This is a genomic window from Rhizobium sp. WYCCWR 11152, assembly GCF_013087615.1.
GTDB classification, from domain to species: domain Bacteria; phylum Pseudomonadota; class Alphaproteobacteria; order Rhizobiales; family Rhizobiaceae; genus Rhizobium; species Rhizobium indicum.
In genome coordinates this window covers 1-45,763 of record NZ_JABFCP010000001.1, presented here as the reverse complement: position 1 = coordinate 45,763, position 45,763 = coordinate 1, and the positions used below count along the sequence as shown (strand labels likewise).

The following is a 45,763-nucleotide window of genomic DNA, read 5'->3' as shown; positions in this document are numbered from 1 at the left end:
TGGCGGAAGACTTCTGCCGGCGTTTTGTAGCCGAGGCATTTGCGTGGCGTTGCGTTCAGGCGGTTGCAGATCTCGGTGAGATCGCGGTCGCTGAGAGACAGTGGATCGACCTCTCTCGAAAGCCATTTCCTGGCCCGTCTATTGGTGTTCTCGACAGTGCCCTTCTGCCACGGGGATTGCGGATCGCAAAACCATGTCTGCGCTCCGATGCTGGCCTGCAGGTAAGGCCAGTCGGTGAACTCCGTGCCACGATCGAAGGTGATCGAGCGACGGGCGAGGTGGGGCAGGGATTGTAGCACCTGGATCAGGCCGTCCATCACCGGCCTCGATTGCCGGTCATTGTTGCGCAGCAAGACGGCAAATCGGCTGACCCGTTCGACCAGCGACGTCACGTTGGCCTTTCCGAACTTCTTGCGAAACTGGATGAGATCGCATTCCCAATGCCCGAACTGTTTTCGCTCGGCGACGGCGTCTGGCCGGTAGAGAATGTTGACATCCGGGGTGAACCGCTTGCCATGGCGGCGTCTGGCGTGCCGCGGCCGGCGTCTGGCACGATGCTCCGGCAGGTGTCGCCACAGTTTGATGGCGTGACCGTCCGAGGAATAGGCGAACTTATAGATCGTCTCATGGCTGACGGAGATCGGATGGCGCTCAAGCTGCAATCGGCCGGCGATCTGTTGCGGCGACCAGCCATGCATGATGCGCTCGATCACCGATTGGCGGAGCTGCGCGAACCGGGCAAGTTTGCGCAGCTTGGCACGCCGTTCTCGCGCCGTGTCATTGGCCATCACGCAGTAGTAACCGTTGAGGTCCGGCATCTCACGATCCTCGAACGTATTGCGGCGCAGCTCACGGAAAATGGTCGAGCGATGTCGGTGCAGCTTCTCGGCGATCACATCAACGCTGACCCAGCCGTGCGCCAGCGGGCAATCTTGCGGCGTTCATCGATATCGATCTGGGAGTAGGTGCGCTTCATGTCTCGTTCCTTGCAAGGATAAACCGTTGTTATCTATTGCAAGTCGCACTTCATCCTTGAACCCACCCCGGCTACAAGCATTGTGGCGGCAGGGTTGGAATGTCCGTTTGTGTGCAAAGTAGAAGTGTCATTTTGGGCGCGTCTTCAGCTATTTAGAAATGCGACACTCGGCATGTCCACTTGCGCTGAGGCAAGCCCCCGACCGGACCGGCTGGGCCGGGTTGCAAGGGAAGGGAGGGGGCGGATGAGACGCACCCATTGGCTTTAGCTTTGACAGTTGCAGCAGCCGGTCATTCCGCCGCATCGAGGTCAGAGAGCGCTTGGCGCCGTCGGGCAATGACGGCGGGATCGTTCATGAAATCCCTGTTCCGACCGGGCTTGCGGCTCCGCGGCGTATAGCCGTTCTTCTCGCTGTTGGTCTTCACCTTCGGCGTTGGTCGCTGATCCTGCCGCTCCTTGATATAGGCCAGCACATCGGAAAGCCGCTTGTTCTCCGTGATCGCCGCATGCGTCACCCGCTGGTCCTTGTCGAACACCCGATAGGACAGGGAATGGCCTTTCCAGCGCACGTCGAGCCGGCCATCGGCATAGGCATAGGTCTCGACATAGCGACCAACCAGGCCACGCGTCACATCACTCTCTTCCAGCATGATCCGCTGGCGCTCGAACGAAAACGTCAGCTGCGCCCCGACATAACGCTGCTCACGCTTGCACAGGATCTCCTGCAGCCGATCCGATGGCATGTTGATCGGCCGATGCAGATTGTCAGGACGGGTAGGGGCGATGGCAAACCGCTGGTTATACCGCGCCATGAACCGCGGCAGAAAAGCATTGCCATCGTCCATGCTGCCGATGCCCGCTAACCGCAGTTCCTTGATCAGCCGATCCTGCAATGTCCGGTTCATCCGTTCAACCCGGCCCTTCGCCTGGCTCGAATTTGCGCAAAGAATCTCGATGTTTAGTTCCGAGAGTGCACGCCCGAACTGGGTCATGCCCTGGCCACTCTTGGCCTCCTTCTTCGCCACCCGGAACACCGAATGCTTGTCGGAATAGAAGGCAACGGGAGCACCGTGATCCTTCAAATAAAGCTCCAGCGCCTCGAAGTAGCTGAACGCGCTTTCCGAGCGCACGAAGCGCAACTGCATCAGCTTGCCCGTCGCATCGTCGACGAACACCAGCAGCGAACACGAATCGCCGCGATCCTCGAACCAGCGATGTTCCGATCCGTCGATCTGCACCAGCTCGCCATAGGCCTCGCGCCGCAATCGTGGCTGATGAAACGTCCGCCGCTGCTTGCGCGACAGCCAGATGCCGGCGCCCGTCATCCATTGGCGCAGCGTCTCGCGCGACACCGTCAGCCCATCGAGCTCGGCAAGCTTCTCGGCTGCCAAGGTTGGACCGAAATCGGCATAGCGCTCTCGAATGAGAGCCAAAGCATAATCGCGCACGCCCGGGCTGATCCTGTTGTTCGACGGTCGGCCGATCGCCTTGTGCCGGATCGACGCCGCGCCGGTCGTCCTGATCCGCTCCAACAGCCGGCGCACCTGGCGCTCGCTCAAGCCCAGAACACGCGCCGCCGAGACCAGCGTCGCCCGGCCGTCAACGACCTTCGACAAAACCTCGATCCGCTGCAGATCACGCTCGCTCATCGCTATCAGTCCCATCGGCAATCTCCCCGGCGCCAATCAAACGCGGGGAGTGTGACATTCCAACTTTGCAGAAACAGGACACTTTAACTTTGCGGCTACAGACGGTCGTCGCATAATCTAGTTTATGGAACCTATGGTTGGCTTCAGGTGTGTTGCTTTTACTATCGGCGACTGCCACGTAGCGGAGATGACGGAGATCCATGTCTTGCCCCTGGGCACCCGGGTTTGGATGCCTTATCGTTTCGTATCGTGGTTACGCTGAGGCCAACCACGTGTGACTAGCATCGTCAGGCTCCAGTTGGATCCGGCTTGGTCAGGTGGCCGCCGTAAAACTCTTGCATGCGGCTGCGATCGCTTTGATGCCGATGGGCCGTAGTTTTGCAAGATTTCATTTGCTTTCTGGAATTTGGGTATCTGGTGGCACCGCGTCCCTCAATTGAATGATGCAAATAAGTTCTATTCATGGGTCGCGAGTGCACGCTTCACGCGAAGCACTGTGGCTGTCACAGTCACGAACACGAGCGGGAGCGACCCAAGCATCAGCAGCGGGCTTAATTCCCACCCGGCATGTTGACATGCCTCGAAAGCCGTTTTGATGAGACCGACGAGGTAGTAGCTGATGGCGATGATTGAGAACCCCTCGACCGCGCGCTGGATCTTCACCTGCGTCGCTGCCCGTTCAGCCACCGACCTGATCTGAATTGCATTGTGGAACTCGACCTCGACCTGGATGCGGGTTTGGAGCAGGTTCAGGAGATGCAAGGTGGCACCGGACAACTGCTCGAGCCTATGGGCTGCGGCCTCGCAGGTGCGAACCGCTGGCTTGAAACGCCTGGTGATGAACACACCAAAGCGCTGGAAGCCCGGCACATGTGTCTCGCGCAGCTCGCTGATGCGTTCCTCGACGATCTTAGCATAGGCCGCAGTCGCGCCGAAGCGGCTGCGAGTTTCCGCCGAAGCGGTGATGATGGCGGCTGAAAGCTCCGAGATCTCGTTGAGCAGGTTCTTGTGCTGATCTGCCGGCGTCGACTGATTGCGGTCTGCCAATTCTCCAAGCCGCGCATCGAACTCGGCAAGCCGCGGCGCGAGCCTTCGTGCGAGTGGCAACCCAAGCAGCGCCATCGAGCGGTAGGTCTCTACCTCGTAGATTCTACGGACCATTCGCCCAAGCCGATAGGCGTTCAAATCCTTGTTGAACAGCAGCGTATGGCTCCACCCGTTAGAACGAACCCGGAAGTCGGAGCAAACTTGGCCAGCCCCTCCTCCGATCATTGACGCGGCGCTGACATCAAACCCGAATTTCGGCAGGAAGTCGCCCAATTCATCCGGCGCAGGCCCCATTACCAGGATACTGACCTGACCGATAATCGATGCCGAAGGCAGACCGAGCATTGCGAGAATGTCGGACGTCACCAGCGTTGGCGCCGGCCATTGTTCCGGTTCGTGATCGAGCATTGTCACGCGTGTGACGGTTACGAACTCTGTGTGATACTCGACACGCGTCTTTATAAGGTCGGTGTCATGCTTGCCCAAAGATATGGAGCCGCCCGTTTGTCTAGCAGGCGACTGAGCCGGCATCAGAGCGAAATGCTCGACGAGTGCCGGCCCGGCGAAATATATGGACGGCCGCGCATGAAGTTCGGCCGTAAAGTCCGCTGCCGTCGGCTGATCCGTCTCTCCTGTTAGCATGCCGCGCCCCCGAACTAAATCCCGATTGCCTCATAGGTGTCGGCGACCTGCCGGATGGAAGCGACATAGGCTGCGGTCCGGTAATCGCCGAGTTCGGGCTGTGTCTCGAGAAGATCGCCGATGCGTGCCCAAGTGCTGCGCATGACGTCTTCGAGGCCGGAGCGGACAAGATCTATTTCGTCGCCGCGTTCGAGGAACTCGTCGCGGATGTCGGCGGGGAACTCCCTGCCGGTCATCCGCTCGAGCGCCGCCGCAATCGTCTGGTTGCGTCGCTCGCGCCGACGACGTTCCATCAGGCCGAAGGGGATATGCGTCAGGTTCTTGACCCACTCGAAGTAACTGACGACAACACCGCCGGCATTGACATAGAGATCGGGGAGAATGGTGACGCCGCGGGAGCGGAGGAGCTTGTCGGCCTCGAAGGTGACAGGACCATTGGCCGCTTCGACGACGAGGTGGGGCTTGATGCGTTCGACGTTCTCGGCGTGGATAGCATTTTCCGTCGCCGCCGGGATGAGAACGTCGCAGCGCTGTTCTATCTCAGTCATGTCGCCAGCAAAGGGCCTGGCGCCTTCAAAGCCGAGAATGTTGCCGGTGCCGATTTGGTGCTGCTTGAGCGCTTCGATGGAAAGGCCTTCGGGGTTGGCGACGTAGCCGTCGCGATCAGCAACAACGTTGACGCGTGCGCCGTCCTCTTCGGATAGGAACTTGGCGGCGTGATAGCCGACATTGCCGAAGCCTTGCACGATAACGGACGCGCCTTTGAGATGGCGCCGGCCATCAAGACCTTGCGTGCGAGTGTCGCGAAGATAGCTCTGGATGGCGAATTGCACGCCACGAGCAGTGGCCTCCGTTCGGCCGGCGATCCCGCCCTTCGACAGCGGCTTGCCGGTGACGCAAGCGCGAGCATTGACGACGTCGGTCGGATTGGCACGGCGGAATTCATCCATCATCTAAGCCATTTCCCGTTCGCCCGTGCCGCCAATATCGGGGGCTGGAACGTTGACACCGGGACCGATCAGGCAGCGTTTGTTCAGTTCCTGGGTAAAGCGGCGGGTGATGCGCTCAAGTTCCTGCGGCGACCACTCGCTCGGATCGATCTTCAGTGCGCCCTTGGAGCCACCGAATGGCACGTCGACGAGCGAGCACTTGAGCGTCACTAATGCGGCAAGAGCCTCGACCTCATCGGCGTCGGGCATTCGAGGCATAGCGGATGCCGCCTTTGACCGGTTCGCAGTGCTCACTGTGGACCGATCGCCAGCCGATGAAACTGTACATTTGACCACGAAGGCGCACGCCGAAGCGAACCGTGTAGGTCGAGTTGCATTGGATGATCCGTTCAGCCAGTCCCTCCCCCAGATTGAGGAATGACATGGCATGACGGAAGTTCTGGTCGACACTTTCAAGGAAACTGGCGGAATTCATCGGGCAATGCTCGTTGGGGCCTTCTGTTGTTGTAAACGACTGGCGGGTTGCCAACCCCACCCTGCGAGGGGTGAGCCGCAGCCCGCGTTCAGAGCGACACGCCCGACACCATCAACGCCAGGCGCCTGAAGTCATGACAAGGGACTAGACCGCCTTCTTCAGACGCATGGCCTCAGGATCGTAAACCTGGCCAAAGCGATTGTTCAGGAAATCTGCGAGCGCGACTTCCTCCTGCCGAACGAAGCCCTTCTGAGGCAGTTTTCCATCGGCGAGGAGGTCGAGAACCGTCGTGATGCCGGCGGCCGTCGTGATTTGGATCGCGCTCATCGTTTTGCCCGCGACGACACCCGAATAAACCTTGTTGGCGTAGGTTTCCTGCATGTAGCGGCCCTCTTTCCAGCCACACACGGTGACGAAGATCACGACCACGTCCTGCATCGTGGCCGGCAGAGCATTTTCGAACAGGTCCTTGAGCACGTCCCGGCGGTTCTTGAGATTGAAGTCGTTCAGCAGCGCCTTGATTATTGCCTGATGGCCTGGGTAGCGGATCGTGCGGTAGTTCATCGTCCGAACGCGGCCCTCCAGCGTCTTGGCCAGGGTGCCGAGACCACCAGATGTGTTAAATGCCTCGTAGGTAACACCATCCAGCGAGAATTCTTCGCGCTCTTCCATGGCCGGCACTGTAATGAACTTGCCCTCAACAATCGCCTCACATGGCTCGATGTATTCGTTGATCAGACCATCCGTGCTCCAGGTCAGATTGTAGTTCAGAGCGTTCGACGGATATTGCGGCAAGGCTCCAACGCGCATGCGCACGCTATCCAGCGTGTCAAAGCGCTTGGCAAGGTCGTTGGCAACAATCGAGATAAAGCCGGGCGCGAGGCCACACTGGGGAATGAAAGCAACATCTGCACCTTCGGAGAGCTCCTCGACCTTCTTGGTCGTTGCGACATCTTCCGTCAGGTCAAGGTAATGCACCGAGGCTTCCAGTGCAGCCTCGGCGACTTTGCCGGTCAGGTTGAAGGGCGCCGCGGACAGAACGGCGAACTTCCCGCGAAGCATCACTACGAGTGCCCCGATGTCGGTGATATCAACGACTTTTCCGGAAATCGCAGGATGCTTGTCGAGCTTGTTGATCTGCGCCTGATCACGATCGGTTACGACGACATTGTAATTGCCTGTTTCGGCCAGCATCAATGCGATGGCGCCACCGATCTTACCTGCGCCAATGACCATTATATCCTTCATTTCAGTCCCCTTCGCTTCAGGATTTGAATGTTGTCAGTTTGACTAGATCACACGCCATATCATAGGGTCACATTGCTATTTTTGTTGGCTTGTTTTAAGCACTTCGCCGTATTGGATAGTCTGAATGCAGAGGTTCTGATGAATGTAACGGAAAAAGACCGCGAACTGCTCGATTTGCTTGGCGAGGATGCGCGCGCGCCCGTGGCGAGCCTTGCCAAAAAGCTCGGTTTGTCGAGAACGACCGTTCAGTCCAGACTTGATCGCCTGGAGCGTGAAGGGGTCATTGCCGGATATAACGTGAGACTGTCCGATGAGTATCAATCAGGTCTTGCGAAAGCGCATGTCATGATCACGCTCGCGCCAAAAGTCTTATCACAGGTTTGCGTTTCGCTGCAGGCAATCCATGGTGTGAAATCACTGCATTCGGTGAGCGGCACATTCGATCTAATTGCGGTTCTCGAAGCTCCGTCGATTTCGGAACTTGATCAACTCGTCGACGGGATCGGAATGATCGATGGCGTTGAGCGAACGCTTTCCTCGATCATCATGTCCACCCGGCTAAGCCGCTAGAGCGTATCTGGATTTAGTTGAATCGGCAGGGATTCCGTTTTTGTGTGTTTTGTGATTCAAGATGCTGGCTGGAGTGGAGGCCAGCATCGAATGACGCGACCTCTTTCCAATGATCTTCGTGAGCGTGTTGTTGCTGCAATCGAAGCCGGTGAGAGCTGCCGGTCGGTTGCGGCGCGGTTCGGTATTGCCGTGTCTTCAGCGGTAAAGTGGTCGCAGCGTTATCGTTCGAGCGGATCTGTCGCGCCTGGGAAGATGGGCGGCCACCGCAAGCGGGTTCTGGAACCGCACCGGACGTTTATCGTGGAGCGGATCAACCAGACGCCGCATGTGTCACTGCACAGGTTGAAGGAAGAGCTGGCCGCGCGAGGGGTGAAGGTATCCCACGATACGGTATGGCAGTTCCTGCGGCGTGAGGGATTGCGGTTCAAAAAAACCACTGTTCGCCCTTGAGCAGGCGCGCGCTGACGTCGCGCGACGGCGACAGCGCTGGCGATCCTGGCAGGCTGGCCTCGATCCAAGACGGCTGGTCTTCATCGATAAAACCTGGATCAAGACCAACATGGCGCCGCTTCGAGGGTGGGGGCCGAAGGGCAAACGCCTGCGCAGCTTCGCCCCGCACGGACATTGGCGCACCCTGACTTTCCTCGGCGCGTTGCGCTGCGATCGGCTCACCGCACCCTGTGTCTTCGATGGACCGATCAACGGTGAGTGCTTTCGCGCCTATGTCGAGCAGCAACTCGTACTGGTGCTCAAACCCGGCGACATCGTCGTGATGGATAATCTCGGCTCCCACAAGTCGGTCGCCATCCGTCAGATGATCCGCAACGCTGGTGCTCGGCTCTGGTACTTGCCGCCGTACTCCCCCGACCTCAATCCAATCGAACGGGCTTTCGCCAAAATCAAGCACTGGATGCGCCTGGCTCAGAAGCGAACCATCGATGACACCTGGCGCCACATCGGACACCCCGTCAAAACCATCGAGCCCAGCGAATGCAGCAACTACTTCGCCAATGCCGGATACGCTTCCGTCAAAACCTGAAACGCTCTAAATACATCCAGCTAGATGCGCCTCGCCGCTGATTGCGACGCCAGTATCTATACTTTGAAATTGACAAGGCGTTCTATGACTTGAAGGGGATGCTCAAGACCAACAGCGTCAAGGGTCTTGACCTGCGACCGGCAGGAATATCCAGTGACCATGACAACGTCCCCTTTTTGTCGGCCTGCGATTGGAGACTTCCAACTCATTTCATAGAGCGCTTTCGATAATCTTCTGTTGCGCGTCTCGTGCCCAAACGTGCCCGCCATCCCGCAACACCCCGTCTCGGCAACTGCGAGTTCAATACCCAATTGCGCGAATACCGCCTTCCACTGCCCGATGGCGGCAGGCGCGTTGGTTCTTTCCGTGCAATGGGGCATGAGCGTGTAACGTATACCTTCGATGGATTTGGCTAGAGGTTGCTCTGCTAGAACATTTGCAAGCCACTCTTGCGGCAGGGCTACATCGGCCCCTAGGGGCTTGCCGGGCACCGCGCTATATTCGCTGCGGAAGGCAAGCGTCATTGAAGGATCAATGCCAACTAATGTTACGCCAAGGTCAGTAAGCCCTTTCAGGTAGACGGACGTTCCTCTTGCCGCCCTTTCAAAGCGGCCGAGATAGCCATGCACATGCAGCGCTTTCCCGTTGATGTGCGGGGCGGCAAGCAAAGGCTCATAGCCCAGCTTGCGGGCAAGGCTGATCGCCGCCAGTGCGACATCCGGATCGAAATAGGAGGTGAAGACATCCGGCACGAATACGACTGTCCGGGACAGTTTTGCATTGGAGAACCGTGTCAGGTCCTCGGCATGCGCAATGGCCACTCCCAGCCGCCTGGCTTCCTTGGGTAGCGATACTGCGGGCAAATGTGGAAGTGCCGTCAGCCCAGCCAGACGCGTCAGTGCCTTGCCAGGCACAGTGCCTGCGACGAGGTTATATAGCGGCCGCACACGCGCCATCATCGGCAGCATTGTTTCGATGGATGCAACGAGCGGGTCCTTGAGGGGCCGCAGATAGCGGCCATGGTAGATCTCCAAAAACTTGGCCCGGAAAGAGGGGACACTCACCTTAATAGGACATTGCCCGGCGCAGGCTTTGCAGGCGAGGCAACTGTCCATCGCCGCCTTGACCTCATGCGAGAAATCGCCCGCGTTTACCGGGGAAAATGAATTGACGATACGGCGTGGCAGTTGCCACAGCCTGCCGGCCTTGCGCAAACCCTCTGCTTCTCTCCGTGGATCAATATTTTTCTCGGCCAGCATTCGCAGCCATTCGCGCATGAGTGATGCTCGTCCTTTGGGCGATTGACGCCGATCCCGTGTCGCCTTGTAGGAAGGGCACATAGGACTGGTTTCATCAAAATCGAAACAGGCACCATTGCCATTGCAATAGGCGGCGTTGTCGAACGCGGCGCGGATTTCGTGCCCAATAATCCTGTCGAAACCGCCGCGGAGCGGCACCTCATCGATCTTCAGCAAAGGTCTTCCGTTGATGCTGGTGATCTTGCCTGGATTGAGCCGGTTTTGCGGATCGAAGCCGCGCTTGATGTCCTGCAGGCAAGGGTAAAGGTCTCCGAAGAATTCCGGCACATATTCCGAACGCACGCCCTTGCCATGCTCGCCCCATAACACGCCGCCATATTTGCGGGTGAGCGCCACCACCTCATCACTAATTTGGCGAACCAGGGCTGTGTGATCCGGTCGAACCAGATCAAGAGCCGGGCGGACATGCAGCACTCCAGCATCGACATGGCCGAACATGCCGTAGGACACGCCTGCCCTATCGAGAAGATCGCGAAACTCGCGGATATAGGCGGCCAAATGCTCAGGCGGCACGGCGGTGTCCTCGACGAACGGCACCGGCCGAATCGATCCTTCGACATTGCCGAGCAAGCCCACCGCGCGTTTGCGCATGGTCCAGATCGCCTCGGCATCGGCATGGCCGCGCGCCACCGTGAATCCCAACCGGTTTGCACCGGGCCGCGCCTCGAGCGTGGTAGCGACCTCCGCGATCTTTTGCTCAAGTTCGTCGGGGCCGCCAGCCAAGATTTCGACGATGTTGATGCCGTTTGCCGCCCGCTCCCCGTCGGAGGGAAAGAAACGGCCGATCGCGTTCCACACAATATCGCCCTTGGCAAGATCGAGAACTTTCTCGTCAACCGTTTCGATCGAGGCGACGCCGAGGGAAACCAGGTTGCGGGCATCTTCCAGCGCAGCATTGAAATCGCTATAACGGACGTTGATGAGGGCCACCTCGGCAGGAAGCGGCATGAGATTGAGTTCGGCCTCAGCAATCAGGGCGAGGGTTCCCTCCGACCCGCACAGCACGGCGTTGAGATCAAAAAACCCGTCCTGTCGTCGCACATGCGCCAGATCGTAGCCGGTCATGTACCGGTTGAGATTTGGGAAGACCTCGGCGACCCGCTCCTGCGTTTCCCACGTGATGCGCTCCACGATCCGATGCACTTCACCGATGCGGTCATCGCGCGCACATATCTCCGTAAGCTCCGCGTTTTCGAGCGGGCGTGACCAGAAATCCGAGCCGTCCGTCAGCACGACCCGCAGACCCAGAACATGGTTCGACGTCTTGCCATAGAGGCAGGAGCCCTGCCCGCAGGCATCGGTGGAAATCATACCGCCGATCGTCGCCCGGTTCGAGGTGGAAAGTTCCGGCGCGAAGAATAATCCATGCGGCTTCAGCTCCCTGTTGAGTTGGTCCTTGACGACGCCCGCCTCAACGCAAGCCGTACGTCGCATCGGGTCGATTTCGAGAATACGGTTCATGTGCCGTGAACAATCGACGACTACGCCATCGGTCAGAGCTTGGCCGTTGGTGCCTGTGCCACCACCACGCGGGGCGATGACGATGGTGAGGAAAGCTGGCTCCGAAAGGGTGCGGGCGATGATTTGCATGTCTTCCGCATCGCGGGGAAAGACAATCGCCTGCGGCTCCACCTGATAGATGGAGTTATCCGTAGCATAGACCGTGCGGGAGGCCGCCCGCGTTTCAATATCGCCGCGAAAGCCCGCCTCGATCAGACGCTCGGAGAAGCTGACAGGAGCGTCAGCGATGGAAGCTGGGCGATCGAGGCATGGAATCATGGCGGGAGAATTGATCCTTTCAGAGCCGCACAAGCCCGTTCGATGCGGTTCAGCGCTTCGACCAGTTCCTCCTCCGATGTCGCATAGGAAATGCGGAAGAAGGGGGAAAGACCGAAAGCAGAACCGGGCACCACAGCTACCTGTGCGTCTTCCAGGAGGTAATCAGTAAAGTCAGCATCAGTGGCGATGGTCTTTCCATTCGGGGTGACCTTGTTCAGTATACCGGCGCAGCTCGAAAAGGTATAGAATGCTCCCTCGGGTGTGCGGCATTCCAGACCCGGAATGGCATTGAGTCGACCGACCACCAGATCGCGACGTCGCTTGAAACTTGCCTGGCGGTCCTTCAGGAACTCTTGTGGACCGTTGAGCGCGGCAATAGCAGCTGCCTGACTGATCGAGCACGGGCAGGACGTCGCTTGGCTTTGGATGACCGCCATGGCCTTGATCAGCGCCTTAGGGCCACCGGCATAGCCGATACGCCAGCCGGTCATCGCGTAAGCTTTGGACACACCATTTACCGTGAGCGCTCGCTCTTTGAGCCGCGGTTCGAGTGCCACCGGTGTAACGAACTCAAATCCGTCATAGACGATATGCTCATACATATCGTCCACCATCAGCCAGATATGCGGATGACGTAGTAGTACATCGATCAGGGGCTGGTAATCCGCCGCACTGTAGGCCGCGCCGGACGGATTGGACGGCGAGTTCAACAGCACCCAGCGGGTCCTTGGCGTAATCGCGTTCTCAAGTTGTTCGGCCTGAAGACGAAACCCGGCCGCCGCATCGCACGGCACCAGAACAGATGTACCGCCGCAGACTTCCACAATGTCGGAATAGGAGGTCCAGCAGGGCGTGGGTATGATAACCTCGTCTCCCGGATCTATGGTCGCCATGAAGGCGTTGAATAGGATCTGCTTGGCGCCGGCGCCGGCGGTCACTTCGTCGATGGCGTAGTCGATGCCGTTTTCCCGCTTAAACTTCGCGCAGGCCGCCTGCTTGAGAGCCGGCGAACCATCAAGCGCGGTATATTTGGTCTCACCTGCGTCGATGGCCGCCTTCGCAGCCTGCTTGATATGGTCCGGTGTGTCGAAATTCGGCTCGCCCGCGCCGAGAATGATGACGGGGAAGCCCTCTCGCTTCATCGCTGCGGCTTTGGCGCCAATTTGCAGGATTTTCGAAACGCCGACAGAGGCGATCCGCGCGGCGGGTCGGAAGCCCGCCTCACCAATGTCTACTGAGATCATCATGGCGTAGAGCTCTATTCAATAATGAAGGAGACACCCTGCGCTAGCGGCAAGGCTTTCGAATAGTTGATCGTGTTGGTGGCGCGGCGCATATAGGCCTTCCACGCGTCGGAACCGGACTCACGGCCCCCGCCGGTTTCTTTTTCTCCGCCGAATGCCCCGCCAATTTCAGCGCCGGAGGTGCCGATATTCACATTTGCGATGCCGCAATCTGAACCATCCGCCGCCAGGAAACGCTCGGCTTCGCGCATGTCCAGCGTGAAGATCGACGAGGAGAGACCGGCACCTACTGCATTGTGGTCGGCCAGAACAGTATGGAAGTCGCTGTACTTTAGGACATAAAGAATTGGTGCAAAAGTCTCTTCCAGCACCGGACCTTCATGCGCGGGCATTTCCACCAGGGCCGGCTTCACATAATAGGCGTCCGCGCTACCGGCGTCGAACCGCTCGCCACCATGTACCGCACCACCATGGGTCTTGGCTTTGGCGATTGCTCTTTGCATCGCTTCAAAAGCCAGTTTGTCGATCAACGGACCGACCAAGGCGCTTCCGTCAAGCGGGTTGCCGACGGAAACGCTGGAATAGGCCGTCTTCAAGCGCGGTACGAGCTGGTCATAGACGCTTTCATGAACGAAGAGGCGGCGCAGCGTGGTGCAGCGCTGGCCGGCCGTGCCCATTGCGCCGAAGGCAATGGCACGCAGTGCCATGTCGAGATCCGCGGAGGGACAAACGATACCGCCATTGTTGCCGCCCAGTTCGAGAATGGCCCGGGCGAAACGCTTGGCAAGACGCGGACCGACCTCGCGGCCCATCCGGGTAGAACCAGTTGCCGAGACCAGCGGCACTTTCGGGTGATCGATCAAGACTTCGCCTGCGGTGCGATCGCCGATGAGCACTTGCGCAAGATTAGCTGGTGCATCACCGAAGCGCTTCAGGGCGCGCTCGAGGATGCCCTGCGCGGCAAGCGCGGTCAGGGGTGTTTTTTCGGAAGGTTTCCAGACGACGCTGTTGCCGCAAACCAGCGCCAGAGCCGCGTTCCAGGCCCAGACGGCAATTGGGAAGTTGAAGGCGGAGATGATCCCTATGACACCGAGCGGATGCCAGGTTTCCATCATCCGGTGACCGGGGCGCTCCGTGGCGATGGTCAGACCATACAACTGACGAGACAGGCCTACCGCGAAATCGCAGATATCGATCATTTCCTGTACTTCGCCCAGGCCTTCGGAGGGGATCTTGCCTGCCTCGATGGACACGAGACGGCCCAGATCGGCCTTGGCAGCGCGCAGTTCCTCACCAAACAGTCGTACCAGTTCCCCACGCTTCGGCGCAGGCACCAGACGCCATGCGCGGAATGCAACATCTGCGCGATCGACAATCTGAACTGCTTCAGTTGCAGACACTGTTTTCAGACTGCCGGTCTGCTCGCCTGTGACGGGAGAGAAGGAGCTAAGGTTCCCGCCAGTGTAGGCGGCTTTATCCACGTCGAGGCGGTTCAGAATGGAAGCAGCTTCCGCCTTGAGGGAGAGATTTACAGGAACATTGTTCATCTATGGAAACTCCGGAAAACGGTTGGTTCGGCCGGTCACTCGGCGGCAGAACGCTTCTGAATCGCATTAAGGCAGGCTTCGATCGACGCCTTTTCGATGCCTTCGTAGTGATCGAATTCGTTCAAAACTTGTGCTCCGAGGCCAGCTGCGAATCGCACCTGGTTCGGGCTCGCTTCGAATTCCTGCTGAGCACCGTCGCCCAGATTTGACTGGAAGATTCCGGCCGCACTGACGGGCAGAAAGTCTTCATAGACGATGGGATCGAAGCGGATAAAGCCTTCGGCGATCAACGTATCGAGATCGACCGACGCCGTACGCCCAACCTTTTCGGTCACTGCATAAGTGAAGTAACCGAGACCCTTGGAGCGGATTGACGCCCAATCATCTGGAAAAGCCTTGAACGTATCGGCAAGTGCGGCCGCATAAGCTGCGGCATTGGAGCCATCGGCGGCCGGACGTACGATCTTGCGAGTGTCGTTCAGCAGCTTGTCGTAAAGGGCGCGGCCATTCGGAGTCAATGCGACGCCGCGCTGCTCGATCTCGCCGAAGCGGGCCGTATGGGTGGCAGCCTGCCAGCCCCCCTTGCCATCCTGGAAAGAAACTGGCTCTTCCAGAGCCTTGAACGACGTCTGGCGCAGAAGGATCGGGCATTTGCGTGTGGGCGGACCTTCGATCACAGCCTTGGGCGCAATGCCATATTCCGGCATAAGCGCTTGCACCTTGTCGATGTCCAGGGTGCGGGGCGTCAGGTGGTTGATGTGCGGCCCCTTGAACGAAACGACATCCGCTAACAATCGGTGGGCGTCGTGAAGGCGATGGTACATGGAAAGCTCTACATTGGCCTTTTCGTGCCAGCGGAAGGTCTCCAGTACTTCCGATACGAAACGGGCAGCATCTTCCTTTCCGAACCCGCTTTCCCTCTCCGCCTTTTCCGTCAGGGAAACAGCACCATGCGTGAAGATCTGGCGCTCGGCAAGAACGGCCTGCGCCTCTCGCCGCAGGTCTTCGTCCGCGATCAGGTCGAGGCGCAGGAGCGAGGTAAATACGCGGAAGGGATTGCGCTTCAGCGCCTCTTCCCCAACCGGCCGGAAAGCCGTCGAGTGAACAGGAACAGCCGCGGTCGACAGATCATAATAGCCGACCGGATACATTCCCATCACCGCGAAGATGCGACCCATCATTGCAAGCTCAGCTGCGGTGCCGAGCCGGATGGCCCCGTGCCGCTCCTCGGAAATGCGCTGCAAGTTGTCAGTCGCTTCGAGACGGGATTTCAGCTCCGGATCGCTGGCCAGCGCCTGTTGGTTCACGCGAGCGACCAACTCCATGAGTGTGCCATATGCCGGAACTTCTTCTCGATACATTGCGGACATCGCACTCGAAAAGGAAGCCCGGATGTCGCTTGCGGAAACCTTCTCCGGCATGGTGGAAATTCCTGTAGTTAGCGCTTATCATTCACTTTCATCACCGTAACCCGGATTTTCGTAGCCGTGTTGTGAGATATTCGGTTAAATTAATGAGCGATTGGAATGTATATGCGAAGAGCCATGATCCCGGACATCATAAATCTGCAGGCATTCGAATGCGCTGCGCGTCACGAGAACTTCTCCAGAGCAGCTGAAGAACTCAATCTCACCCAGGGTGCCATTAGCAGGCAGATAGCTGAACTTGAACAGCAAACTGGACTTCGGCTATTCGAGCGCATCAAACGTCGTGTCGTGCTTTCTGACGCAGGACAGAAACTGTTGCCTGAAGTCAGACAGCTTCTAGTGCAGTCTGAGCGGCTGATGATTGGAGCCGTAGCAGCCGGAACCATGAGTTCGTCCCTGCGAATTGCCACACTGCCGACTTTCGGGGCCAAGTGGCTTGTTCCCAAGCTCGGAAGGTTCATTGCCGATCATTCCGACGTTGCTATATGCGTTGAGTCCCGCTCGAGCCCGTTCAGTTTCGCCGAGGAGAATTTTGATATGGCGATTCATTTCGGGCAGCCCACATGGGCAGGTGCAACCGCCACGTTCTTGTGCAACGAATCCGTTTTGCCTGTTGCAAGCCCGGCTTTTCAAGAGAGGACTCGTGCGGCAACGAACGACCCTTTCTGCAGTGCGCAATTGTTGCACTTGACGACAAGACCAAAGCTGTGGTCTGACTGGTCCGCCCATCACGGCATACGGATTCCGCGCGCGTATCAGGGTCCGCGATTTGATCAATTCTCCATGATCATTTCGGCTGCGGTCGCGGGCCTTGGAGTCGCTCTCCTCCCTACATATTTGGTTGAAGATGAGCTTGCCTCCGGCACGCTGGCCCCGTTTGTCCCTCTATCAATGCAAACGGAGAATGCGTACTATATCGTTCGCCCCGAGCAGAAGCGAACGCTAGGGCTCGCAGTGGAGTTTCAGGAATGGCTTCTTCAAGAAATCAATAGATCAATCTCTATCACCGCTCTGGGGCCAAATATTTCATGAGTCCCGAACAACATGCTGCCGCGAGCAAAGCCGCTATCTCGTTAGGGACTTTCCCTGACTAACGAGAAGTTGCAGCCGAAAAATACAATGACGTAGAGGTTCGTTTGACTTGGCACCTGGCGTCGACACCTCCTACGAGAAGGTGTCGACGAATTTCCAAAACAACCTTGCCTCAATCCGCCAAAGGGGTGCCAGGTACTCTCATTGGGAAAGAATTGACACGCAACGCTCAAGCGCTAGCTCATAGTTAGTGCGTCCGTCAGCTTGTGTCTGACCCCACCATTCATAGTTCTGCGGGATTTCTTTGCCTTTCCGCTCGGGCGCGCCCGGAAGGGCTTCAACCAGATCCTTTGACAGTAGCGCGAATGCGTCGCTATTTATTGGACCGTACGGAATTTCTGTGGAGAATGCCGCCTGGGGCTTCGCTTGGGAAATATAGGCCAGGAATTTAAAAGCATTTTCCTTGTTGGGTGCATCTTTCAGCACCACCCAGTAATCATATTGCAGCAAGGCTTGTTCCCAAGATAGGGCGAGTGGCGCTCCCTGCTTTTTTGCACTTATGATCCTACCATTGTAGGAAGCAGCCATATCGACCTCACCGCTCACAAGGCTTTGAGGCGCGTCCGCGCCAGCGACCCACCAACGGCCAACATTCGGTTTCATTTTTGTGATCTTCGCAAACGCGCGCTCCACGTCGAGAGGATAAAGCGCTTGAGGCGAAACACCGTCACCCAAGAGTGCTGTTTCTAACAGCCCCCCGTTTAACAGACTTTCACATTTCGGAAGGCCTCGTTTACCTGGATATGCATCAACGTTGTAGAAATCTACCCAATTCCTTGGAGCATTCTCTTCAGAGAACATCCTAGTGTTATAGGCTACGTTCAACGAGAATATAACAGCGCCGACCCCATACTTGGACTTTAGATAATCGGGCATACCATTCAGTGTATCCTTCCCGAAGAGGCTGTAGTCAATTTCTTCAGCTGCGGATTTATTGACCCAGGTAGGTAACGAACCTCCATTTATCTCAGTTATGTCTGCGGCCGGTTGACCCAGTTTAATTGAAGCCAACATCTTGCCGTCGTCTTGCGGCACGACGACAACTTTGATCCCCGTGTCACGAGTGAACGGCTCAAAGAAGGCTTTGCGTTGAGCAGCCTCCCAAGCGCCACCTCCAGATGTAACAACGACCTCTCCAGTTCCGTTTAGGTTTTCAGGCACAGTTTGTGCCCAGGCGGATGTTGCCACTACTGACCAGCCCAGCGCGGTACTGATGGCGATGGCAAGTACTGATGTATTCATGCTTTCTTCCTCCTTGACTAAGGCTCCCACTCAAGCAGTGTAAGGGTACGCGCCTGTTTGGCAGAGCGGACGCCTTAAGCGTACGTAGCTTCAGCCTTGAACGGTCATTTCCCTGAGTTCTGGACTGCCCAATAGGAAATCACGTTTCAAGCATTTGGGAAGCAGCCCTGACCACTCTGGTTATTATTCTCACCATCTGTTTGGAGGTCCGAGACTAGTAGGTGGGCGGCGTGATCGCGCTGAGGATTTCGCTCTGTCGGTCATCGACGTTGCGAAAGCGGTGAGGCAGCCGGCTGTCGAAATAGTATCCGTCACCCGGTTGCAGCACTCGTTTCTGATCTCCAACCGTGACCTCCACCTTCCCCGATAGCACCATGCCAGCCTCCTGCGCGGCGTGTGAAAACTCCTCGCCTGTATCAGCGCCGGGCGCATAGCGCTCGTGCAACATCAACAACTGTCGGTTTGGATGATCCAGTCCGATAACCCTATATGAAATTGTATCGACCTTTCCAATCTCGGCCAGGTCAACAGACGCGTAGAACGGAGAGTATGGAAGGGTCGACTGCAAATCGGAGAAGAAGCCAGGCATTGTCGTGCCCAAGGCTTCGAGCACCGCGCTGAGCGTATCAATCGAGGGGCTCATCCGATCTCGTTCAATAAGGGAAATTGTTGAATGAGATATCCCTGAACGGGCGGCCAGTTCTCGAGCACTCAAATTGCGGCGACGGCGCAACTCATGCAGCTTGCTCCCGATCTTGGGCATGTGACAGCTCTCCCCGTATCATTCAACCAGACCCACAACGACACCATCCATGTCGAAGGGAAGACCAGATGCAACATACAGGCTAAATGCTGGTGAATATACTGAACAGGCGGTTGACTGGCGATTGCCGGGCCGCTGAGCTTCCACGATGCTGGCGTGGATTATCCCAATTTCAGGAGATTTTGATGACGCCGCGTCTTGAAGCGTTGAAAGGCAAATTCGTCCAGCTGAAGCAACCGACCAGGGACGCCGTCTCCGATACAGCGCAAGTCGAAACAACCGTAAAGGAGATCATCGCAAATGTCCGCAAGCGAGGTGACGCGGCGGTTCGCGAATACTCCCTCGCCTTCGACAAGGCTGACGTCGCAAACTTCGAGGTCACCGAGGAAGAAAAGCTGAAGGCTGTTGCTGATCTTGATCCGCAGACCCGCGAAGACACCGAGTTCGCGATTGCCAATGTCCGTCGCTTCGCCGAGGCGCAACTTGGCACTATTTTGCCTCTCGAAATCGAGAGCCTTCCCGGTCTTCACCTCGGTCATCGTGTAATCCCGATTGAAACGGTTGGCTGCTATGTACCGGGCGGTCGTTACCCGCTTCTTTCGGCTCCGGTGATGACCATCGTACCGGCAAAGGTCGCTGGCTGCGACCAAGTCATCGCTTGCCTTCCGCCAAATGCTCACCCGGCCATGATCGCTGGCTGCCATCTCGCGGGCGCCGATCGCATCTTCCGCGTCGGCGGCGCGCAAGCAATCGCCGCCATGGCATATGGCACCGAGACGATCCCGGCCGTCGACAAGATCGTCGGGCCCGGCAATGCCTTCGTTAACGAAGCAAAGCGCCAGGTGTTCGGCCAGGTCGGTATCGACCAGCTTGCCGGTCCCAGCGAAATATTCGTCGTTGCTGACGAAACGGCCAATGCAGTAACGATCGCAACGGACCTGCTCGCCCAGGCCGAGCATGATGTCCGCACCCGTGTTGGTGTGGTCACAACCGACCGCAAACTCGCTGAAGACATTCTAAGCGAAGTCCACAATCAGTTGGAAACCCTGCCGACGGCACCGGTGGCAGCGGTCGCGTGGAAGGACTACGGCGAGATCACCGTTGTCGAGGACGAAGAGGCGATGATTGCCTACTCCGATCACATCGCAACGGAGCACTTGCAGGTCCACACCCGTGATCCGCAGGCAACCGCGCAGAAGCTACGCAACTACGGCTCGATTTTCATTGGGGAACTTGCCAGTGTCGTCTATTCCGACAAGTGCTGTGGCACGAACCATACCCTGCCGACGATGGGTGCAGGGCGCTACACGGGCGGGCTCTGGGTCGGCTCCTACGTGAAGATCGCTACCCACCAATGGCTGGACGAACGCGGTGTTGCCGCCGTTGCTCCCGCAGCTGTTCGCCAGAGCGCGACCGAAAAACTCGAGGGCCATCGCCGCGCCGCCGCACTTCGTCTTAGACCGAAGCAACTCGCCGCAGAGTGATGTGGTCCCACCTTGAAGTTTGCATGACCGATGCGATCGATGGGATTGGCTCCTCATGGGAAAGGAGTTGGCTTTGCGGCTCTCATGGAGACACAGGGCGGCGGGAACCCAAAAGGAGCGCTTACTTCAACGCACCCATTGCGAGCAGTTGGGTCATTTCCGACCGATGGGATTTCTGAATTCATTCGCGGCTCTGAAACGCTGAAACTCGGTCTTAGCAGTAGACAAAAGGCCTCCGTTGATGAAGAGGTCTCTGGCGACGGCGGCCATTGCCTTGGCTGCAAGTGCTATGCCCTTGTGTGCGGCCGGTGCCTTGCCTTGCGCAACGAGTTGCCACGAGTGGGGCGGCGTTCCGACGGCATAACACGGCACATGGCATTGGACGGTTGGTACGATCCAACTCAGTGTTCCTACGTCCGTCGACGACGATGGGGTCAACCTTCCGTTCAGCGGCGAATAGATGTCGCTTGAAAGCACCTCATTCTTCTCCGGCAGCCCATACTCCGCGTAGGACGTCCTTATGTCCGTAGGCGACAGGGTCTTTTGAATCTCGGCGGTAAACCTCTTGTCCGCGTCGTCTAATTGTGGCCCACCAAGTACGGCCAGGTTCCGATGCGTAGCCATTTCGAGCGGAGCATTCCCAACAAGATTGGCTGCCCCCGAAAGCTGCTTGAACGCCATTGTATCTCGGTCATTAGCGCAGCGCCTTGCACGATCTTCCAAAGCAGTAAGCGACTATAATCGATGGTATACCTTGGAGCGCGCGCTCCAAGGTGGCAGCTACGCTAGATAATCGGTTAGTATCGTGTCTCCTTATCTAAGGGCCACAATGGTCGTCGGATCTGCTTATAGTCGTAGCGGGTCAGGTCTTGGCTCATCAGGCCAGGGCTATCCGCGAGATAATCACGCTTGATTATGCTGGCGAAGCCGTCCCTCCACTTGTTGGTCGATTTAATTCCCACGATCTTGAAGCGCGATACATCGATCCCATGCATCAAAAATATCTCAGGATCGTACACCTGGTGGCGCTCGGAAACGACGATGACCTCGGTGCCACCTACTTGTAGCCGCACGGTCGGCCCTACATTCATCGACCGTCCTTTTTCTTCAGCGGACATACGGATGAAGCGGCCATCAGTTAGGGCTTTTACATATGCGTTTGCCTCGATGGGCGCACCATGCATTTCATCGGTCTTACCGCCGAGGGTTATCTGGATCGTCTTACCGACACCTGCCTCGTGCGACTGTCTGACAACCGCTGGATCGCAAACGGCAGCGTAGCAAGCCTCTCGCAGATCCGCCTCAAGCATTGCGCGCAAGAGATAAGTCCCATCGCCAGGGCATCCTCCCCCCGGATTATCTGCCCCGTCGAGTACAGCCACAGGCCAGTCGCCCGATGATAAAGCGATTTCGACGGCTGCTTCTGGGGAAAACGATTGTGCTCCAATGGTCTCTCTAGAATCCCAGACCAAACGGGCAATCTGCTTCGCGGCACCACCGGCCTTTTCCGCATTGCCATTGGCCACCACAAGTACCGATGCCCCCAAGTCCGAGTTGTCGACGTACGGGAAGCCATGAAAGAACGTGCACGAGACAATGTCGTCGTCCTTTTCAAATTGTCGACAAAGATCGTTCACTGCGGCGGCAACACCATACATTGTTGTGACGGGCGCTAGTAGGAAGGGGATCTTCTCAATATACAGTTCTGGAATAACGCTGCCATCCAGCAGTCTAGGGATGATATTTACCGCGTCCTGACCCCTTTCGAACATATCCGTATGAGGATGGTAGCGAGTGCCAAATGCCGCGTCGACTAATTCAGATAATCTCGGGTTTAAGTTCCCATGCAGATCCAGCGTTATCACGATTTTCACTTCTGGACCGACGAGTTGCCGAACCTTTTCGCAAATGTCTACTTCAATATTGCTCACGCCATGGGCGACCCCTGCGCCATGTAGAGCCAGAGCTACCGCATCGAGAGGAAGAGCTCTCTTGATGTGTAAAAGCAGATCATCGACCATTTGTGCATAGGCGTCCGCGTCAATGATACCCGAAGGCTCGTCATCCGCATGTAAAGTTGGCACCACTGTTGCACCTAAACTAGCCGCAGCATCCAGCATTCCGCCTAGATAGGATCGCACCCCTTCGTGCTTAAGAATGAGCGCGTCTCCCCGCACCACATCAAAGTCGGAAGACTTCGCGTCTTGGAGCCGAAATGTATTCGTTTCATGCTCGATGCCGCCAACTGCAAGCTTAAAGGTCATTGTAACTGTAGTCCCCGTTGAAGAAGAGGCGCTGAGTAGAAGGATGTCCGTTCAACTAGCTCGGCCATACCTCAACCCCTTCCGATGAAGTGTCGTAGCTAATTGCCCGGACACGTCCGGATCAAAAGCCGACGTTTATCCTCGATTGCGACGCCGCCCGCCTCAGTTAGTTCAGCATGACGCAATGCTCGGGTTTCCAAGACACCGTTACCGAGGTGCCACCGGTATAGTGGGGTTGACCGCGGTTTTGCCGCTTAGCGATGATGGTTTCGTCACCGCACCGAATGTGGTATCTGGTCATCTCACCAAGGAAGAGCACGTTCTCGATGACGCCGGCGACGGAGTTCAGTGCCTCGGAAGACGTTGACACAGGGGTGATGTCGATATGCTCTGGGCGAACAAAGAGCCAACCATCGTCACCCTGGGACTGACCCGTCAGTTGTGCTGAGCAGGTAGAAATCCCTGCCATCGTCACCTTGCCCGCTCCGTTTTCCGCCTCATCGACGCGACAGGGAATCATGTTCGATTCTCCAACGAATGACGCGACGAAGCGGTTTTTGGGCTTACTATAAAGACCTTTGCTGTCATCTACCTGCACGAGCCGACCTTCGTTGATCACGGCTATGCGGTCGGACATTGTTAGCGCCTCGTCCTGGTCGTGAGTTACGAAGACAACCGTCATGTTGAGTTCTTTCTGAATCCGCATGATTTCGATCTTCATGTGCTCTCGCAGATTCCGATCCAATGCCCCGAGCGGCTCGTCCATAAGCAGGATGCTCGGATTGAACACGATCGCTCTGGCCAAGGCGATGCGTTGCTGCTGACCACCTGATAGTTGGTTGGGATAGCGGCTGCTGTACTGATCCATCTTGACGAGTTGCAAGGCCTTTGCGAGCTTTTCCTCGACGTCTTTGCGAGGCGTCTTCCGGACTGTGAGGGGGAAGGCGACGTTTTCTGCGACCGTCATATGCGGAAAGAGCGCATAGTTCTGGAAGACCATGCCAATTCCGCGCTCATAAGCGGGAAGATCGACGATCGACCGAGTGCCCAGGAAGATGTCACCTGATGTCGGTGTTTCGAAGCCGGCGATCATCTTGAGGGCGGTCGTTTTGCCAGAGCCCGATGGTCCCAGGAACGTAACGAACTCCCCGGGTTGGATGTGGAGATCGAAGTCTTTCACCACATGCAGAGGGCCATAGAACTTCTGAATGTTTTTCATTTCAAGGCTAGTGGACATATTTGTCTCCGATCATTCGGCCGTACTGGCCGCAGTGCGCTTTTCGTAACGCACGCGGATCAGTTGGACTGTGATTATCGATGCCGTAACGAGCACGACGATGAGAGTGGATGCTGCGCTAAGAAGCGGATCGATCTGATACTTGATATCGGCCCAGAACTTGATTGGAAGCGTCGGTGTCTGACGTCCCAGAAGGAAGAGGCCGACAAGAAGTTCGTCGAACGATGTGAGGAACGCGAGCAGGCTTGCCGTGAGAAGAGCCGGCTTCAAAATCGGAAGTGTCACAAGGCGAAGCACCTGATGCGGACGAGCGCCATGGACTGCGGCAGCTGGTTCAAGTGAGGCGTCGAAGTTCCTTAATGCGGCGGCCATCACTACTATGACGTAGGGCACGGACAGCAACACATGTCCGATCACCAAGCCCGTGAAGGTTCCAAGGATTTTGAGACGAGCCTCGAATACATAGAGAGACGTTGCGATGATTACAACCGGGACCATAAGAGGAGACAGTGAGACCAGGAAGAGCATCTTCTTAAACAAGAACTTCGTGCGCACGAGCCAGAAGGCGCCCATGGTCCCAATGATCGTAGCGACGAATGCCGCGGCGATCCCGAGTTGGATCGAGAAGAAGAAGGACTGGTGCCAGTCCGCAGCATTCGCCAACTTTTGCCACCATTGCAGCGAGAAACCCGGGGGAGGAAACACCACGAACGGCGAAGAGCTAAATGAGAGAATCACCACGACGATCAAGGGCGCTGTGAGGAACATTAGGATCGCGACCGTGTAAGCCCAAAGCCAACCGCCATTTTTGGTGAGCAGGGCTCTTGTGACCGCATGGGTGCCTCCCTCAATAGCGGCGACGAGTGGAGCAAGCATTCGCTTTGCGCGCTTAAGCAGGCGAGCCGCAGCACGAGGCTCGCTATCCGGCGAGCTCGTCGCCGACGACCAGATCATTTCGAGGGGAATGAACAAGCTCGCGACGAAGAGGATTGCGATCGTGACGAAAAGCAGGACCATAGACGAAGCGTATCCGAGTTCAAAGTTCAGAAGCGTCGTCATTTGATCTACAATGAGTTGCGAAATCATCGTGTCGCTCGGTCCACCGAGGAGAGCTGGCGTGATGTAGAAGCCGATGGCGGTGATGAAAATCAGGATTCCCGCCGAAAATACGCCTGGCAGCGTCATCGGCAGATACACACGAAGGAAGGCTTGAACGGGTTTCGCCCCAAGGATCTGGGCCGCATGCGCGTAATCGTGGTCGATACGTGCCATTGCTGAATACATCGTGAAGATGGCCATCGGCACGAAGACGTGTGTCATACCGACTACAACCGCGAAGGTGGTGTTTAGGAGTTGCAGAGGCGCGCTGATCAGGCCAAGCCAGATCAGCGCGTTATTTATGATCCCTTCACGCCCCAGAATGATCATCCAGGCATAAGTCCGGATCAAAAAGGCTGTGAAGAGAGGGATCAGAATGAAGACGCTCAGAATGGACAGAGAGAGCGAGCGAACCTTGGTCAGGAGATAGGCTACCGGGTAGCCCAGCAGAAGCGAGACCACGGTGACAATAAGACCTACGCGAAGTGTATGAAGGAGAATGTTGAAGTTCACGGCACTGGCAAACACGCGTCCGTAATGTGCGAAATTCAGCTTCGTACCTTCGAAACTTCCCCAGAAGATGTAGGACAGCGGAATGACAAGGAACCCGATCAACAAGACGAGAAGTGGAGTGGCTGCGACAACGCTGCCCATCTTTAATTTGCGGTTGGATCGGTTCATCGGTTTTTGTCTTTCGGCCAGCCCCTCAGACGCCGAAGCGACGGGATTGAAAGCTGCCACGTCCATGATGCCTTTCTCCTTCGCTGCTCGTCAAGGACGAGCGGCGTGTATCGAATTCTTCGTTAGGAGGTGGCGCGTCCCGCGCCACCTCACTGCGACAGGAGAGCTACGCAACGCTCGAGTGCTACGTCCCAGTTCGTGCGTCCATCGGCATTCTTGGTGTTCCACCATCTGTAGTCCTGGTAGACCTGCTTCTTTGCGATGGAGGGAGATCCTGGAAGGATATCGAGCAGTTCTTTCGATACGAGGCTGAAAGCTTTTTCGTTGACCGGGCCGTAGGAGATAGCTTCTGAGAACGCAGCCTGTGGTTCCGGGCGAGAAACGTATGCCAGGAATTTCTCGGCGTTTTCCTTATTCGGGGAACCCTTCATGACGACCCAGAAGTCATACTGAAGCAAGGATTGATCCCAGGAAAATTCCAACGGCGCACCTTCCTTCTTAGCGCCGAAGATACGGCCATTGTAGGCATCGGCCATATCAACCTCGCCACTGATCAAACTCTGAGGGGCATCTGCACCGGCGACCCACCAGCGACCGACATGGGGCTTCAGTACCGCCACTTTCGCGAATGCTCGGTCCATGTCGATGGGATAGACCTTGTCAGCGGGGACGCCGTCGCCCATAAGCGCACCTTCAAGCAAACCGCCGTCGACGAGCTTTTCGCATTTGGGAAGGCTTCGCGCGCCTGGGAATTTCTTTACGTCATAGAAATCGACCCAGTTTTTCGGTTCTTGGCCTTTCGGAAACTTCGTGGTGTTGTAGGCGACACCAACCGAATAGAGTAGCGCACCTACACCGTTCTCGTTCTTCATCTGCTCCGGCATTTCCGCAAGGGTGTCCTTTGCGAATAGGCTGTAGTCGATTTTCTCGACGGCGTCCTTTTCGACGAAGCCGGCGAGAGCACCGCCGGGAACAGATGTGAGGTCGGCTTCAGGCTGGCCAAGCTTCACCGAAGCTAGCAATTTGGCGTGATCTTCCGGTACCAACACCACCTTGATGCCGGTGTCACGTGTGAAAGGATCGAAGAAGGCTTTCTTCTGCGCCGCTTCCCAGGTGCCGCCGCCGGAAGTGATGACGAGTTCGCCTGTACCTTTAAGATTTGCGGGTACTTCGTCAGCCTTGGCGGGTGCCGACAGGGCAGCAAGCAACAAAACCGCGGTGAGTGATTGAGTAATCGTTGTGGTTTTCATCTGTATTCCCCTTTTTTTGAAGTAGCTCTGGTTTAAATCGAACGTTGGTCCCGTGCCATGGCCTGATCGTTGTCTGGCTTTGCTGTGTTCGAATGTCTCCCTTACGCTGGCTCGCTGCTCGTTCTTCCACAGCGATCGCTAGCACCGGCGACCCATTCGGAATGGAGGGGTGCGTTATGCGCCACAGCAAGAATCCTGTTTCGGGCGCGGCAATCTCCGCGACGGTTTCCCCAAACAGATCGCAGATAGTTCCGAGCCGCTGATCTTTATGAATTCGGTCGCCAGGCTCTACCTCCGAGTAAAACTCCCCGTCTGTCGGACAGGCCACCCAGATATAGTCGTCACAAGGAACCCGTGCTCGTTGGAATTCGGTTGACGGCGTGTCGAGTATTCCTAGAGCCCGTGCGACATTAAGGACGCCGTCGACATGAAATTGCACTGAGGCTTCGTCAACTAATCCATTCGCGCCGGCCTCCGACATGATTGCGAGCCTGTTCTTCGAGGCAAATCCTGTCGGCGGGCGGCCTGGCTTCGGTATATGAGCAACGGGGAGGCCGACGACGAGTTCGGCGTCGAAGCACATCGCCATCCGTCTTGCACGTTCGTCCAGGACTGGGTCGTCCGTGTGCTGGAAGATGGTGAACTTGGAAACGTTTTCTCGAAGATCACCTCCGTGCATATCTACGTAGCAATCCGCACCCACGCACCACTCGTTCATTATTGCGTCACAGAGGATCTCAGAAAACGAGCCGTTGGGGTCGCCTGGGAACGAGAAATTGATGTTTTTTCCATCGAGGGGACAGACGTATTCGCTGTATTTGTACAGTGCGGGCTGGTTCACAAGCGGGATAATCGAAACCGATCCCTGAATTTTTCGGGGATCGAACAGTTTCTGAAGGCGAACAGCAGCCTCGATAGCGGCGACCTCATTCACATGAACGCCTGCCGAGATACAAAGCCTCGGCCCATCACGATCGCCACGGATCTCGCACAGAGGCCACATGTATCCTGAAAGACGAGGGTCGGCGAAGGAGAAGTGGCCTCGGAAGATGCCAGGCTCTCCATACGCAACGCTGTTCGATGAGGCAGTTATCTTCATTGTCGTAGCACTCGTGGTTTCCGATGCTTGGTCCTATTGCGATAGCATCTCTACACAACGACTCATTGCGTCGTCGTAGTTCGTCCGGCCATCGGGACGCATCTCAGCCCACCATTTGTAGTTTTCGAAGATTTGCTTGTCGGCGATTTCCGGCGCTCCGGGGAGATCCGCAGCGATTTCCTTCGGAAGAAGACCGAAAGCTTCCTTGTTGACAGGCCCGTAGCGCATGGCCAGTGCGAACTGCGACTGAGGGACAGGCCGCGAGATATAGGCCAAAAACTTGCTTGCATTTTCTTTGTTCGGCGAGCCTTTCATTATGACCCAGTAATCATACTGAAGAAGCGACTGGTTCCATGTGAAGGCGATGGGCGCACCTTCCTGCTTGGCCATGGCAATGCGGCCGTTGAAGGAAACTGCCATATCGGCGTCTCCGGAGATGAGGCTCTGCGGAGCTTCCGCTCCACCGGACCACCAACGTCCCACGTTGGGCCTAAACTGCTTGATTTTCGCGAAGCCGCGATCGACGTCGAGTGGATACAGATTCGCCGGCGAAACTCCGTCTCCGAGCAGAGCGCCTGCCAGAAGACCGCCCGCGAGTATACGTTCACACTTCGGGAGCGCTCGCTTCCCCGGGAAGTCCTTCACATCGTAGAAATCGACCCAGTTGTCCGGATGCCTCCCATCGGCAGTGAATTTGTTGGTATTGAAGGCGATAACGGCGGAATAGAGCAGGGCTCCGACGCCGTTCTTGTCCACGAGTTGCTCGGGCATTGCTGAGAGAGTTTCTTTCGCGAAGAAGCTGTAGTCCATCGGCTCAACGGCGTCCTTCGAGATCCAGCCGGGAAACTCGCCGCCGGAAACGGACGTCAGATCCGCATCCGGCTGACCGACTTTTACTGATGCAAGCAGCTTTCCGGGATTGGAGGGAACGACCACGATCTTGATTCCCGTATCCTTGGTGAACGGGTCGAAGAACGCCTTTCGAAGCGCCGCCTCGTAGCTTCCGCCGTCGACTGCCACAACGACCTCTCCGGAACCCTTCAAGTTTTCCGGAATGTTTTCGGCGCGGACTGCAGAGACTTGTGTTACGGCCATCGCCGCGAAGCTAAGTGCCAGGCTGATAGTTCTAGTTGTCATCGCATTCCCCTTTTGGTTGTCTAAAGAAACGGCCCATCAGCTCATGCCAATGCCAGCACAGGAGTGCTGGGATTTCCTCCTTCAATGAAACCGTGGCAGCAGAAAGCGACAGGACCGGTCATGATCACCATGTTGTTTTCGACAAGCTCGATCTGAAGTTCGCCCGCGGGAAGGTGTACCGTGACCTTGGGAGAATTCACGAGACCTCGCATCTTCGCAGCATAGACGGCAACGCAAGCCCCGGTCCCGCATGCTTTGGTGAGAATGCCGGGACGCTCCCACACGGCGAGGCGTATGGTTTGCGAGTCGACGATCTGGGCCACGCCAACGTTGACGCCTTCCGGGAAAAGCGGATCGTTCTGCACGACCGGGGCATAGGTCGGGATGTCGTCGACGACGAGTTGATCGACGAAGAACACAGCATGCGGATTGCCAATGTTCAGCGCGACCCCATTGGAAAGAGGTCCGCTTGTCAAAAGGACATGACGGGTATCGATTTCGCGGCTCAACGGGATTTGCTGCCAGTCCAGGCTAATCGGCCCCAATTTAACGCTGATCTGCCGAAGACCTGCTCCGCAGCATTGCAGCACCCCGGACTTGGTCTCGATCAGGACTTCCTCAGTCTCCGTCTCTTCAAGCAACAAGTAAGCCACGCAGCGCGTAGCATTCCCACACGCACCGACTTCCTTGCCGTCGATGTTGAAGATTCTCATCTGCGCGTAAGCGCCTGCCTTTCGTCCCTCGTCGGAGGGTCGTTCGATCGTGAGCAGTTGTTCGCCGCCAGCTCCGACGTTTGTACTGCAAATCCTGACGATGTCCTCGACGTCAAACGGCTTTGCGACCTCACGCCGATCGACAATCACGAAATAGTTTTCCAACCCGTGCATCTTCACGAATGACCAAAGCGTCGGCGCATCTACGGACGGGGTCTGCGCGAGGAATTCCATGTGGTTCATATCGCGACCGCTTTCAAAGTGCTGTTGCTGCGTCAGCGTAGGTATTGGAGGCCTGCCAAGGCCTCTCCACCTCGAGGGTGAGAAGGTCCTCGATCGTCTGGCGACGCCGAGCCTCCCCTGTTCAAGACTCATTAACACGCTCGTATTCGATATAATGGCCAGGCTTTCGATAAGGATTTGAGTCTGCCATGACGCGCGCTATTAGGTCTATGACTGTCATGCCATGACGGTGAAGCATTTTTTCGAATGAGCTACCTTCAGCTAGCCCGGGAATGTAATTGCATTCCAAGAACCAAATATTCGATTCCTTGCAAACTCTGAAATCGAATCGCACCATATTGTAAAAATCGAGTGAAGAAGCGATCTTTTGTGCTATTGACTGTAGCCTGAAGAAAATATCACTATTGTCGCTTATTACTTTTTTCTTGGCGATTCTGCTAGAGTATTTTTGGTCGCGCCCACAAAATTGCATATCCGCTTCGAGTTTTACGATCGGAAGTGTTGTGATCATACGCGATCCTATTATACAGCCACATGTATACTCGTCACCGGGAATGAACTCTTGAATAAGCGCTGCCTTATCGTGGGCAAATATCGTGTGAAGAAGGGCCTCAATCTCCGTCTTCGAATTGGAAGGCTCATGGAATAACTTGGCAAATAGTGATGAACCAAGTGAATTCGGCTTCACTACGATCGAGTGCCTCAATGACTTCACGATTTCTAATGAATCGGCAACGTTTGCCGGTGTTACGAGTGTTGTCTCTGGCACTCTTACGAGTTCAGCGGGCAATACCGAGGATACGAAGGCCGACATTGCGTATTTATTCATCGTCAACGACGCGACGTGTGGGTCGCCGAAAGTGCCTCTTAGACCTGCAAGCGCCGCGAGCGTCTGGACGCCTCCGTCCTCTCCGAACTGTCCGTGCAACAAATTCACGACGTATTCATCGCGAGATTTGATCGAATCAAAGGTGGTAAGCAGTGTATCTCCAGGGAGAGTGCTAGTGTCGGAAAGATAGGCCTGAAGCTTCTCGATTGTAAGCACACTGCAGAATGGGATTGTGCGGACAAGACCATCGTTTCGGCTAATGTGATACAGATGTTTCACAGCGAATGGTCGCTTTTCATCGCTGAGAGCTAAATAGGAGGAGATGACATTTATTAAGGAAGTAATGGATCCGTCATACTCTGTTGAGATACCACCAAATAGGAATGAAACTTCAAGGGCCATATTTTTGTGTCCTTCGTCGCTGTTTGAGTTTGGGATGCGGTAATTTGGGACCGGTCAACCTCTGGTTTCGTATTGCATTGCGAACACAGGTTCTCTGAACCCGACACGGCTGGACAGCTTCTGTAAGGGTCAATATCTTGCTCCTTTTTGGTTCGTCGCTAGCGGCATCACCCTAGCACCCTCAATCAACGATCTGGAGTGGGTTCGTGGCGGTCTCTCCTACCTTTAAGTCGGGCATGCCTGGTACTCCTTAACGTGTTCAAACCAATGCGGTTATCCCGCAACGCGGATGCGGAGGCCGTTCCGCTGCCTCGCAATAGCTCTCAAGATTCGTGCCAAGCGGGCCGATTGAGCTGACGAACAATAATTCGCCGCGATTCCAGCTATGTGGGCGCAAAATACGGGATTGAGAACAAAAATGCCTGTCACGTAACCGACAAAGGAGCGACAATGCCGTAACTCATGACGTACCCCACTAAATAGGCCATTTGGAATTTGCCAACTTAGATCCCTGACGCGAGAAATGGTACTCGGCGAAGGCCTCGAAAATTACGAGCAGATCATTTGTTCTGAAGTTGGCGAAGGATGGGACGCTACTGAAAAGCGGAGCTTTCTGAACGATCTACGCCGGGCGGGTGCCCTTGAAGAAGCAGCTATTAGGTAACTTGGACCATGCCGTACGACGTGTTGTCACAAGTGGCGCCTTCTTCGTCGTCTAAGGGTCATGATTGCTGACCGTGTGTGCGGGGGCGAGAGCTTCGTTGACATCACTGCCACTATCATAATGGACAGCAGAGTAGGACGTTAACCCTATGCAGGCACCAGACGCGGCATGGCGCTTTTCATCGCCGGAGACAGCGCTTTGCGGCAAGTGATCAGAATTTGTTACGGCCGGTCTGGTGATGGCTGCTCTACAAAGTCCTAGAAGCTACGCATGGATAAATGAGACATCCTGCCGGTTGGTCAGATATTGCACAAACGGCCACCATTCATTGGCCCTCAGAGGGTGACAATCTATTTCGACATTGTCATCACCTTTGTCGGTTACGTGACAAGCGTTCTTGTTCTCAATCCCGTATTTTGCGCCCACATAGCTGGAATCGCGGCGAATTATTGTTCGTCAGCTCAATCGGACCGCTTGGCACGAATCTTGAGAGCTATTGCGAGGCAGCGGGACCGCCTCCGCATCCGCGTTGCGGGATAACCGCATCGCCTCGAACACACGAAGGAACGCCACACATGGCAGCTCTGCGTCAAATTGCATTCTATGGAAAGGGCGGAATTGGCAAGTCCACTACGTCCCAAAACACGCTAGCCGCCCTCGTGGACCATGGACAGAAGATCCTCATCGTTGGCTGTGACCCTAAGGCGGACTCTACGCGCCTGATCTTGAACTCGAAGGCCCAGGATACGGTTCTTGATCTCGCAGCAACGAGGGGTTCGGTTGAAGATCTTGAACTCGAAGACGTGCTCAAGGTAGGCTATAAAGGTATCAAATGCGTGGAGTCTGGCGGCCCGGAGCCAGGCGTCGGCTGCGCGGGACGCGGCGTTATCACGTCGATCAACTTTCTCGAAGAGAACGGCGCCTACAACGATGTCGACTACGTGTCTTATGACGTGCTCGGTGACGTTGTGTGCGGCGGCTTCGCGATGCCGATCCGTGAAAACAAAGCTCAGGAAATCTACATCGTCATGTCCGGCGAAATGATGGCGCTTTATGCCGCCAACAATATCGCCAGGGGCATCCTGAAATATGCTGCAGGCGGCAGCGTGCGCCTGGGTGGCCTCATTTGTAACGAGCGTCAGACCGACCGCGAACTCGACCTCGCCGAAGCGCTGGCTGCCAAACTCAATTCCAAGCTCATCCACTTCGTACCACGCGACAACATTGTCCAACATGCCGAACTTAGAAAGATGACGGTGATCCAATATGCGCCGGACTCTCAGCAAGCGGCCGAGTACCGCACACTTGCCCAAAGAATACATGACAATTCTGGCAAAGGCACCGTCCCGACCCCCATCACTATGGAAGAACTTGAGGACATGCTTCTCGATTTCGGGATCATGAAAACCGATGAGCAGATGCTTGCCGAACTTCAAGCCAGGGATGCCAGGTTGATAGCTGCCCCGTGATCACACTGACACGAGCGCGCAGCGACAGGCAAAGCGCCCGCCATCCCGCGAGGGAGGTTTTCATCCGGAATTTGTAAGGGGTAGGTTCAATGAGCCTCAAATACGACAATGACAGTGACTTCCATGCGAAGCTTATATCAGACGTGCTGTCGCAATATCCGGGCAAAGCAGCGAAGCGCCGTAGTAAACATCTTAGCGTGGCAATGAGCGAAAAGGGCGCCGGCGAGGACCCAAACGCAATTAGCGAGTGCGAGGTAAAGTCGAACATCAAGTCTGTTCCTGGCGTGATGACGATCCGAGGATGCGCCTATGCCGGTTCAAAGGGCGTTGTCTGGGGACCGATCAAGGATATGGTTCACATTTCACACGGGCCTGTGGGCTGTGGTCAATATTCCTGGTCGCAACGTCGCAACTATTACGTCGGTCTGACAGGCATCGACACTTTCGTGACCATGCAATTTACCTCCGATTTCCAGGAGAAGGACATCGTTTTTGGCGGTGACAAGAAACTGGAAAAGGTCATCGACGAGATTGCTGAACTTTTCCCGTTAAGCAATGGCATCAGCCTGCAGTCCGAATGTCCGATCGGTCTGATTGGCGATGACATTGAGGCGGTGGCGCGAAAAAAGGCCAAAGAACACACGACGACCGTCGTGCCGGTGCGCTGCGAAGGCTTCCGTGGTGTGTCGCAATCGCTTGGCCACCACATCGCGAACGATGCAATTCGAGATTGGGTCTTCGACAAGAAAGACTTTAAATTCGAGGCGGGTCCCTACGACGTAAATGTCATAGGCGACTATAACATTGGCGGCGATGCATGGGCATCGCGCATCCTGCTCGAAGAGATCGGACTGCGCGTGGTCGGCAATTGGTCGGGAGATGCAACTCTCGCCGAAGTGGAGCGCGCGCCTCGAGCTACGCTCAACCTCATTCACTGCTATCGGTCGATGAATTACATCTCCAGGCACATGGAGGAAAAATATGGCATTCCATGGATGGAGTATAATTTCTTTGGCCCATTCCAGATCGAAGCCTCGCTGCGCAACATAGCCAAGCATTTCGGTCCGGAGATCGAAGATAGAACCGAAAAAGTCATCGCCAAATACCGACCCTTCGTCTCGGCTGTGGTCGACAAGTATTGGCCGCGCCTCTTTGGCAAACGGGTGATGCTCTACATCGGCGGACTGCGTCCTCGTCACGTCATTACCGCCTATGAGGACCTCGGAATGGAAATCGTAGGAACCGGCTACGAATTTGGTCACGGCGACGACTATCAGCGCACCAGCCACTACGTAAAGGAAGGTACGCTGATCTACGACGACGTGACTAGCTATGAACTAGAGAAATTCATTGAGGGAATTCGGCCGGATCTCGTCGGGTCGGGCATTAAGGAAAAATACCCGGTGCAGAAAATGGGCATTCCGTTCCGTCAGATGCACTCGTGGGACTATTCTGGTCCGTATCACGGTTATGACGGTTTCTCGATTTTCGCCCGGGACATGGACATGGCCATCAACAATCCCGTTTGGGGTCTTTACCATGCGCCCTGGAAGAATGACCGCGCTTTGGCGGGAGTGGCCCTAGCATGAGAACCTAGAATTTCTCGAAGAAACCGCGGAGGCCTTACCCGGATCGAAGGTCTCTGTACCTCCTCCATGTCGCAGCCAGATCGAAAGAGGTGACCCTATGCCGCAATCAGCCGAGAAAGCTCTCGACCATGCGCCTTTGTTCTGCGAGCCGGAATATAGGCAAATGTTAGCCGAGAAAAAGCTGAAATTCGAACGCCCACACCCGGATCAGGTCGTGTCAGAGCAGCGCGAATTCACGAAGACCTGGGAATACCGAGAGAAAAACTTGGCCCGCCAAGCCCTTGTCGTCAATCCAGCCAAAGCCTGTCAGCCACTCGGCGCGGTTTTCGCAGCGGCGGGATTCGAGCGAACGATGTCATTCGTCCATGGCAGCCAAGGTTGCGTTGCCTACTACAGATCGCACCTATCACGCCATTTCAAGGAACCGTCATCGGTGGTCTCGTCATCGATGACAGAAGACGCGGCTGTATTTGGCGGCCTGAAAAATATGGTCGACGGTCTCGCCAACACATACAAGCTTTATAACCCGAAGATGATCGCGGTGTCGACCACATGCATGGCAGAGGTCATCGGAGATGACCTGCATGGTTTCATCGAAAATGCCAAAAGCGAAGGTTCGGTCCCGCGCGATTTCGATGTCCCCTTCGCCCACACACCAGCCTTTGTCGGCAGCCATGTCGATGGCTACGACAGCATGGTAAAAGGTGTGCTGGAGAATTTCTGGAGGGGCACCGCGCGAAGTGAAGCGACCGCTTCTATCAACATCATTCCTGGATTTGATGGCTTCTGCGTTGGGAACAATCGCGAATTAAAACGCCTGCTCAATTTGATGCAAGTGAATTACATCTTCATCCAGGACGCATCAGATCAGTTCGATACCCCCTCCGATGGCAACTTTAGGATGTATGACGGGGGGACCAAAATCAATGACGTGAAGGCGGCGTTGAACGCGGAGGGGACGTTGTCCCTGCAATATTACAACACTCGCAAGACGTTAGATTACTGCAGAGACGTTGGACAAGCGACGACCTCCTTCCGCTACCCTCTCGGCGTCGAAGCTACCGACGAACTCCTGATGGCGATATCTGTGATTTCCAGGAGAGAAATTCCCGAGACGATCCGCCTGGAGCGCGGGCGACTCATTGACGCGATGGCGGACAGCCAAGCTTGGCTGTATGGAAAAAAATACGCGATTTACGGTGATCCAGATTTCGTTTTTGGGATGGCGCGCTTCATCATGGAGACCGGCGGCGAACCAATCCACTGCCTCGCCACAAACGGCACCTCAGCTTGGGAGAACGAGATGAAGGAACTCCTCGCATCCTCGCCCTTCGGGAAGAATGCACAGGTTTGGCCAGGCAAGGACCTCTGGGCACTGCGCTCGCTGCTTTTCACCGAGCCGGTGGATCTTCTGATTGGCAATTCTTACGGGAAGTATCTCGAGCGGGACACCGGCACCCCATTGGTTCGGCTGATGTTTCCAATTTTCGATCGGCACCATCATCATCGATTCCCCCTCATGGGTTACCAGGGCGGACTGCGTCTTTTAACGACGATCCTGGACAAGATCTTCGACACCCTCGATCGCGAAACAATGCACGCGGGTGTGACAGACTATTCGTATGACCTCACTCGCTAAGAACGGGGTCAGGCGGCCTTTCTCTCCACCAGATTTGAAGGCAGACGAATGTCCTCGCTCAACGCCAAAATCAAAGACGCCTTCCACGAGCTCGCGAGTGAAAGGGGCGGCAGCAAGGGTCCGAAGGGGCGCCGAAGGAATTGCGCGAGGCCAATGGCCCCGGGAACGGCCGTCGGCGGTTGCGCTTTCGACGGCGCCAAGGTCGCACTGCAGCCGATCACCGATGTCGCACATCTGATTCACGCACCGCTCGCCTGCGAGGGAAATTCCTGGGACAACCGTGGCGCTGCCTCGTCAGGTCCAACACTTTGGCGCACGAGCTTCACGACTGATCTTACGGAAATCGACATCGTAATGGGCCACAGTGAACGGAAGCTCTTTAAAGCGATCCGGGAAATCAAGGATGGGTATGCGCCCGCGGCAATCTTTGTCTATTCAACCTGCGTTACAGCGATGATCGGTGACGACATCGACGTTATTTGCAAGCGAGCGACAGACGAATTTGCCTTGCCGGTGGTGCCGGTCAATGCGCCAGGTTTTGTCGGATCTAAAAACCTCGGCAACAAGCTAGCGGGCGAGGCGCTGCTCAAGCATGTCATAGGTACTGTGGAGCCCAATGAGCCAGGCCTTTGCGACATCAACATACTCGGCGAATTTAACCTCTCTGGTGAGTTCTGGCAGGTGAAGCCGCTCTTGGATAAGCTCGGCATCCGCGTCCGCGCCTGTATTCCCGGAGACGCGCGATATCTGCAAGTCGCCTCCGCCCACCGCTCACGCGCAGCGATGACGGTGTGTTCGACAGCGTTCGTTTCGTTAGCACGTAAGATGCAGGAGCGGTGGGACATTCCATTTTTCGAGGGCTCCTTCTATGGCATTTCCGGCACCTCGGAGGCGCTCCGGCGGATCGCCGATCTGCTTGTAATGAAGGGTGCTGACCCCTCGCTTTTGCAGCGCACGGAAATCCTTGTAGCGAAGGAAGAGGAAAAGGTGTGGAAGAGGCTAGAAGCGTACCGACCTCGCCTTGAGGGCAAGCGCGTACTTCTAAATACAGGCGGCGTGAAATCCTGGTCGGTCGTCCATGCCCTGATGGAGATCGGCATGGAGATCGTCGGCACATCAGTCAAGAAATCGACGCTCGAAGATAGGGAGCGAGTGAAACAGACCCTGAAGGAGGAGAACCTCCTGTTCGAGACGATGTCGCCGCGCGAGCTTTTCTCGCTTCTACTCGAGAGAAAGGCCGACATCATGCTGTCGGGCGGACGCACCCAGTATATAGCGCTAAAGGCAAAACTGCCCTGGCTCGACATCAACCAGGAGCGTCATCACGCTTACGCTGGCTATGAGGGAATGGTGCAACTTGCCCGACAAATTGACCTGGCAATTCACAATCCGATTTGGCCGCAGGTGCGCGAGCCGGCGCCATGGGAGCCGGGCTTGGTCGTTGAAAAGCGAGCGAAAAGAGAAGCGTAAGCGCGTCGAACCAAAACCGCGAGATGACTCGCAAAGAATGTTGAGGTCGTACTATGGCACGCGTCGTATCTCAAACCAAGTCGGCGGCGGTCAACCCCCTGAAGTCGTCGCAGCCGCTTGGTGCTGCCTTCGCCTTTCTGGGCGTTGACGGCGCAATACCTCTGCTCCATGGCAGCCAGGGATGTACGAGCTTCGCGCTCGCACTACTCGTGAGGCATTTCAATGAAGCGATCCCGCTGCAAACGACGGCTATGAACGAAGCCGCGACAATCGTCGGCGGCGCAGATCGTCTCGAAGAGGCAATTCTCAGCCTCAAAGCCCGCACGAGGCCACGACTAATCGGAATATGCACGACCGCATCGGTAGAGGCCCGCGACGAGGATGCCGCCGGTGATGTCGAAAACATCAAGCGCAGGCGGGCGATAGAACTTATGGGGACCGAAGTGGTCGTCGCCAAAACGCCGGACTTTGACGGCGCCATAGAGGAGGGTTGGTCCAAAGCTGTTACCGCCATGATCGAGGCAATAACGCGACCTGACAAGCAGTATCGTGATCCGGGGAAGGTCGCGATCTTGCCTGGCTGCAACTTAACAGTAGCTGATATTGAACATTTGCGCGAGACGGCCGTAAGCTTCGGGCTCGACCCGGTTATTCTGCCCGACGTATCCGGAGCACTCGACGGCTCCGTCCCCGAACAATGGATGCCGGCAACGTATGGCGGCACGAAAGTGGAGGAGATCCGCGATCTCGGTACGACCATGCAGTGCATTGCAATCGGTGAGCATATGCGGCGATCGGCTGAAGCGCTGCAGAGATTAACCGGCGTGCCGTACGTGCTGTTTAGATCGCTGACGGGTCTAGAGAACGTCGATCGCTTTATTCGCGTGCTTGCCGCTGTGTCGCGAAAACAGACACCGCTCAATGTCCGCCGCAACCGAATGCAGCTGCAGGATGCCATGCTCGACGGACATTCCCATATGGCAGGCAAGAAGATCGCAATCGCCTCCGAGCCGGATCAACTCTTCCAGTTCTCCGATTTTTTTACCGCCATGGGTGCGGAAATTGCGGCCGCGGTCACCACGACCGGCACTTCGAAAGCACTCGAGATGGTACCGGCGAAGACCGTCAAAGTCGGCGATCTCGGTGATCTGGAAAGTCTCGGCGCAACGGCCGATCTTATCGTCACACACTCGCACGGCCGAGAAGCTGCCAAGCGTCTCGGCGTTCCGCTGATGCGGGTTGGTTTGCCCATGTTCGACCGCGTCGGCAGCCAGCACAAGCTTACAATATTATACCGGGGAACCCGCGACATGATCTTTGACCTCGCGAACATCATTCAGGCTAACCGCCCTCCGAACACTTGGCCGACTTGACCCAACCGACGCGCGGGAATCGCAAAATGAGATCAATTCGTCGCCTCTCGCTCTTCAATGGCAGATTCTATCAACAGCGGCCGAAACGGCAGGTGGGCGCTTTGAGAAGAGCCCACGCAAGATGTGAAGGGACTGAATGCGGAGTTAGAATCGGCCGGATTCTTTGTCATCTACGACGCGACACGCAACGCGTGTCGGCGGGCAATCGGCGGGCCTTCGGCGGAAACATTTATCATCGACAGAACTCGTTAAATCGGAGGAATCTATGACAAGCGCATTCGTGGCTCGCGACGGATCCCGATGGATGCCGGAATATTTAGATTCGATCAACCCTGCGATGTGCATCGGCTGCGGTCGCTGCTTCAAGGTCTGCTCTCGCGAGGTCATGCATCCCTACGGCATGGACGAGGCAGGCGAAATGCTCGGTGTCTGTGATGGCGAGGACGACTTTAATGGTGAGCTCAGTCGCGTGATCATGGTCATTGATTATCCCGGCCGCTGTATCGGCTGCGGAGCGTGTGCGCGCGTCTGTCCCAAGAACTGCCAGACTCATGTCGCCGTTGATCATCGTGCGGTGCACGGATCTTGATTCCATTCGGAGCGATAGAAGCCGCCGGCGCTATTCACAGTGCGGGACAATTGCATCGGTTCAAGACGTGGAGAAGGCGGCATGGCAACTTAGCATGCAAGCAAATCCAGCCATGCGATGCGAAGCTCTTTCTGGGCATCCAGTCTTCCATTCGGAGGCAATGATCACAGGAAACACCAGGTCGAAAGTCGAACGATCTGAAGAGAGGAGGCATTGAACTGTGCATTTAGCCGCGACGACAGCCTTCCCGTTACATCCTTGGGCGGCCGAAGCGGGCTTCGGATTTGAAAACAAGATCCAACCACGAGCTTCTAAATGAGGATCCTTATGAGAGCATTAGATATCTCTGTCGTTGGAGCAACCGGGGTGGTTGGAACGGCCCTGATCAAGTTATTGGAAAAAAGCGAGATTGCGGTCGATCGACTGAGGCTGTTCGCCTCCAGTTCGGGTGCGCGTCAACTCAAGTTTCGAGACCAAACATACTTAGTTGAGGCACTACGCGACATTCGCAATATCGATGATACCAAAACCGACATTGCATTCTTCTCTGCAGGCGGCGACGTAAGCGCCGTATGGGGACCTCGGTTCGCATCCCAAGGAGCCTTGGTGATTGATAACTCGAATGCTTTTCGAATGAGCCCTGACGTACCCCTCATCGTACCACAAGTTAACGCCTGTTCACTTACGGTTCGTCCACCGTCTGGAATAGTAGCAAATCCAAATTGCTCCACGATACAGCTGGTTCGGGCACTACGACCGTTGATAGCGACGTTCGGCGTTAACCAGGTTCTTTTGACTACTTATCAAGCCGCCTCAGGAGTTGGCCGGCGCGGGATTAACGAGCTAGAAGACGGTGCCGAAGCCTGGCTCAAGGGGAGCACGCGGCCCGCTGCGGAGAGCTTCCCTGTCTCTCTTGCATTCAATGTCATACCGCAGATCGGAGAGATTTCCAGCGAAGGCGTGGCTCTCGAGGAACGCAAGCTGGTTCAAGAGTCACGGAAGATCTTCGGTATGCCTCGTCTGCAGTTAACCGCCACCTGCGTTAGAGTGCCGGTAAAGACGTGTCATTCCGAGGCGGTATACGTCGAGTTCGACGATCATGTTCGACTAGAACAGGTCCATGAGCTCCTGGCAAATGAACCAGGTGTTCGACTTTATGCTGACGAAATTCGCGACGGATATCCAACGCCGCGCTTTCTGGGAGACCCTGCATATGTTCACGTCGGTCGAGTCCGAGTTAATCCAGAGAATCCGCGCGGGCTGTGGATGTGGGTTGTAGCCGACAACGTTCACGTCGGAGCCGCACTCAACGCACTCCTCATCGCACAGCTTGTGATCGCCAATAACTTGATGGATGAAACATGAAGACGACTATTGTCAAATTCGGCGGTTCGAGTTTTCGAGATCCTTGTGACTACGCTCGAGTTGCTCAGCATTTAGCTAAGCTGCGGGCTGCAGGCGGAACCAAGATTATCGCCGTGGTCAGCGCAATGTATGGTATAACCGACAAGCTGAAAGCAACCATGCTTGGCGTCAACAGGGAAGCATCACCATCGAATCTCGATGCGGCACTTGCCACGGGCGAGATGCTAAGTGCCTGCATGTTGGAAGCTGCGGTCAGTCGCCTTGGGATTCCCGTGACGTCGTTGAACGGCTATGTCCTAGGGATACGCACAAATTCAGACTTCGGTCGGGCTTCAGTAGAAAGCGTCGATCCTCAGCCAATCAGGGCTGCACTTCAGGAGCATGACATTGTCATTGCCACGGGTGGTCAGGCAATTGATCAATTGGGCAGACTAACGTTTCTCGGCAGAAACAGCTCCGACCTGACAGCCGTCGTGATCGCAGCTATGTTAGGAGAGCAAGCTTGCGAAATATATTCAGATGTTAAGGGCGTCTACACCGCAGATCCTCATCTTGTACCAGGGGCACGATTAATCCCGAAGATTGGGTATTGGACGATTGCGCAGATGTCGCGGCAAGGCGCAAAGGTGCTGCACCATAGGGCAGTGGATTATGCTAAAAAGCACGCAGTCGCCATAGTTTGCAAAGCACTGACTAGTGACGGAGCGGAGACGGGCACGATCATCACAGGCCACGGATACTCCGGTTCCGTGACAGTAGCACGCGACGCAGCAGTATTAGCTGTCGCGAGTGACGCAGAATGCGACACTCTCCTTGTGCTTCTTGATCAACACGACATTAGCTCAATATTCTTTGAAGTGGACGGCAGGCCTTGCCTTTGCATCATAACCGACATCGATTTTGCGATGCGCCTTGTCGCATCGGCAGGCACGCGCGCGGTCGCCATCGGATCAAGGGTCGTGGTGACCGAGCTTAATGGCGCGATGTCGCGCGTCCACCTTCACGTTGACTACGAGAGCGCCTTGGCACATGCACAAAACATCCACGAACAGATGTATCCTGCAGCCATTCGCGATCTTGTGATAGAGAACGACTAAACAGCGCCACAGGCGACGCCCGAATGGAGGCGGCGGCGAAGTCGCTTGATCTGGCCATCGGCCCGGGGATGCTTCGACTTGGTAGCCGGGTGATCGCTAGCGACGATCGCCTGTTCCACCGCCCTGATAACCTCGGCACATCGTCGACTTCAACATGCAGCCTTCATCGCAGGGACAGGGCGCGGACAGACGCGATCGTTAACTTCGAAAACGTCATTGTCGAATGCAGGTTCTGAATCGCCGCTTTCCAGTTGGTAGACGAGGACAGTGCAAAGCGGCTGAAATCAACCCTTCGCCTTGCAGTGCGCCAGCACCTCGTCCTCGTGCTCCAACGCGCGCTTGATGCCCTTGCGCCGGCCGCTGGTTGCCAGACTCATCGCGCAGGTACCTCGCATGCTCGGGCCATTGATGCGGCCAGCGGCAGTCCGCGCCGCGGTGCCATATGACTAACGGCCCTTGATGACATCGCGGTCGGTCTTCAGCGCGCCTCCTAGTCTCCGACTTGTTTGATGTCCAGATGTCGTGGAAGTCTCGTCGCCAATGAGCCCAGCAGGCGGCCTCCTTAAAGCGAGATGTTCCCTTTTCTCCAGGCGCGTATAGCTTGCCATATCCTTTGTAGCCGTCAGCCTGAAGGATGCCGCTTGATTGCTTGAGGTGGCGGTGGACGTGCTCTTCTTTCCAGTCAGGAGCAAAATAGTAGACTGCACCGGGCGGGGAACTGCCTGCCCATGGACGCTGATCGCGGACATACGTCCAGATCCTGCCCTTCTTCACACCCTTGCCCAACCCCATATCCCGCAGCGAGCGATCCAGCACTCGGATCGGGGTGTCGTCGGCATGAAGGAGGTCACTTGCCATAATCGCCGTTTCGATCCGCTCGATGAGAGGCTGAAGCACCTGCATGGCGCGACCACACCAATCAACCATCGGCTGTCGGGAATGTCGGCGCCCATGCCGGCGAAGATCTCGTTCAGCCGGTACAGTGGCAAATGGTCGTCGAACTTCGAGACCAGAATATACGCCAAGAGGCCAGCGCCGGCCATGCTGCCCGGTATCGGGCGGCTGGGCGCTGCCACCTGCACCATTTTCTCGCAGCAGCGGCAGGACTTCTTCAGTCGAGCAACCTTGATGACTTTCATCTGCGCGGCGATCATGTCGAGGATTTCGCTGACGTCCTCACCGACAAGACGCAATTCACCTCCGCATTCCGGGCAGCAGGAGCCAGGATCGAGCTCTCGGCGCTCGCGAACCGCCTTGTCCGAGACGCGTGGGCGCCGGCGCATGATCTTTTCAGCCGTATCCGCCAAGGGAACAACAGACGCCGCCTCATCAGGTTCATCGATTGGCGCCGTACTGCCTTCAGCGGCGGCGATCAACAGATCCTCAAGCGCCAGTTCCAACTGCTCGATTTCACGCTCAATCTTTTCAGACGACTTGCCGAAGACCTGTTTCTTCAGCTTGGCAATGCGCAGCCGCAGCGTTTGGATTAACTGATCATGCGCTTGCAATGTGGCCGACATCTTCGCATTTTCCGCCTGCAAAGCGGCAATCATTGCCTTGAGAAAGGCTGGATCGTCCGGAAGATTTGTCGTCGCGCTAGACATGATCCTGACTACCACGAGCCAGGAGAAATTTCCATAAAAACCAGTGGTTTCAGTGAGATAAAATCACCCGACACGGGCCGGTGGCGCACCCCAATCAGGACGACGCCAATCGATCCCTTCCCACAACATCGCCAGCTGGGCCGACGTCAGCCGGGCAGTCCCGTCGGATGCCGAAGGCCAAGGAAACCGCCCCTTCTGCAAGATCTTGTAATACAGGCAGAAGCCCTGGCCATCAAAATACAGCAGCTTCAAACGATCGCCACGCTTGCCGCGAAAGGCGAAGACCGCGCCGCCAGTCGGCTTCTGACGCAAAACATCCTGCGCAAGCGCGGCAAGGCCTTCTACTCCCTTGCGCATGTCCGTGATCCCGCACGCAAGATACACCCGAACGCCGGTCCCAGGCCCAATCATGCTGCTTCCACTGCCCGGATAATCTGCGTCAGGACATCGGGAGCCATAGAACTCTCGAAACGAAGCGTGCGGCCGCAGCTCAATCGTAGCACGATTATTCCGCAGCAGATCTCTCTTCCTTCAGAGACATCGGCCTGAGCCGCACTCAGCCCGACCGGAATGAACACCGCATTCCCTGACGTCGAGAGCAGCCCCTTCTTCTTCAACTCGCTGCGCCAGGTGTAGATCTGCTGCCGTGTGACATCGTGACGACGAGCTACCTCGGTGATCGTGGCTCCAGCTTCCCCAACCGCCGTAACAATCGCGAGCTTGTCCTCGTTGCTCCACCGACGTCGGCGTTCTTGCCCAAGAATTTCTACGCGCATCGCAACCTCGCCTAAGACACGTCGCTAACGACGTCGTTAAACACGTGTCTTAGGCCATCAAGATCTCAGGCGGCAGGCGGTGCCAATCGGGCGGTTACGCCCAAAATAGACATGGCGGACTTGGCCAGCGCAAGCACCGCGGGCGTGATCCAAACTCACCCACCGGCTAGCTTCATAGAGTCGCGCCGCTTAGGGCCGGATGCTTCGATCCAGGTCGAAGCATGACAGCGTTAGAAGCCGGCGACCTTGGCGAGCGCCCGTTTCTCGCGGCGGCGCTGGACCGAAGAGGCAATGTTCATTGCCTCCCGGTATTTCGCTACGGTGCGGCGGGCGAGATCGACGCCGCCCTTCTTCAGCATGTCGACGATATCGTCGTCGGAAAGCACCGCCTCCGGGCTCTCCTGCAGGATCAGCGCACGGATCTTGTGACGCACGGCCTCGGCCGAATGGCTGTCTCCGCCGGCGACGGCGCTGATCGAGACGGTGAAGAAATATTTGAGTTCGAAGAGGCCGCGCGGCGTCAGCATATATTTATTCGACGTGACGCGGCTGACGGTGGATTCATGCATCTTGATCGCCTCGGCGACCGTTTTCAGGTTCAGCGGGCGCAGGTAATCGACGCCGTGCAGCAGGAAGGCGTCCTGCTGGCGGACGATTTCGCTTGCCACCTTCATGATGGTTT

The 45,763-nt window shown here is 56.3% G+C and carries 32 protein-coding genes and 4 pseudogenes; 12 read left to right on the top strand and 24 right to left on the bottom strand.

What is annotated here, in order from left to right; all coding sequences use genetic code 11:
- From G9X67_RS00180 to G9X67_RS00160, 5 genes and pseudogenes are all read right to left on the bottom strand, one after another.
- Window positions 1-976: pseudogene (locus tag G9X67_RS00180) on the bottom strand (IS30 family transposase); the annotation flags it as partial.
- Between the two features lie 290 nt (window positions 977-1,266).
- Window positions 1,267-2,640: an ISNCY family transposase gene (locus G9X67_RS00175; RefSeq protein WP_127431940.1), complete on the bottom strand. Its 1,374-nt coding sequence runs from the start codon at window positions 2,638-2,640 to the stop codon at window positions 1,267-1,269.
- A gap of 441 nt (window positions 2,641-3,081) precedes the next feature.
- Complete coding sequence (locus G9X67_RS00170) at window positions 3,082-4,314, bottom strand: DUF3422 domain-containing protein (protein WP_127431659.1); 1,233 nt, start codon at window positions 4,312-4,314, stop codon at window positions 3,082-3,084.
- A 14-nt stretch (window positions 4,315-4,328) separates the two neighbouring features.
- Window positions 4,329-5,688, bottom strand: a pseudogene (locus G9X67_RS00165) (Glu/Leu/Phe/Val dehydrogenase).
- A 195-nt stretch (window positions 5,689-5,883) separates the two neighbouring features.
- On the bottom strand, window positions 5,884-6,987 hold the full coding sequence (locus tag G9X67_RS00160; protein WP_127431660.1) for a saccharopine dehydrogenase family protein: 1,104 nt from the start codon (window positions 6,985-6,987) through the stop codon (window positions 5,884-5,886).
- A 138-nt stretch (window positions 6,988-7,125) separates the two neighbouring features.
- Here G9X67_RS00160 and G9X67_RS00155 point away from each other — a divergent pair, with 138 nt between their 5' ends.
- Window positions 7,126-7,557, top strand: a complete 432-nt coding sequence (locus tag G9X67_RS00155; protein WP_127431661.1) for an Lrp/AsnC family transcriptional regulator — start codon at window positions 7,126-7,128, stop codon at window positions 7,555-7,557.
- A gap of 90 nt (window positions 7,558-7,647) precedes the next feature.
- Window positions 7,648-8,596 (top strand): IS630 family transposase gene (locus G9X67_RS00150; RefSeq protein ID WP_127431662.1). Its coding sequence is split into 2 segments (ribosomal slippage): window positions 7,648-7,992 and window positions 7,994-8,596, totalling 948 coding nucleotides; the frame shifts between segments, so codons are not numbered across the junction.
- A gap of 56 nt (window positions 8,597-8,652) precedes the next feature.
- Here G9X67_RS00150 and G9X67_RS00145 read toward each other — a convergent pair.
- From G9X67_RS00145 to G9X67_RS00130, 4 genes are read right to left on the bottom strand one after another with little or no spacing between them, the layout of a single operon-like run.
- Entirely contained in the window at window positions 8,653-11,694 is a 3,042-nt protein-coding gene (locus tag G9X67_RS00145; protein ID WP_127431663.1) for an FAD-binding and (Fe-S)-binding domain-containing protein, read from the bottom strand.
- Complete coding sequence (locus G9X67_RS00140; protein ID WP_127431664.1) at window positions 11,691-12,941, bottom strand: pyridoxal phosphate-dependent aminotransferase; 1,251 nt, start codon at window positions 12,939-12,941, stop codon at window positions 11,691-11,693. Before G9X67_RS00140 ends, G9X67_RS00145 begins: the two co-directional genes overlap by 4 nt.
- Window positions 12,942-12,952: 11 nt before the next feature.
- The gene (locus G9X67_RS00135; protein WP_127431665.1) at window positions 12,953-14,485 is read right to left on the bottom strand and encodes an aldehyde dehydrogenase family protein; all 1,533 of its coding nucleotides are present in this window, start codon (window positions 14,483-14,485) and stop codon (window positions 12,953-12,955) included.
- Between the two features lie 35 nt (window positions 14,486-14,520).
- Window positions 14,521-15,906, bottom strand: coding sequence for a VOC family protein (locus tag G9X67_RS00130; protein WP_127431666.1), 1,386 nt, complete (start codon window positions 15,904-15,906; stop codon window positions 14,521-14,523).
- 105 nt (window positions 15,907-16,011) lie between these two features.
- On the opposite strand from G9X67_RS00130, the gene G9X67_RS00125 reads away from it, so the two are divergent.
- Window positions 16,012-16,944 carry a LysR family transcriptional regulator gene (locus G9X67_RS00125; protein ID WP_127431667.1) on the top strand — a complete coding sequence of 311 codons (933 nt, stop codon included), beginning with the start codon at window positions 16,012-16,014 and terminating at the stop codon, window positions 16,942-16,944.
- A gap of 201 nt (window positions 16,945-17,145) precedes the next feature.
- Here the strand turns inward: G9X67_RS00125 and G9X67_RS00120 are convergent, their stop codons facing one another.
- Together G9X67_RS00120 and G9X67_RS00115 are read right to left on the bottom strand one after the other, a co-directional pair.
- Window positions 17,146-18,246 (bottom strand): ABC transporter substrate-binding protein, encoded by a 1,101-nt coding sequence (locus G9X67_RS00120; RefSeq protein WP_127431668.1) that lies wholly within the window; start codon window positions 18,244-18,246, stop codon window positions 17,146-17,148.
- A 214-nt stretch (window positions 18,247-18,460) separates the two neighbouring features.
- The gene (locus tag G9X67_RS00115; protein ID WP_127431669.1) at window positions 18,461-19,009 is read right to left on the bottom strand and encodes a cupin domain-containing protein; all 549 of its coding nucleotides are present in this window, start codon (window positions 19,007-19,009) and stop codon (window positions 18,461-18,463) included.
- A 185-nt stretch (window positions 19,010-19,194) separates the two neighbouring features.
- Here G9X67_RS00115 and hisD point away from each other — a divergent pair, with 185 nt between their 5' ends.
- Complete coding sequence (gene hisD / locus G9X67_RS00110; RefSeq protein ID WP_127431670.1) at window positions 19,195-20,493, top strand: histidinol dehydrogenase; 1,299 nt, start codon at window positions 19,195-19,197, stop codon at window positions 20,491-20,493.
- 153 nt (window positions 20,494-20,646) lie between these two features.
- Here the strand turns inward: hisD and G9X67_RS00105 are convergent, their stop codons facing one another.
- The 9 genes from G9X67_RS00105 to G9X67_RS00065 form a co-directional block, all read right to left on the bottom strand.
- A complete protein-coding gene (locus tag G9X67_RS00105; RefSeq protein ID WP_127431671.1) occupies window positions 20,647-21,174 on the bottom strand; it encodes a hypothetical protein in 528 nt (175 codons plus the stop codon).
- A gap of 116 nt (window positions 21,175-21,290) precedes the next feature.
- Complete coding sequence (locus tag G9X67_RS00100) at window positions 21,291-22,757, bottom strand: M81 family metallopeptidase (protein ID WP_127431672.1); 1,467 nt, start codon at window positions 22,755-22,757, stop codon at window positions 21,291-21,293.
- A gap of 166 nt (window positions 22,758-22,923) precedes the next feature.
- Window positions 22,924-23,994, bottom strand: coding sequence for an ABC transporter ATP-binding protein (locus G9X67_RS00095; protein WP_127431673.1), 1,071 nt, complete (start codon window positions 23,992-23,994; stop codon window positions 22,924-22,926).
- 12 nt (window positions 23,995-24,006) lie between these two features.
- Window positions 24,007-25,839, bottom strand: coding sequence for an ABC transporter permease subunit (locus tag G9X67_RS00090; RefSeq protein WP_244604873.1), 1,833 nt, complete (start codon window positions 25,837-25,839; stop codon window positions 24,007-24,009).
- A gap of 83 nt (window positions 25,840-25,922) precedes the next feature.
- The gene (locus G9X67_RS00085) at window positions 25,923-27,023 is read right to left on the bottom strand and encodes an ABC transporter substrate-binding protein (protein WP_127431674.1); all 1,101 of its coding nucleotides are present in this window, start codon (window positions 27,021-27,023) and stop codon (window positions 25,923-25,925) included.
- Window positions 26,947-28,122, bottom strand: coding sequence for a M14 family metallopeptidase (locus tag G9X67_RS00080; RefSeq protein ID WP_127431675.1), 1,176 nt, complete (start codon window positions 28,120-28,122; stop codon window positions 26,947-26,949). Before G9X67_RS00080 ends, G9X67_RS00085 begins: the two co-directional genes overlap by 77 nt.
- 33 nt (window positions 28,123-28,155) lie before the next feature.
- On the bottom strand, window positions 28,156-29,259 hold the full coding sequence (locus G9X67_RS00075) for an ABC transporter substrate-binding protein (RefSeq protein WP_127431676.1): 1,104 nt from the start codon (window positions 29,257-29,259) through the stop codon (window positions 28,156-28,158).
- A 41-nt stretch (window positions 29,260-29,300) separates the two neighbouring features.
- A complete protein-coding gene (dapF, locus tag G9X67_RS00070; RefSeq protein WP_127431677.1) occupies window positions 29,301-30,215 on the bottom strand; it encodes a diaminopimelate epimerase in 915 nt (304 codons plus the stop codon).
- 121 nt (window positions 30,216-30,336) lie between these two features.
- A complete protein-coding gene (locus G9X67_RS00065) occupies window positions 30,337-31,446 on the bottom strand; it encodes a D-alanine--D-alanine ligase (RefSeq protein WP_127431681.1) in 1,110 nt (369 codons plus the stop codon).
- A gap of 1,239 nt (window positions 31,447-32,685) precedes the next feature.
- Here G9X67_RS00065 and nifH point away from each other — a divergent pair.
- The 8 genes from nifH (at window position 32,686) to G9X67_RS00025 (ending at window position 42,701) form a co-directional block, all read left to right on the top strand.
- Window positions 32,686-33,579, top strand: coding sequence for a nitrogenase iron protein (gene nifH / locus G9X67_RS00060; protein WP_127431682.1), 894 nt, complete (start codon window positions 32,686-32,688; stop codon window positions 33,577-33,579).
- An 89-nt stretch (window positions 33,580-33,668) separates the two neighbouring features.
- Window positions 33,669-35,168 carry a nitrogenase molybdenum-iron protein alpha chain gene (nifD, locus tag G9X67_RS00055; RefSeq protein WP_127431683.1) on the top strand — a complete coding sequence of 500 codons (1,500 nt, stop codon included), beginning with the start codon at window positions 33,669-33,671 and terminating at the stop codon, window positions 35,166-35,168.
- Window positions 35,169-35,265: 97 nt separating this feature from the next.
- Window positions 35,266-36,807, top strand: coding sequence for a nitrogenase molybdenum-iron protein subunit beta (gene nifK, locus G9X67_RS00050; protein ID WP_127431684.1), 1,542 nt, complete (start codon window positions 35,266-35,268; stop codon window positions 36,805-36,807).
- Window positions 36,808-36,855: 48 nt separating this feature from the next.
- Window positions 36,856-38,277 carry a nitrogenase iron-molybdenum cofactor biosynthesis protein NifE gene (nifE, locus tag G9X67_RS00045; protein ID WP_127431685.1) on the top strand — a complete coding sequence of 474 codons (1,422 nt, stop codon included), beginning with the start codon at window positions 36,856-36,858 and terminating at the stop codon, window positions 38,275-38,277.
- Between the two features lie 53 nt (window positions 38,278-38,330).
- The gene (nifN, locus tag G9X67_RS00040; RefSeq protein WP_127431686.1) at window positions 38,331-39,650 is read left to right on the top strand and encodes a nitrogenase iron-molybdenum cofactor biosynthesis protein NifN; all 1,320 of its coding nucleotides are present in this window, start codon (window positions 38,331-38,333) and stop codon (window positions 39,648-39,650) included.
- 265 nt (window positions 39,651-39,915) lie between these two features.
- Entirely contained in the window at window positions 39,916-40,239 is a 324-nt protein-coding gene (fdxB, locus tag G9X67_RS00035; RefSeq protein WP_127431687.1) for a ferredoxin III, nif-specific, read from the top strand.
- Between the two features lie 327 nt (window positions 40,240-40,566).
- Complete coding sequence (locus tag G9X67_RS00030) at window positions 40,567-41,604, top strand: aspartate-semialdehyde dehydrogenase (protein WP_171597699.1); 1,038 nt, start codon at window positions 40,567-40,569, stop codon at window positions 41,602-41,604.
- Window positions 41,601-42,701 carry a uridylate kinase gene (locus G9X67_RS00025; RefSeq protein WP_127431689.1) on the top strand — a complete coding sequence of 367 codons (1,101 nt, stop codon included), beginning with the start codon at window positions 41,601-41,603 and terminating at the stop codon, window positions 42,699-42,701. The genes G9X67_RS00030 and G9X67_RS00025 overlap by 4 nt, the downstream gene beginning before the upstream one ends.
- A 498-nt stretch (window positions 42,702-43,199) precedes the next feature.
- On the opposite strand, the pseudogene G9X67_RS00020 reads toward G9X67_RS00025, so the two are convergent.
- The 4 genes and pseudogenes from G9X67_RS00020 to G9X67_RS00005 form a co-directional block, all read right to left on the bottom strand.
- A pseudogene (locus G9X67_RS00020) lies at window positions 43,200-44,305 on the bottom strand (IS66 family transposase); the annotation flags it as partial.
- A gap of 63 nt (window positions 44,306-44,368) precedes the next feature.
- Window positions 44,369-44,716, bottom strand: coding sequence for an IS66 family insertion sequence element accessory protein TnpB (tnpB, locus tag G9X67_RS00015; RefSeq protein ID WP_003554417.1), 348 nt, complete (start codon window positions 44,714-44,716; stop codon window positions 44,369-44,371).
- The gene (locus G9X67_RS00010) at window positions 44,713-45,081 is read right to left on the bottom strand and encodes a transposase (RefSeq protein ID WP_127431690.1); all 369 of its coding nucleotides are present in this window, start codon (window positions 45,079-45,081) and stop codon (window positions 44,713-44,715) included. Before G9X67_RS00010 ends, tnpB begins: the two co-directional genes overlap by 4 nt.
- Window positions 45,082-45,311: 230 nt before the next feature.
- A pseudogene (locus G9X67_RS00005) lies at window positions 45,312-45,763 on the bottom strand (RNA polymerase sigma-54 factor); the annotation flags it as partial.

Bases quoted from the DNA above. Each gene is read 5' to 3' on its own strand.
- G9X67_RS00175 (WP_127431940.1), bottom strand. From the start codon at position 2,640: ATGGGACTGATAGCGATGAGCGAGCGTGATCTGCAGCGGATCGAGGTT.
- G9X67_RS00170 (WP_127431659.1), bottom strand. From the start codon at position 4,314: ATGCTAACAGGAGAGACGGATCAGCCGACGGCAGCGGACTTTACGGCC.
- G9X67_RS00160 (WP_127431660.1), bottom strand. From the start codon at position 6,987: ATGAAGGATATAATGGTCATTGGCGCAGGTAAGATCGGTGGCGCCATC.
- G9X67_RS00155 (WP_127431661.1), top strand. From the start codon at position 7,126: ATGAATGTAACGGAAAAAGACCGCGAACTGCTCGATTTGCTTGGCGAG.
- G9X67_RS00145 (WP_127431663.1), bottom strand. From the start codon at position 11,694: ATGATTCCATGCCTCGATCGCCCAGCTTCCATCGCTGACGCTCCTGTC.
- G9X67_RS00140 (WP_127431664.1), bottom strand. From the start codon at position 12,941: ATGATGATCTCAGTAGACATTGGTGAGGCGGGCTTCCGACCCGCCGCG.
- G9X67_RS00135 (WP_127431665.1), bottom strand. From the start codon at position 14,485: ATGAACAATGTTCCTGTAAATCTCTCCCTCAAGGCGGAAGCTGCTTCC.
- G9X67_RS00130 (WP_127431666.1), bottom strand. From the start codon at position 15,906: ATGCCGGAGAAGGTTTCCGCAAGCGACATCCGGGCTTCCTTTTCGAGT.
- G9X67_RS00125 (WP_127431667.1), top strand. From the start codon at position 16,012: ATGTATATGCGAAGAGCCATGATCCCGGACATCATAAATCTGCAGGCA.
- G9X67_RS00120 (WP_127431668.1), bottom strand. From the start codon at position 18,246: ATGAATACATCAGTACTTGCCATCGCCATCAGTACCGCGCTGGGCTGG.
- G9X67_RS00115 (WP_127431669.1), bottom strand. From the start codon at position 19,009: ATGCCCAAGATCGGGAGCAAGCTGCATGAGTTGCGCCGTCGCCGCAAT.
- hisD (WP_127431670.1), top strand. From the start codon at position 19,195: ATGACGCCGCGTCTTGAAGCGTTGAAAGGCAAATTCGTCCAGCTGAAG.
- G9X67_RS00105 (WP_127431671.1), bottom strand. From the start codon at position 21,174: ATGGCGTTCAAGCAGCTTTCGGGGGCAGCCAATCTTGTTGGGAATGCT.
- G9X67_RS00100 (WP_127431672.1), bottom strand. From the start codon at position 22,757: ATGACCTTTAAGCTTGCAGTTGGCGGCATCGAGCATGAAACGAATACA.
- G9X67_RS00095 (WP_127431673.1), bottom strand. From the start codon at position 23,994: ATGTCCACTAGCCTTGAAATGAAAAACATTCAGAAGTTCTATGGCCCT.
- G9X67_RS00090 (WP_244604873.1), bottom strand. From the start codon at position 25,839: ATGGACGTGGCAGCTTTCAATCCCGTCGCTTCGGCGTCTGAGGGGCTG.
- G9X67_RS00085 (WP_127431674.1), bottom strand. From the start codon at position 27,023: ATGAAAACCACAACGATTACTCAATCACTCACCGCGGTTTTGTTGCTT.
- G9X67_RS00080 (WP_127431675.1), bottom strand. From the start codon at position 28,122: ATGAAGATAACTGCCTCATCGAACAGCGTTGCGTATGGAGAGCCTGGC.
- G9X67_RS00075 (WP_127431676.1), bottom strand. From the start codon at position 29,259: ATGACAACTAGAACTATCAGCCTGGCACTTAGCTTCGCGGCGATGGCC.
- dapF (WP_127431677.1), bottom strand. From the start codon at position 30,215: ATGAACCACATGGAATTCCTCGCGCAGACCCCGTCCGTAGATGCGCCG.
- G9X67_RS00065 (WP_127431681.1), bottom strand. From the start codon at position 31,446: ATGGCCCTTGAAGTTTCATTCCTATTTGGTGGTATCTCAACAGAGTAT.
- nifH (WP_127431682.1), top strand. From the start codon at position 32,686: ATGGCAGCTCTGCGTCAAATTGCATTCTATGGAAAGGGCGGAATTGGC.
- nifD (WP_127431683.1), top strand. From the start codon at position 33,669: ATGAGCCTCAAATACGACAATGACAGTGACTTCCATGCGAAGCTTATA.
- nifK (WP_127431684.1), top strand. From the start codon at position 35,266: ATGCCGCAATCAGCCGAGAAAGCTCTCGACCATGCGCCTTTGTTCTGC.
- nifE (WP_127431685.1), top strand. From the start codon at position 36,856: ATGTCCTCGCTCAACGCCAAAATCAAAGACGCCTTCCACGAGCTCGCG.
- nifN (WP_127431686.1), top strand. From the start codon at position 38,331: ATGGCACGCGTCGTATCTCAAACCAAGTCGGCGGCGGTCAACCCCCTG.
- fdxB (WP_127431687.1), top strand. From the start codon at position 39,916: ATGACAAGCGCATTCGTGGCTCGCGACGGATCCCGATGGATGCCGGAA.
- G9X67_RS00030 (WP_171597699.1), top strand. From the start codon at position 40,567: ATGAGAGCATTAGATATCTCTGTCGTTGGAGCAACCGGGGTGGTTGGA.
- G9X67_RS00025 (WP_127431689.1), top strand. From the start codon at position 41,601: ATGAAGACGACTATTGTCAAATTCGGCGGTTCGAGTTTTCGAGATCCT.
- tnpB (WP_003554417.1), bottom strand. From the start codon at position 44,716: ATGATTGGGCCTGGGACCGGCGTTCGGGTGTATCTTGCGTGCGGGATC.
- G9X67_RS00010 (WP_127431690.1), bottom strand. From the start codon at position 45,081: ATGCGCGTAGAAATTCTTGGGCAAGAACGCCGACGTCGGTGGAGCAAC.